Source organism: Paraprevotella clara YIT 11840, from assembly GCF_000233955.1.
Taxonomy (GTDB): domain Bacteria; phylum Bacteroidota; class Bacteroidia; order Bacteroidales; family Bacteroidaceae; genus Paraprevotella; species Paraprevotella clara.
Genome location: NZ_JH376605.1, coordinates 113,449 through 171,119, shown reverse-complemented (window position 1 = coordinate 171,119; position 57,671 = coordinate 113,449). Strand labels below are relative to the sequence as shown.

Below are 57,671 nucleotides of genomic sequence, written 5' to 3'. Positions count from 1 at the left end.
CCATCGCCGTGCAAATATATCTTCACGGCCTTTGAAAAAACTGCGAAACAACGTAATCTTATCATCAAGAGAAAGATTAACAGGAGGAAATGTAATGGATGAAAAAGCCGTTTCGGTGTTATTAATCTTTTCGGTGGGGTACGCAATGCCATGCTGCTGAAGAATGGATTTCAACTTTTCGTTTTCATTCAGCAACGTATTATATTTCTTGACAAGAATATCATATTTTTCTTGAAAGTTATCCATGTCATTTTAAGACCATTAGTCCGCAAAGCAGTGCAATTCCGAAACTTAGGAATGTTCCGGCAAGGACATACTCAGTCTTGGCTGTGTCCGTATCTTTGAATCGCAAGATGGATTTTGCCGCAATGATAAAGCCGATAGCCTCATATTGTCCTATGATTACGAAAATGATTGTCAGAATACGCTCCAGACCTCCAATCAAAGCCCCTGCATTTTTGATGTTCTCACAGGATTGTGTTTCACCTATTTGATATTTCTCCAAAACCAATTTTATCAGAATGTTGGCAGGCTTGATACTCAACAATATGGCTAACAAGAACAAGGGTATAGAAAAGGTCTCACTGCAATCCACTAATTGAATAGGTAATTCAGGGGCGTTAAAACAAAAAGCCACAGTAACCAACACTGCCAAATGCGCAGCCTGGTCAAGAAGAAAACTCCATAGTCCTTTGTGGCTAAATATTTTGGCAATATCAATAACTAAATGCGAAATCGCAATGCCAAGCGCAAAAAATCCGAAACTACAAGTCGGTACTAATATCCACGACAATGCACCTACTATTAGTGAATGTACATATAGAAACCAACTTTTGAGCTTTTTATCCTCCTTCTGCCTGCAATATTCATCACTTTGCAAATAGAAATCGGCAATGACGTGGGCCAATAACAGACTTAAAAACAACCAGCTATTCATATTCTTCAAAATTTATCTGTTCAAAATACTTCAGGGCTTCCTCAATGCAATACCATTTCGCTGTAGTGGCGGCTTTGTTTACACTGGATTGTTTGATACCGACCTTTTCCGCAATATCCTTTTCCTTCAATCCAAACAGCTTATAATAAATTATTTCACTTTGTCGCTGTGTCATGTTGTTCATTAGGGCATCGGTCAACAATGCGATGGCGTGTAGTGGTGAGGCCAAGTGTTGTAGGGTGCTTTTGATAATCATCGTACCTTTGTTTACAGTTCCCATTTCTTCAATGGCACGCCCCGACAGGTAAATGGCTTCTCCATCCAATATGCCTTCCTCAATGTTTACAATACGCATTTCTCCAAGACCCACGGCCATGCGGAGACCGTATGCCTGAAATTCTTTTGTGCGGTTCTTGTCTGCTACTGCGAAAGATTTTACATACGATTTGATTATAAGGGCTACACGAAAGGCGTTGCTGACATTTTGCATAACACACTCGATATAGTCACCTTTAATCTGACGACCCCAAAAATCAGGGTATCGGTCTTGAAGCAAGACAAACAACTTTTCGATTCTCTGCTTCAATTCTATTGTCTCAGGTGCTGATAATGAAGTGGAAGCCACTATGTCAGCGGAAATAGTTGCATACATAGTTCTTTCTTTTTTATTCAAATGCAAAAGTAATCATTTTATCTGTTACTGCAAAGAATAATAGCCTATAAAGGCTATAAAATGCAATTATAGATGATTTAGGCTATAATCATAAGATATGTATCAATGAGGCTATATCTGATAAAGTTGCTTTTAATGCGTAAATCTATACTACAGATATAGGTTATTCAGCTAAAAGCAACTTCTAATATTGGGGAAGCCCGTCTATTTCAGCCGATACGCTTCTTTATACCCCTTCATCAAGGTACGCTCTATGTCGGATGTGCGGTAGAGAATCTTTCCGCCAACCTGCGTGTATGGCAGGATGCCGTTGTTGCGGTAGTCTTGGAGGGTTCGGCGGCTTACTTTCAACAAGTGCGCCACTTCCTTGTCTGTCAGCAGTTCATCGTTGAATACCGATGGCTGTTGCTTGCTTAGCAACTTTTCGAGCGAGGCCAAAAGCCTGTCGAAATTCGAGTGTACGTTCTTTACCCACTCGTGATCCTTTTCTCTGATTTCATTGCTCATACGGTTCTATTATTGGTTAAACATTTATTTGTCAAATGCCGCTGCCTTTCCATTGCGCCCCTTTGCGTCTGTCTTCCACGGCAGAAATGACACGCTCCACATCATCGGGGCGATAGTAAGTCCGGTTGCCGATTTTGGTAAAGGCAAGCGTTCCATTGTCGCGGAGGGTCTGCAGGGTTCTCGGACTGATGCGCAATTTCCGGCAGACGGCATGATTATCCATCCAGCCGTTCTTTTCCTTTTCTCCATGCAGCCTGCAAAAGCTGTCTATCCGCTGCACGAAGTAATCCAACTTGGCAGCAACCTCCTCAAAGGCTTGTTTTTCAAAACTGATTATTTCCATAATTGTCACTGTTTATATTGTTCATACTATTTTTCGTCGGTTCTGCAAAAGTAAGGTGGCTTCGCTTCTTACCTCATGCGTTTCAAACAAATGGATGCCTGTGGCATAATTGGCTTAGGACACCGCCTTGTTTTACTGTTTCCGGTGCAAAGTAATATAGTAATCGTCACATCGCAAAGGATTTACAGACGGCTGACGGTCTGTTACATCACTTGTCATCATGTTGCATAATCAGTGGACAATATGAACTGACTACGAATGCTTATTCCAGAATATGAACCGTTCTCAACGAAATGACATAAGCAAAATATTGCAGTCAGCACTGCCACTTCAATGAGCAAAACGCATAATCAACCATAATTGCCACGCTGTCTCCATTTGCTTGATTCAGTGAACTATACACACTTCCTTTGCAGACGATAACAGGTCAATGTGCATACTGAGACCACTGTATTAACCAATTAAAATCCACAATTTATGGGAACAACGAAAAATTTTGGAAAGGAAAGATGGGAGACTATGACGGGTACGGCAATGTCGCAGATTCTTCCCGAGGGTGACAGCCTTGAAATCGAAAATTCGCTTGAGGCTGATGGGCAACCCGAAAGAACAGGACAACATGAAACGCCTCCTGTTCCACAACGCAGGGTAAGCAACCGACAACGTAGGTTGTCGTTGGACGAGTATCGCAGCACCTTTCTGCAAGTGCCGAAAATCGAAGACCGCAAACCTGTATTTGTCAGTTGCGAAGTGCGCGACAGGCTGGACGAGTTCGTGCGCAAGCTCGGAAACCGCAAAATGAGCGTGTCGGGACTGCTTGAAAACATCGCCCGGCAACATCTTGAAATCTATTCGGAAGACTTCGAGCAGTGGCGTAAATTATAACGTGCGTCAGATGAAAAATGTATCTGCACTCTGCATGACTGCTGTCAGACATTCTTGAATACGCTGATGCGTAGGACTTCTGTTTGTGGTAGGGAGCGAGGTTATCTTTCGGGCATCCCGAAAACCTCGCTCCACTCCCAAAGTCGTGGAGGCAATCCGTTCCCAACGGTCGCAAATTGTAAGATACATCATCACAGTAAAATGACCAATCACAATAAACCAAGTAATATGAGTAACAAAGATAAAATCAAGCCCAAAGGGAGACCGAAAGCAAGCAGCTTCCGCAAACTCTCCAAGTCCGTTACGGTAAAATTCTCAAAGCCCGATTACGACCGTCTGTGTCTTCGCAGCAGACAGACCAATCGGACGCTTGCCGAGTATATCAGGGATACCGCGTTCAATACGCAGATTGTGGCAAAGCATTCCACGGAAGAAATCACTACCATGCGCAACCTTGTCGGCATGGCAAACAACCTGAACCAGCTTACAAAACTGTCGCATCAGATTGGGTTGTACCGTACCACAAATATGGTAACGGAACTGCTTGAAAAACTGAAAGCGATAATGCACGATTATAAAACTTAAAAAGGGAACAATAATGATTGGAAAGATAAAGAAAGGAAAATCATTCGGTGGATGTATCCGCTATGTAATGGGCAAAGACAATGCTGAAATCATTGCCTCCGATGGCGTATTGTTGGGTAATACTCGTGAAATAACGGACAGTTTCAACTATCAGCGTATGCTTAATCCTAAAATTAAACAGCCTGTCGGACACATTGCTTTGAGCTTCAAACCGGAAGACAAACCTAAACTGACCAATGAGTTTATGGCTGAAATAGCGATGGAGTACATGGATTTGATGGGTATCAAGAACACCCAATTCATATTGGTAAGGCACAATAATACTGACAATCCGCATTGCCATTTAGTCTATAATCGTATCGGATATGACGGTAAAGTAATCTCTTCGCAAAGCGATTACAAGCGTAATGAGATAGCGACAAAAAAGCTGAAAGACAAATACGGATTGACATACGCCGAGGATAAGAGCAAAACAAACGTAGAGAAATTGCGCTCTACCGAGCAGGTAAAATATGAGATTCACAACGCCGTGAAGAATGCGTTGCGACATTCAAAAACATGGAAACAGTTCAATGAACGTCTGGCGGAACAGGGTGTCAAACTTGAATTTGTAAAAAGAAGCCGAGAAATAAAGTCAGTAAATGACATACAGGGAATCCGCTTTACCAAAGACGGTCTGACATTCAAGGCTTCGCAAATCAGCAGGGATTTCAGTTTCGCAAAACTTAATGCTCAATTAAGTTGGAATACATCTGAAACCGAATATAGTCTTGATTCCAAAAAGCAAAGACAAGAGCAGCCAACTTATAATCTGCCCAATAATAACATTATTGAAAGTAACGGCTTAGGATTGCTTTCTTCTTTTGGCGAGTCATCATCGGAAGAACAAATCCCATACGATGAACTATTGCGCAGGCGCAAGAAGAAAAAGAGAAAAGGCTTGGGACTATAACAAATTTATCGGAACGTAAAACATTAAAATCAACAGAATCATGAAACAGGAAGAATTAATGGAAAGCATCTACGGGTGCTTGGAGAGAATAGAAAACAAGGTAAACGGTCTATCCATGCCACAATCGGCAGACGGTGATTCCGAAGTAGGTATCAGTGTAAATGATGCTGCAATACAGGAATTCAAACAGGAATTGAACGGCATTAAAACATCGTTCAGCCGCCTTGCAGAAAGTGTATCTGCCATTCGGGGCGATACCGCCGATTTACTGAAACAAGGCTCTATTACGGACAAGGCTATGGATTTATTGTTTGCAGTGAACAACGAATATCAGCAGAGCCGGAATCAACAGAACGATTGTTACAATAGAATTATCAGGATGTTGGCCGATCTGGAAACGAAGCAGGCACAGGAATCCGAAGATATGAAATCTTTGTTGCGAGCCACCAATGAGCATATCAAGGATGGTGTCTATTACGAGAAACACCACAGTTTCAGCATTGAATCTCCCTTTGCCTTTTGGGGCTTTTGCGGAATGTTCGCCATGATAGTCGTCTTGGCTGTGGCACTGTATTTCGCCAAGCATCCGGATTATGACCGTATCGATAACGACCTGAAGTACCGCTATATCAAGATGAAAGGAGAGATTACCCCGAATGGCATATCAGAACTGGAAAACATCTTTGAGCTCAACAGGGACAACGACAAAATCCGCCAGATGCGCAAAGATGTGGAATCCTACGAGGAAGCTGTGAGAAGACGATCCGCCCTTGCTGAGCAAGCCAGACTCAAAGAACAGGCTGCAAAGGAGCAGGAAGACAAAGCAAAGTCCATCAAATCCAAGCCAATTCAAACGGATAAACCTAAAAAGTGAGTGTATGGTGCAGAATCTTATTTTGAGATGGGTATATAGCTCTAAACACCCTGTAGAAGAGGGAAAGACATATTTTGCTATAGAATCGTACTTTAAAAATGATTTTTAGCCCTGCAACTTAATTAGTATAGCATATTGTGCGATATTTAGAGCAAAATTTTGTATCTTTGTGTCCAAATACGCTGAATAATGGAAAAACTAAATAGAATAAAAGTGATCCTTGCAGAAAAGGATGTTTCACAGACGGAATTGGCTGAGCGCATAGGAAAAAGCTTTAGTACAATTAATGCGTACTGTTGTAATAGACAACAGCCCTCTTTGGAAGTTTTGTCTGAAATTGCCAAGGCCCTGTCTGTGAGTTTGAAAGATTTAGTTGCAGAAACAGCACAATAATAATGAGAACAGAATGAAGTCAAAAGCAAAAATAACAATAGGACTTGTTGACGCGGATCTACTTAATGGAGGTACGCGCCACCCTAATCTTGTTCTGTTGAAACTTGCGGGATTTCTTCACGACAACGACATTAAGTTTCATCTAATAACAGATAAGGAAGAGGATATTTCTGGCTATTACGCCATTTATATGTCCAAGGTCTTCTCTTTTACTCCTGATCCTCCTTTTTACGAAAGGGTGAAGGGCACAAGGCTTGAACGAAAGTTTCACATTGGCGGAACTGGCGACTACGCCATAAAAAAAGATGTCAAAGACTTCAAAAGTGCAAGAACGCGCGACATGAATCGTCTAGAGCAGGATTGTTTTCTGAACCAATTGACGAACAAGCGTGGCGGGCCTCGCAGTAAGGGCATAGACATGCGCCGTCAGATGCCATATTATCATCTTTATGACGAATATGTCGAGAAGAAAATTGCCGAGGGGCGCAAGCCTTCATATTTTAACGACTACAAATATTACTCAATAGGTTTCCTAACGCGCGGATGTGTGCGCCATTGTCCGTTCTGTGTGAACAAACTAGAAAATGAGGTTTATCGCTATTCAGAACTGGAATGGTTTCTTGACCAGGAAAGAGATGAGAAAGGTAAGTTGGTGCGCCCTTACATATACCTTTGGGATGACAACTTCCTTGCCTCCGAAAAAGATATATGGAAGCCGATGCTTGAGAATTTAATAGCATCAAAACGCCCTTTCCAATTCCGACAGGGATTGGACGAACGCATCCTTGCTGAAAGTGAAGATGGTCCAATGATTGCCGAGATGCTGTCCAAATGCAAGTATCATGGCGATTTCATCTTTGCGTTTGACAACTGGAAAGATCGAGACAAAATCGTCAAGGCGCTTAAAATCTGGAAACACTACAATCCAAAGAAATCAACAAAGTTCTACCTATTCTGTGGGTATATGATGAAGGCGGGAGACGACGATAAACTCTATTCGGATTTAAAGACGTTGTTTGACCGCATACGCATTCTCATGCAGTATGGGTGCTTTGGCTATGTGATGCGCCATGCAGATTACGAAAACCATGATTTGTCTAACATCTACGTCCAAATAGCCCGCTGGTGTAATCAACCACAATTCTATCGCTACATGTCATTTTGGGAATACTGCTATCGCAACCAATCATTCTGGGAACAGAAAACGAAGAAGTTGGATGTCCCGAACCAGATTCCATTTGAAGAATTTGAGGCACGCTATAGAAATGGTTATTACTCAAAGGATGGCATTAGACTTTGCAAAACGATGCAGACCCTAATGGACTTTATCGACAGATTTCCATCCCACCGGGAAGATATACTGGAATTTATGGGTTACAAACTCAAATCGTTAACAAATCCCAAACTTTGGGAATAACATCATACTAACATGAATGAGTCTAAGCTTTGTCATATACTCTTCAAATTAAGCCAGAGTTCCATTGAATCTGTACAAACAGGTAACGGATTTAGTGAAATAGATAATTATCTTCATACGGAGCGTCCTATATCTAGTGAGTTGCTTGATAGGATGATTGAGATAGACCAAGCCGGAGGAGGTATTATCCTTCTAGTTGGTAGTGCTGGTGATGGAAAGTCTCACCTTCTTAGTAAGGTAAAATCACTTGGAGGCAATGGATGGGGTGCAGAATCTTTTTACAATGATGCAACAGCAAGCAGTTCACCAAATAAGACTGCGATAGAAACACTAAAGGAGGCTCTGAGAGATTTCTCTGATGAAAATCTTTATGGTACGCAGAAAAAGAAAATCCTGGCAATAAATCTTGGAAAACTCAATGCTTTCATTGACGAGCCTGACATTCGTGCTATCTATGGAGAAATTGCAAAAGCAGCTGATCCTCTTTTTGACGATGACGACACGATACCACCTTTAAATACAGAAAGAGTTAAGATTGTTGAGTTTACAAACAAGCAGTTGTTTGAACTTTACCCCGACAAAGAAGGGTATACAGCTATTGCATCTCGTTTCTTATCATCAATATTAGATAAATTGGTTTCCCCTACCGCCTCGGGTAAGGAAAACCCATTTTATGCAGCTTACACGGAAGATCTAAAGAATAACATTAGCCCAAAGAATCCAATATTGCTCAATTACCAACTGCTGATGTTTCCAGAGGTTAGGAGAACAATTGTGCTAACTGTTATTGAAGCAATAATACGTTTTAAACTAGCAATAACTCCGAGAGAGTATCTTGACTTTATTTATTCCATCTTAGTTCCGATGGAAATAAGTAAATATAAGGAAAATGTCTCTTTTTATGAGAGTCTATTGCCAACTTTGCTATATGCAGGAGGTGCGAATACGATACTTGAAGCGGTATCTCACCTAGACCCGATGAAGTATAGTAATACGATTCATGATAAGGATTTGTCGCTGCTATTTACCTCAAATCGCATACCGGACGGATTCCTGCCAGTGACCTCTTCGGGGGACAAGCTTCCCAATGTACTCTTGGAACGAGTAAATAAATTCTACGAGAACAATGGGAGAGATGTTGAGCGTACCACCAAATTCCTATTCAGATTACAGCATGTATTGTGCTATCATTCTGAGAGCGCAACATATAATTCCTTTCTTAAAACATTAAAGGGTGTGTTTAGCAATGATTTTGATGAAATACAGGAGGTATATAACCTTGTGTCGGAAACAATATCTCGTCACAATGGTTCATATTCTCAAAAAGCAAATGTTGTTCCTTTGCATATACAAGGAGGAAGATATAAACTGTTTGCTCAACTTCAAATGGAACCATTAGAACCGAATTACAGTTTCTTTGTTGAGAAGCCATGGGAATTTTATCCGAGATTTAAGCTCAGATGGGATATTCCGAATAAAGAGGAAGTAGGTCTTATGATGGACTATTCGCTATACTCATACTTGTATGATTTGCGCAATGGCAAACTGGCTGTGACATACGAAAACGAAAAGAATATTGAATTCAGTCATTTCCTTAGGAAACTTGCATCATTAAGCGACTGTGCTAAAAAAATGACAGTTGTTAAAGTTGGCTCGGAGGATTTGACTCTTCAGAAAACCATGATTAGCGTGCAACTACAATGAGAATAGACATAAGTAAATATAAGGAGCATTATCACGATAGTAAGGGTAAGATGGTGGATAGATGGCAAGAAGGTATAAAACTCTTGCCATTCACGTCAAATCCAAGTCAAGATGGTGTAGACAAAGGGGCCGGCTTGTCGGGTGCTACTGGGGCTTTCTTTAGGTTGCTTGAAAAAGACCAAGTTCAAGCAATTGAAGATTTCGCTGCAGCCGAATCAAAGGTTAGGTCATATCTTGTTGAAAAATGCAGAATGAAGGTATCACAAGCAGATGAATTTATTCGTATGTTTCGTGATATTATGCAAGTTAATGGATCACTTAATGTAACTGACACTGCTTTCTTAAAGTATATTCCATTGGTTCCTGACGATGATATGATTTCTACTAAGAACAAGAGGAAGTATAGGTCGGGACAAACAAAGCTTGGAAATCTTTTAGCATCTATGGCTGATTTAGATTTTGCCATACCTAATCTTGAGAGTAATAATCTGTTTTCCAAGCTGCTGAAAGATGCTTTAGTTGAATGCACCTCTGGCTTTGGTGGAACCAAGATCCAAGAAGAGGTGTATTATGTGCTACCAGATATTCGTAAATCTTTTAAGGATGATTTTAAATGGATAATGGAGCAAGACACAACTGCTATTGTCAGATATATACACCTGTTGTTACATTTCTATGTATGCTATACGGTTCTGCAAACACTACCTAAACTTTCTTATAGGTATAAAGAACAGAAACCGTACTATTTCATCTTGAAATCAGAACGGATTTCTACCACTCATGATGCGGTATTGAGTTGGAAGAACATTCTACCCAAAACGTTCATGGACAGAATTTATGGACGCTCACAAGCTTTAGATATTATAAATTGTGTATTGGAACGAAAAGATGAGAAATTTGTAGGCTTTTACCCGGAAGTACTGACTAGGTTAAGCGAAACTCCATTTGAGGAAAATAAGGCAGATTGCGAAGAGTTGTTACGTCTGTACCAGAAGGATAAAAGAGAAGTTTTCAGTAAACGTAGCAGTGAAAGTAGTTCCATTGAGGAAATAGACGTTACAGTTAATTCGTATGAGGAATTCTTTAAAAAGTTAGAGCGCTTATGCTGTGGTCTCCAATCTCCAAGTTACATTTCTCGTATGCGCAAAAAGATTGTAGACCTGTTAAGTATGCGTTTTCTGCAACTGCGTCGTGGCAATTACGTTTTGACACTTGATAATGAAATGTTGGTATTCCTCGTTGCTATGATAACTAAAGGCCAGAGAGTGAAGTTGGAAGAAATGTATAAGGGCTTTAATCGCTATGGTATATTTTTCAATAGAGGAACACGTCTTGCTATTGAATCTTATCTATTGAAGTTGAACCTTTTAGACAGGAAGAGTGATTCCGGTGAAGCACAATATGTCAAAGTCATTTTATAACTACGTTGTTAGCAACCTTATTATATATTGGTTGCGTCAGAATCGACCTCTTAAAGGAAGTCGTTATTTTATGATAATTGAAAACGACAATCATCGTAAAGGCTTACTTGATGCCCTGAAAACAAAATCTACACCAATTATTGTTAAGGGCATCTTTGAAGGGGCAGAGATAGAAGAGGAAAGCTACAATACGTATGCCCTTACAATTGATGATAATTCTCCGAAGTTAATTCTTGGTGATGAAAGTACAGCAAAGGAAGACTACTTGACCACTTTGCGCAATTCCGTGGGGCAACCTGGTCCGTATGAGAATTATGGAGTTCTTTACATCTTGTCAAAGAGTGTACTATCGTCGCTTGTAACTGCAAGTATGAATATTGAAGGACAAGGAGGCCCTCTTTGCCCAAGTCAAATCGTTGAACGCATAAAAGCAGATGTAGATGAGAAAATTTCCAAGAAGTTTGAGCAGATTTATTTGTACAAGCACTTGGAGAGTGTGTCTGAACTTATTTCGGACGGAACGGCTAACCTGTTTGACTTTGAGTCTATGATGACGGTACTGGGTGCTGAGTCTGTAAAAGGGATGTTTGGGAATTTGGAGATGTTTGAGGACAAGACCATCTACAATCCAACATTCAGTCCTAGAGATGAGGTTATTGCACAACGGGCAGAGCACAACAAGGCTTTGTATAGTCGCGTACATGCCATTATGAACAATGATGATGACGATAAGGTAAAGGAACTTGAGAAATTCCTTGACGAGAAGCTTGCCAAAAAAGTTGCAAGGCAGAGTGAAACCTGGGGCAACATTGACTTGCAAGAGTTCCTTGATAGCGAAGATCGACGGGCAGCAACGGATAGTTTGCAGTTGCAGGATATAGTGCTTTCAAATGCTAGCGAAAGACTGTCTCTAGTGTGGAACTACACAGGAAAGCCAGCTAAATCGACTAAAAACTATATTGTGGTGTGCGACCGAACAGATGCGCTCGAGCAAGAGGTAGTCATTTCGTTTAACAAGGTGATAGGCCCAGTCCCCAAACCTTACAAGGTTTCGGGGAATAAGATAAAGGTTCCTGTCGGTGACACGACGGTCTCATTTAAAGTGGGGCTTAACGACAACCACCACGATTTCTACATATTACGGTTACCATGCGACAGCAGTTTCTTCTGTGATATAAAGCAATGCTTTAGTTTGAACAAGAAAGGAGAGATTCTGGTAAAAGTACCCGATGAGGCTACTGAGTTGATGTTTGGCAAAGGATCATTGAAGGTTGAACTTCCAACACCTCCAGAGTGGGTGTGGTCGGAGGAGGAGAGTTTGATGATTCCAGCCGAGATTGAAGACGATGAGGATACGTTGGCATTTATAGTGTATATCAGTGGACGAAAACAAAAGGTCACACTGAAACTCAATGCGGCCAAACCTGTGCCACCGCTTGGTCCTGATGCTTATCCACCCAAAACGGTGATTCGAGGTATTGAGCGTGATGGTGTGCCGTTTAAGAAAGTGACCGACGGCAACATTGAGCGCGGAGTTCACGGATTCTGGCGTGGATTTCTGGAATGGGAGCAGGTTTTCTTGGAGAACGAATGCGTGGCAATCGAACTGCAGTTCAACGAACTGACGCAGAAGTTTGATTGTAATCCGCTGCAGTTGACTATTTCACCGGAAGTTAGCGATGCACTAAAGGCTATTTTCAAATACTTTGTGCAGAAAGACAGCGTTCCTTCACTCTGCCCCATAGACGAAGAACTAAAGTCATTGTACCGAAATTATTGCTCGGTGATTGTTGAGGCTATCAGAAAAATCCCAGTGGGTGAGAGCATGAGCCGCGAAAGCCATAATCTCACTCGTCTCGGTACGCTGTATGATGGAGATAAATTCTATATGTCTCCTTTCCACCCGATGATGGTGGCTTACGCATTGGAGTATCAAGAACAGTCGGAAGGTGGGGACGCTTCGTTTGCCAAGAAACTACTTACTCCATTCTACCTCATCCCCTATCTCACATATGGGGGCAGACCCATGCGCCCTTACGGCAACAGCCAGTTGCAGGAGATACGAAATTGGCTCGTCTTTGAGAATGCCGAGAGTAAACCACAAGAACGGGCCAACGACATCACCACAAAGATGGTGAGCAGCAAGATGGTGGATTTTGTCAAGAACTTTTCTTGTCTATTTCAGGATAAGGAGAGTCCTATAGTGATTTCGTGCATTGGCCTTGCCGACGATGCCAACCTGATTAAGGGCATTGTTGAGTTTATCAAGTCACAATATGAGGTGGGCGTGCAGCGCATAGAACTTCACGAATATGTAGAAGATCTTAATGCGGAAACCTTCTTCGAAAAACTGAACCGTCTTGACTCTAATGATACGATTGACAGAGAATTGCGGACAACCTATCCTTCACGGGAGAGGGGGGCTTGTTTGGAATCAAAAGGCGTTTACACAAGTCTGGATTTGATACACCAACTGTTTACGCGAGTGTCCTTCTACAAGCACGACCTTAATGCTTGCGGTAATGAGATAGGTTACTGTCACATCGCGTTCTATCAGATGGCTACAGGTTCCGAATACGTCAATTTCCCGACAAAGGAAACTCGCACAGAGTTGGCCTTCAATGGTTTGATTTCTATCCCTTCAACGCTGAAGAAGGACGGCAATTACTTCATCGGCTTTGGCACAAAGGACGTTAAAACAGCCGACGGGTATGTATACCCGATGGCCGAGGCATACAACAACTTGTATGGAAACGAACGCAATGATGGTCTCAATGCCTATAACACGTCATTGGCCGTTACGAAAAGGTTTGCCTTCAAGCAGTCACATCTACTGGAATCTATCTATGAAAACGCCAACTGGGTCACTTTCCTTAACCCAGAGGTGGATATAAATTTCTTCTATCAGCAAGACCTCTATGTGGTTCATTATACTGATCAGTATAGTATCAATGCCAAGTATGATAGTATTACAGTAACGAAGCACATCGGGCTGTATGAGAATATCTTAAAGAAATCGTATGAGAACTATGCCCTTTCGCAAGAAACTTTCTCGCACTTCAATGAGACGATGAAAAACTATTTCAATTGTCTCAATGGCAGTTGGATGCTTCGTCTTGTGAACCAGACAGAGGTAAAGGTAAGGGAAAAGATGAGTCTTGTGGCAACGAGCATCGTGATGCAGCGATTTCTGCAACGAAATGTGGATATAATTTGGATACCTGTATCTCTTGACGAGATACTACGCGTTACTGGCGAGATTGGACTAAAGATGGAGGGAATTTTTTCCAAGAAAACGCTTGGAGCAAAAGGGGTGATGTCCGACGATCTCCTCATGATTGGCCTCGATGCAACCACCCAAGACGCTCCGATTCTGTATTTCTACCCCGTGGAGGTGAAAGTGTCAGAATCGTCTTCCATGACTGGCAAGGGAACTAAGCAGGTCTGCCATACTTGGCTACAGTTCAAGGAACATCTTTTCATGAGAAACGACTTTGAAACAAAGATTTACCGAACATTCTTTGCTTCACAGTTTCTGACAAATGCAGAGAAACTGTTTGCCAATAAATTGATTTCTGCCAAATCTTACGAGAAGATTGAAGCGTGCCGATATGCCCTGCTCAACTTGAAATGGCGAGTGCAGGAAATACTACCCGTAAAGGAGATGGGAGTGGCGGCCGTTGTTTCGTATCACAGTTCGGCGGCTCATTGTATGAGAACGAAGCTTATAGAGAGCGTGCCTGTATGTGAAATTTATTTCTCTGAAAGTGAGTGCTTTGGTTTTGTAGCAGACCCTACCAAGACATCTCTCTCATTCCTGACAGATGATGCCATTATGATAGAAGAAGCTGCCATGGATGTAGTGTCCGCTTCTGACTATATTGCGATTCCAGAGAAGCAAGAGACAGAGAAATCTTTATTTGAAAACATCGACGAGGATTCTGAAGACAACCAAGAAGCATCAAACGTGGAAAAAATACCCGCAACAATATCAACTCAAGTGCAGGGAGAAAATACCGTAGCTGTTGAACATGTGAATGTGGCTCAGCCTATTCGTATCGTTGTGGGCAAAGCTAAGGGAGGTGGGCAAGAAATCGTATTCGAACCTAATAACACTAAAATGGTTACGCATCCCAATATGGGAATCATCGGTACGATGGGAACTGGCAAAACTCAGTTTGCACGTTCCGTGATAGCGCAGTTTACCAAGGAGGACGTGCACAATGTGGGAGGCCACCCTGTTGGTCTTCTCGTCTTTGACTACAAAGGCGATTACAAAGACAAGGACTTCCTTGAAACTGTAGGCGGAGTAAGCTATAAATTCAATTATCCTTTCAATCCCCTCAAATTGGTGATAAATGATGAGGTTGAAGGAATGAACTTGCCAGCCATCACCGCAGATCGAATTGCCGACTCGTTCGCGAAAGCTTATGGATTAGGACTGAAACAGCAGAGTAATATCAAACAGGTGATTATCGAGACATACGCCGACGCAGGTATAACCCGCGATTCTTCAACATGGGAAAAGACCGTGCCAACAATGACCGAGGTCATTGAGAAGTACTTTGAGAAATACGATGCTAACGACAAGGCCTATGCTCTCTTCGACAAATTGAGCGACTACACTATTTTTACGCCTAACCAGACACAATGCGTGTCGATGTTTGAATGGCTCAACGGCGTCAGAGTCATAGACCTCACTCTCTATCCTGACGATACAAAGAAGGTCATCGTATCACTGATACTTGACCTGTTCTATGCTGAGATGCGACAGTTGGGAGGTAGCCAGCAAACAGATGGATTCCGCGAGCTCCGCGCCATGATATTGGTGGACGAAGCCCATCAATTTTTAAAGAAGGATTTCAATTCGTTCCGTAGCATAATCAGTGAAGGTCGTATGTTCGGCGTTGGAATGATACTTTCTACGCAGAACATCAGTGACTTCAGAACTAGTCGCGAGGACTATTCGCAGTTTATCCTGAGCTGGGTTATCCACCATGTAAATTCAATAAGCAAGGCTGAAATTTCAAGCATCTTCGGTGCCAGCGATTCAAATTCCGACAGATATATGGACTTCATCAATAAGGCCAAAATCTTCGAGAGTATCTGCAAAATCGGTCAGCGCGTAAATGGAATTCGTGATATCCCTTATTTCGAACTTGTGCAACAAGACGAACGTTTTATTCGTTCTAAGGACATAAACCAATAACTTTGGTAAAACGCATAAACGACATAAAGTAATGGAAAAGTCACCACAAATAGAAGTTGGCGAACTAAAGAAAGCCTTGCTGCATCCGCAGGAAGACTTGATATCATTGGTCTAAGAATAAACTCCGACTATTTCCGCATGGCGGACGTTAAATACAAACGCCTGCCATACGGAAATACAGCATATGGTCTCTGTAACACAATGATTTCAGAGCGCAAACACAAATATAGGCATATAGTAGAATTGTATCGAATAAATTTGTACTTTTGTACTCAGATAAAGCGTTCTTTTGACATATGCAAGATGTAACAAAAATGGGAACTTTGCTCGTTTCTAAATCGTTACCTGTTAAGCTGAAATACTTTATAAGTTATTGAATTTTAGCAAGAAAGAGAATTTGCAATGCCTTAAGCAGTGAAAGGTTATCGGCTTAGTTATTCCTGCTTTTTTGAGCCAGCTTTTCAGCGGATAATTAATCATACTCCGTTTCAACTCCTTGAATACTTTGCCTGTTCCGGGTGTACCACATAGTTCGTAGGCTTCATAACTGATGGGGAGTGTCGCTTCCGTTTGGGTTTTCTGTGTTCTGATACGCAGGCAATAGCCTTGGTCGGGAGCAATAGTGAAGTCTTCCCATTGTAGGTTGAGAATGTCGCTGATGCGTAAGCCTGTTAGACAAGCGAATAAAGAAGCGGCTTTCAGAACGGGAATGTCGCAAGGTGTGGCAGCGAGTTGTTTTACTTCGTCCAACGTCAGATATTCTTTCTTTACATCTTGTGGCTCAATCTTATCAAGATAATCATTGATGTTCTCACGAAACCATTTGTCCCGATAGGCAATCTTCAATAATCCTCTGAAAGTGGAGTAGTAGCCGGATGCCGAATTGAGGGATATGGAGCGGTTGCTGTGTTTGAGTTGTTTGGCGTTCAACAGGTACTCACGGAACTTCTTGCATAGATCTACATTTACATCGCCAAAGGTACATTGCCCTTTAACGAAGTTGTAGAAATGCTGATAGACAAATTGCCATTTCTGGTCTTTATTCCGGCACATCTTCTTGAAGTAGGTAAGGAAGTCGGCTTTCTGTTTGGTCTTATCCAAGAAGCCAAACTCTTCATTGATGAGCGATTGCACTCTGATACAACGGATAGCCTCTGCCTTGTTCAACATATCATTGTTGAACTCACGTTCCATTTCGTTTTTCGGGTGGGCATAGATGTAGATGCCGAGGTATTCCCTGCGGCTCATCTGCATCGTTTCGGGGTTACGGACTGCCGGATAATAATCCAGATACAAGGAGATGCGATTATTCCGAATCGCTCTCTGACGGACTGTTACTTTTGTACACGTGTGTGACATACTGTTTAATATTTAGAGTTTTACATTTGTTTGGCGCAAAGGAATAAGGTGATTCAATGGTGGGTACACTCACCGAAAAATAACTTATTCAATCTTTGGGGCTGCAAGTAGTTTATCCAATTCAGGCTTGGAGATAAGTGTGTATTTGCCTTTCTTCACCTTCGGAATATTATGGTACTTCGCATAGTGATAGAGCTGGTCACGGGTAAGGTTGAACTTCTCCATCGCTTCGGCTACCGTATAATATTGCGGCTCTTCGGGTGCAGCTATACCTTTTGCTATATCCACATGTTTCTTGGAATAGTACACCATGATACCCTCTTTCTTCTTCGGAATGGCATTCTTGGAAACGAAACAGTAGATGGCGGATAAGGTCATGCCGAACTTCTCCTGCATTTCCTGCGTAGTATACCATTCGGTAATGTCAGGATTCGGGGCTTTCTTGGCGAAGTAAGCGTCTATATGTTTCTTGCTCCAGTAGGTCTTGCCACGATTGAAAGTCCGGGGAATGTTGTTCTTCTTGGCTACCACAAATATCCATGACTCGTTTACATGGTATTTTTCTTTGACTTCTGCGGTGGTGTAGAAGTTGGTGATAGGGGCTTTCTCTTTTGTTGGTGTCTTCTCGTTTTCGGGCGAAAGATAGTCTGTCATGTTTTCTATATCAGCTCTGCGAACAAGCGTTTTCCTTTCAAATCGGATTACTTTGATAGTTCCATTACGGATATAGCGATATATAGAAGTACGCCCGATATTTAATAACACGGCTACTTCTGACGGAGTAAGATACTCCTTGTTCAAATTAGGAGGTGTCTTTATGCTTTTCCCTAATTCGTGTTGCAGACTTTCAATGCGCTGTTTCCTAACCCTGTCTTTATAGGCAAGATTGGCACATCGGTGTGAACAATACTCTGTGGTAGTCTTATGTGCTGTGAAAACAGCATTGCACCACTTACATCTTTTCTGAATGTCGATTTTACTACTCATTATTTATCCGTTTATTTCGCCAAATCTGTTTCATCGCGCACCACCACGTACCATGACGTACCAGTGTGTCCACGACCTTTCCGACCTAAAATCGGAGAGTAACAAGCGAGCAACAAATGCGGTACAAAAATGAGCTGAAAAAGCCCTATAAACGATAACCATCGCTTATAAGGCTAAAAAGAAAGGCGCTCAAAATGAACGCTTTAATAATCGTTGATGATATATGCTAATCGTTGGTAATCACCACTTATTTGCCGATGCAGAATTTCATAAAGATATTCCCCAATACCTCATCTGCGGTAATTTCACCACCCACAATTTCGGCCAGATGGAAAAGGCATTCACGTAAATCCTGGCTGATGAAATCACCGGAAAGATGAGTTTGGAGTCCGTTTTGTACGCGGTGGATATCTTCGAGAGCCAGTGATAATGCCTCGTAGTGTCTCACATTCGTGACGATGAGGTCGGAAGAAGTTAGTTCGGGTACGGAGGCAGTCTTTACAAGGAGATTTTGCAGTTCTTGGATACCTGTTTTTTCTTTGGCAGAAATAGATAGCGTGACGGTGTTTTCTGGCAAGCCGGATAGCTTTGTTGGAACAGCCGATACTTGGTCTGATTTGTTCAACAAGATGATGAGCTGTTTGTTGGAGCAGAGAGGGAGGATACGGGGCGAAAGCTGTCGGATTTGGGCTTCCGCACAAGTATTGTCTACGACCCATAGGACAATTTCCGCTTGTTCCATCTTGTGGAAGCTGCGTGCAATCCCCATGTTTTCTATCGTATCATGGGTGTCGCGTATGCCAGCGGTGTCGATAAATCTGAACGTGATACCGCTGAGGTTTACCGTGTCTTCAATCACATCGCGTGTAGTGCCGTGTATGTCGCTTACAATCGCCTTTTCTTCGTTAAGCAGCGTGTTCAAGAGCGTGGACTTGCCTGCATTGGTTTCACCGACGATAGCTACGGGTATTCCATTTTTAAGGACGTTTCCCACACTGAATGAGTGGACCAATCCACTGATGACCTTTTCTATATCCCCGGCAATGGTCTCCAATTCGCTGCGGTCGGCAAACTCCAATTCCTCATGGTCACTGAAATCCAATTCCAGTTCCATCAAAGAAGTGAGGTGAAGCAGGCGTTCGCGCAAGGCGGACAGTTCGCGGCTGAAACCGCCCCTCATCTGGTTCATAGCCATCCGGTGGGTGGCAGCGGACGAAGAGGCTATCAGGTCTGCCACGGCCTCCGCCTGACTCAAATCCATCTTTCCATTCAAGAAGGCACGTTGGGTGAACTCACCCGGGCCGGCCGCCCTGCATCCCTTCCGGATGAGCAGTTGCATGACCTGTTGCAAGATGAAAGACGAACCATGGCATGAGATTTCCACACAGTCTTCGCCCGTGTAAGAATGAGGTGACTTGAACAAACCGATCAGTACTTCATCAATGATCTCCCCATCGTCTTGCCGGATGTGTCCGAAAGCCATGGTGTAAGCCTTGCGTTCGGAAAGGGGGAGGGGATGTTTACCTACGGGAGTAAAAATACGGTCTGTTATGGCGATGGCATCTTTTCCTGAGATGCGGATTACGCCAATGGCACCTCCTTGTGCAGTGGCAATGGCACAGATTGTATCTTGCGTGTTCATGAGAGCTGTTTGTTATTTCGGAAACTCCCCGTCGCGTCTGTAGTGCAGACGGACGGAGAGGGATATGAATGTTTAATAGGTCATCGGTACAGTGTGGCAGCCATCAGGTTGACCATTTCTTCCAATCCCTTACGGTCGGTTTCGTCAAAACTGTCCGCTTTATCACTGTCTATGTCCAATACTCCTTTTATTACCTTATTATATATGATTGGAATCACGATTTCAGAACGGGATTCGCTACTGCATGCGATATGTCCGGGAAAAAGATCCACATCGGGCACTATCAGAGGGCATGCCTTCTCCCATGCCGTACCGCAGACACCACGTCCTTTCCGGATACGGTAGCAGGCAATGCTTCCTTGGAACGGCCCGAGTGTGAGTTCCTGTTCGGATTTCACCAGATAAAATCCTACCCAGAAGAACCCGAACGCTTCTTTCAGTGCAGCCACCGTGTTGGCCATTACACTTATTTCGTCCCGTTCTCCTTCGATAAGCGCGGCGTAATGTTGGAGAAACAGACGGTAGCGTTCGCTTTTGTCTGATTCCGCAGAGGGTTTGAAATCGATGTTCATACCTGTATGAGAGTTTAAATCCGGTCGATAACCAACTGAATCAGATCATCGATTTTGTTTTTGTAACTGGGGTCAGCTTCTCCGGCTACCCGGTTGGCTATCACCATGCAACATGTCGTGGCCTTGTGCCCCATCAGACGAGCCAATCCGGCCAATGCGGAACTCTCCATTTCGAAATTGGTGATTTGAAGCCCGTTGTAAGAAAAGCTTTCAATCTTCTCATTCTGACGGGGGTCCGCCAAAGGAATGCGAAGCTGACGGCCTTGCGGGCCGAAGAATCCACCGCAGGCTACGGTGATACCCCGTACCATATCGTCGGCAGCTATGCGTTCTATCAGTTCCGGATGGGCATCGATGACGTAAGGGGCAGGGGCGCACAGGTTTCCGCTCCATCCCAAATGATTAAGCAACGCGCGTTCCAACGGTAGGTCGCATACAGCATTGCGCCCTTCATAGAAGTTCAGCAAACCGTCGAAACCGACTGATTTTACGGAACAAATGAATGTGCCGACAGGCGTATAAGGCTGAAGCCCGCCGCATGTACCGATGCGCACCAGTTCCAGGCTGCGGAGCTTTTCTTTCTCCCTGCGGCTGTTGAAGTCGATGTTGGCCAAGGCATCCAGTTCGTTCATGACAATATCGATGTTGTCGCAACCGATACCGGTAGACACTACTGTAATCCGTTTTCCCTTATATGTCCCCGTAATTGTTCGGAACTCGCGGCTGGAAATGTCACACTCCTGAGTGTCGAAATGGGATGCCACGGTGGGGACGCGCCCCGGGTCGCCCACGAGGATGACTTTATCTGCCAGTTGTTCCGGTTTTACGTGGAGATGGAAAATGCTTCCGTCCTCGTTGATGATAAGTTCTGATGGTGCAAAATACTTGTTCATAAGCGTTATGATTTAAAAGATAAACATGATTATTTCTTGCGGGATTGTATCTCCAGATTGCGGATGGTTTTGGCTTCCGCATGCAATGTGGCTTCGGCCTTCTCACATTGTGCTTCAAGCTGAAGGATTTGTTGGCTCAGCGTTTGACGTTGCGCATCGTTGCCGGTGGCATACCGGTCGCGCAGGTTTTGCAGTTGCTGTCGACTTTTGTCCAGTTGGATACGGTTCTTTTGCCATGCGGCCATTTTGTTACGTGCTTCCGGCGATTTGAAATCGTTCAACAAGGTGTAAGTGTTGCGGTTGTCAATGACAAACTCGAAGTCCTTCTGCTTCTTGACCACCTTGGGCGCGCTCAGTGCGGCTTGTAGCCTTTGTCGTGCCTGCGCCACGGCTTCCTTGTCCCCCCATGTCTCTGCGATACTGTGGATAAGGGCCAGACGGCATAGTTCATCCTCCTCGTATATATTGGCATCATACACCTTGCGGATGTCGTTCGGGATGAAGATGTAGATACACACCTTGTTCTCCGGTTGGTTCCGGTCGGACACGAACCATCCCAGTTGGTTGAACTCGTCAATGGCCAGCATGTAGTCGTTGGCGGGGGAATTGAAAGGCATGCCGAGATTTTCCGGATAGAGGAATTTCTTTTCATCCATGTCATAGCGTGTCACGAATATGTCATATCCTCCGATGCTTTCCTCTCCTTGGGCGGCATAGTAAAGCGTGATGCCGTCGGAAAGCATGAACGGATAGTTCTGCGCATCATCCCCGTCCAACTCGTCCAATTTATGAGGAGCTGTCCATTGGCCTCCCACAAGGTCGCTGGTAAACAATCTCAGGTATTTGTTCTCATCCGGCTGAGCGAAATATATCTTATTGCCCAATTCGGACAGATAGACCGTACAACCGTTTTCATCCGTACGGTGGAAAAATGTGCTATACGGACTGATTTCCCCGCTTTCCGGACTGAGTTTGATGTGGTTCAGGAACGTATTCTTGTCTACGACCAGACTGTCTATGACCGTCACCCGTTCCGTAGCTCTCATCATGGAGCGGAACCGGGCTATTTCCTGCAATTTTCCTTCTTCCACGTCGGTCGGTTGCCGTTTGCGTTTCAGCTTCTTAATGTCCTGATTGAGGAGTTCTTCCGCCTCGTCAAACTGGTAATGATTCATATAATATTCAGCCGTCGGGGCTGGTATGGCCTGCCCGTTCTTCTGCGCTTGCGAAGGCAAGGAAAGCAAAAGGGAACAAAATGCCGGCAATATATATTTCTTCATGTTCAAACTGATGGTTATACCTTATTGATTCAAAGGTAGGGATTTATTCTTTATCCTGTATCCTTTTCTAATAATATTTAACGTGGTAGGAGCGGTTTGCCCTGTCTTTTGAATGGATGTGAAGGAACTTCGCTTTCTTCCGAAAGCGTTACATTTTTCCCCTGCTGAAAGCTTCGTTTCGTTTGCCGCAGAACGGAAAATCAATCTCAGCCGAATGATTTTTCATTCTGCGCCAAACGATTTTCCGTTCTCAGGAGATTGATTTTGATGTCGTATGTCGTTGATTTATAGTGAATAATAGAATGAAGTGACGACGGTAAAAAAATTGTATACAAGCTTTCGTCCTGTGCGTTTTAAGTTTGGGGCGTACGCAGGCCGTTGCGCGGCAGGCAGAGGGTGAACAGACTGCCTTTCTCCACAGTGGAATGCAGGGTGATGTAGCCGTGGTGCTGGTTGACGATTTGCTTGCACAAGGCCAGTCCGATGCCCGAACCGTTTGGCTTGGTGGTGTAGAACGGGACGAAGATGCGCTCCTGTGCTTCCACGGGGATGCCTTGTCCGTAGTCCTGCACGCTGATTTGCACTTCGTCTTCGGCCGTGTTCCGGCGCAAGTGTATTTTTATTTCGCTTTCGGGGTTGGGGGATGCGTCGCGTGCGTTGGTAATCAGGTTAATCAAGACCTGTTCGATTTGGGAGCGGTCGGCTTGGAACGTGAAACCGGGATAAGGTTGGTCGAAGGTGAGATACATGCCCTCGAACAACTTCTTCAGGTCGTCGAAAAGCTCGTCCACACGGATGGCTGCGTATTGCGGAGGGGGTACACGGGTCAGTTTGCGGTAGTTCTCCGTGAAGTGGAGCAGACCTTTGCTGCGGCGGTAGATGGCCTCTAAGGCTTGCTGCATCTGGCCGTACTGTTTGGCGGAAGGTTCTGCCGTGGGAGCCTGCCGGGTGAGCGTCTCGCTCAGCGACAGGATAGGAGTGAGGGAGTTCATGATTTCGTGGGTCAGTACCCGGGTGAGCGTCTTCCACGATTCCAGTTGCTGTTCTTCCAACACGTGGTGTATGTCTTTGAGCGTGAAGAGTATCCGTGGGCGGTTATCCAAAGTGAAGCGTGTGGACGAGAGCAGGAGGTCTTTCGTCTGCCCGTGGCGTTCCACCGGTACTACGCGCGCCTCCGGTCCGGACCGCCGCAACCATTCCTCCGGCACGCGCCGGCATGTACCTACTTGTGCCGTGGCCGCCCGGTTCATCCATTCCACGTGCCCTTCGCCGTCGCACGAGACGATGCCGGTGTCCACGTGGTCGAGCAGGAGTTGGTAATATTTCTGGCGGGTGGCCTCGTCGAACAGTTGTTGCCGGTATGCGGCGAGCGTGTGTTCGATTTCCCGTTCCAGGCCGAGTGCACGAGCGGATTCCTCCGGAACGAAACGGGGAATCTCTTTCAACCCGCTGTGGCGGATGCCCCGTATGAAAGAGCGCAACAGCCGGATTTGGCGTGTCTGCCGGTGGTGGAGGGAAGCATACAGGCCGACGAAAGCCGCGACGCACACGGCAGCGGTGAGCCACAGTTGCTTCGCGCCGCAGAAGCAGGCGGCGGAGGCCGTCAGGAACAGGCCTGCGCCGCAGGCGGCTGTCTGCCAGGAAGGGGGTATTTTCATAAGCCTAATTTTTCGAGTTTGCGATAGAGCGAGTAACGCGTGATGCCTAACATCTGGGCGGCGCGGCTCATGTTGCCTTCGCACAGGCGGACGGCTTTCTCCACGGCGTTGCGTTCCAGTGCTTCCAAGTTGAGGGTCTCGCCGTCGGCCACGGGCGATGCCGGGGCGTGCAACAGGAAGTCGTCGGCATGGAGGGTGTCGGCGTTGCAGAGCACGACGGCGCGTTCGATGGCATGTTGCAGTTCGCGTACGTTTCCCGGCCAGGCATACCGTTGCAGCTTTCCCCTTGCGTCGCGTGCGATTTGCCGGATGTCTTTCTTGTATTTCCGTGCGTACGTCCGCAGGAAATGGTCGGCCAGCAGTTGGATGTCCTCGCCGCGTTCGCGCAGGGGCGGGATGTGGATTTCCACCGTGTTGATGCGGTAGAACAGGTCTTGCCGGAACGTACCCTCCGTCACCTGCGCGTGCAAGTCGGCGTTGGTGGCGCATATCAGGCGCACGTCTATCGGAATCTCGCGCGTGCCGCCGAGCCTCACGATGCGCCTTTTCTCCAAGGCCGTGAGCAGCTTGCTTTGGGCGGCGGGGGAGAGGTTGCCCACTTCATCGAGGAAGAGCGTACCCCCATGGGCCAGTTCCAGCCGTCCTTTCTTTTCTTTGCGGGCATCGGTGAAGGCCCCTTTCTCGTATCCGAACAGTTCGCTCTCGAACAAGGTTTCCGGCACGGCACCCACGTCGATGGTCACGAACGGTTCTGCCGCGCGCGACGAATGGGCGAGAAGATAGCGGGCCACTACGTCCTTCCCCGTGCCGTTCTCACCCAACAGAAGCACGTTCACGTCGGCCTCGCGCAAACGTCCGATGGTGGAGACGATGTTCCTCATGCCCTCCGACTCGCCGATGAGCAGGGGTTGAGGCGTTTCCCGTTCGGCACTGAGGGCTTCCACGCGCTCCTCGAGCCGTCCCACCTCCGTCTGTGAGCGGCGCAACTTCATGGCGGCGTGGAGCGTGGCCAGCAGCTTGTCGTTTTCCCAAGGTTTCGACACGAAGTCCGTAGCCCCGGCCTTGATGGCCTGCACGGCTTTGTCCGTGTCGGCGTAGGCCGTCATCATGACCACCACGGCATGGCGGTCCAGTTTCAGGATTTCCTGCAGGCAGTCCATGCCCTCCTGTCCGCTCACGGTGTCGCGGGTGAAGTTCATGTCCAGCAGTACGATGTCCGGCCGGAAGTCGGTAATGAAATGTACGATACGGTCGGGCGAACGCATGACCTTGACTTTCTCCGCGTAGGGTTCAAGCAGGAGATGGAGGGCGAAGAGCACGTCTTCGTTGTCGTCTATGATGAGTATTTTTCCTAATGCAGGCATAGAATATGGTATTTGATGCGAGGCAAAGTTACGCAAAAATGTGTGCGGATGTGCATTTTCGCACATAAAAAGTGCAAATCCGCACAACTTGTTTTCCGGTGTGGATGGGGTACGCGTCTGGAATACAGTTGTTTGTGTTTTTGGCACGCAAATTGGATATGATTAGTTGTAAACGAATGATAAAAAGACTTATGGACATCAGAATGCGGATAGGATGCGTGGCATGCGTGGCGTGCTGGGGCATGGGGGTGGCGGCACAGCCTCTTCCGCCCACGGGCGGCTGGGGACTGGACGACGTGGTGCTCCAGGCCTGTCAGTCTTCGCCCGACGCGTTGGCTGCGCGCCATACATTCCGCTCGGCCTATTGGGACTATCGCTCGTTCCGGGCTGATTACTTGCCTTCGCTCACATTGACTTCCGGGCCGAACCTCGACCGTTCCATCAACCAAATCACGATGGAAGACGGGTCGGTGCGTTTCGTCGAGCAAAACCTGTTGAACACCGACCTGTCCCTGCGCGTGCAGCAGAATGTCAGTTGGACGGGCGGCACGTTGTCCCTGGAATCCTCCCTCTTGCGTACGGATTTGCTGAGTGACCGCACTTTTTCATGGAAGAGCGTGCCGGTCAACATCGGCTACAGCCAGTCGCTTTTCGGGTACAACAACCTGAAGTGGAGGCGGCGCATCGAACCGGTGCGCTACGAGGAGGCGCAACGGTCTTATCTGGAGACGATGGAGTTGGTAGCCGCACGGGCCGTGGACAAGTTCTTCGCGTTGGCCATGGCACAGAGCAACTATGCCACGGCGTGCCAGAATTTCGCCCATGCCGACACGCTCTACCGTTTCGCACAGGGGCGTTACCAGATTGGTACGACCACCGAGAACGAGATGCTCCAACTCGAAATCAACCGCCTGAACGAGGAGACCAACCGGCTGAATGCCCGTATCGAGATGGACGAATGCGCCTTGGACTTGCGTTCCTATCTGGGTTTGCATGAAGGCGACACCTTGCCCGCGATACGGATGGTCACGGAAGTGCCCGACGTGATGGTAGAGGAGGGGGCGGCCTTGCAGTGGGCGCATCTCCACAGTCCCGACATCCTCTACATGAAGCGGCGCAAGTTGGAGGCGGAAAGCAACGTGGCGCAGGCCAAGGCCAACGCCGGCCTGAAAGCCGACCTGTATCTCCGTTTCGGTCTGACGCAGACGGCAGAGAATTTCTCTTCCACCTACCGCCATCCGCTCGACCAACAGGCGGTGAGCATCGGTATCACCTTGCCCATCCTGGACTGGGGAAAGGGGCGCGGACAAGTGCGCGTGGCCCGTTCGCAACAGGACTTGGTGGAGACGCAAGTGGAGCAGAGCCGCACGGACTTCGACCAGAATATCCGCAAGTTGGTAGGGCAGTTCAACCTGCAAGGGCTACGTGTGCGTGTGGCGGCCCGGACGGACAGCACGGCCTTGCGCCGCAGCGAAGTGGCACGCCGCCTGTACGTGTTGGGAAAATCCAGTGTGCTCGACCTCAACGCCTCTATCGAGGAGAAGGATGCCGCGCGCCGGAATTACCTGAACGCCCTGCACACTTACTGGAGCCTCTACTACACCCTGCGCAGCCTGACGCTCTACGATTTCTTCGAAGGCCGTCCGTTGCAGGTGGATTACGGGCAACTGGTGAAAGACTGACCCCATTCGTGTAACGCTTATACCTTATTATATATGGACATACAACTCAAGAAAAAACCGTGGTTCGTGCGCCACAAATATTATGTGTTGGGAGGCGTCGTGTTCCTCTCCTTGGCAGCCTATACGGTGGCCTTGTTGTTCTCGCCCGAGAAACAGCGCGTGTCGGCCGATACGTTGGGACTGGCCGAAGCCGTGCAGGCCGACTTTCTGGAATACGTGGAGCAGGAGGGGGTGGTGCAGCCCATGCTCTCCTTGCGCGTGAACAGCCGGATAAGCGGCTACGTGGAGCGCATCGTGGCCGAAGAGGGCGCACGGGTGCGGCAGGGTGACACGTTGCTGGTGCTGTCCAATCCCGAGCTGTTGGACGAGATGGAGGTGCAGGAGAATGCCCTGCACAAGCAACTCATGTCCTACCGTGAGCAGGAAATCGAGATGGAGCAGAAGACTTTGCTCCTGCGCAAGCAGGTGTTGCAGAACCGTTATGAGCTGCAACGCATTTCGGACAGCTATGCCCTGAGCCAAGAGGAGTTCCGCATGGGCATCAAGAGCAAGGCGGAACTGGAGGTGGCGCGGCAGGAGTACGAGTACAAGACCCGTGCGGCGGAACTGGAACAGGAGAGCTTGCAGCATGACTCGGCGGCTACCATCGTGCGCCGTTCGCTCATCCGCAACGACCGGGAACAGGAAATCCGGAAATTCGAGCGGGTGAAGGCCAAGCAAGAGTGGCTCGTGGTGCGCGCCCCCCTCACGGGGCAGTTGAGCAACCTCACGGTCGTGCCCGGCCAACAGGTGCAGGCCGGAGGGGAAATCGGGGAAGTCAAGGTGCTTGATCGCTATAAGGTGCGGGTCACTCCCGGGGAGTATTACATCGACCGTATCGTAAGCGGACTTCCTGCCAAAGGCACTTACAAAGGCAAGCCGTATGCCATGTCGGTGCGGCGTGTCGTACCGGAAGTCAAGGACCGTATGTTTACTGTGGATTTGGCTTTTACGGGCGAGGTACCTCCGTCCTTGCGCCTCGGGCAGGCTCTGCGCGTACAGATAGAATTGGGTAACCCGGAACGGGTGCTGACCATCCCTCGTGGCGATTTCTATTCCGTGACGGGCGGACAGTGGATTTATAAGGTGGTGCCGGGCGAGAACCGTGCCGTGCGCACATTCATCCGTTTGGGGCGGCAGAACCCCAAGCAATATGAAGTGTTGGAAGGCCTCCGGCCCGGCGACCGTGTCATTACGTCCGGTTACAGCCGTTATGGCGACGTGGAGGAATTGGCATGGGACGAATGAAACCAAGGAAATAGTTTGAAGCTATGGGAACAATAAGTTTGTGGGTTCAGAACCTGAAGCAGGCCTTGCGCAATCTGCGCAGTCACGGTTGGCAGGCCGGAATCTCTGCCACGGGTTTGGCCGTGGGCATCGTGTGCCTGACGTTCAGCCTGAACTGGCTGTGGACGGAAACGAACTACGATTACTTTCGTCCGGATTACAAGGACTTGTATTTGGTGCAGCATGATGATACGGCCAGTTTGTCGTATTCTAATACTTATACATGGCCTTACGTGGTTTTGCCGGTGGCTATGCAGTTGGACAGCCTGTTGGAAGGGAAGGCGGAAGTCGGTTTCGCCGGAATGACGGTGAACGCTCAGATTTATCCCGATGGGCGGGAAGAAGCGTATTTTTATGCCAGTGGTTTGCTTTCGTTTCCCGGGATGGTGCGTGCCTTGGGGCTTACGGTGTTGTCCGGCGACCCTGAAAAAGCATTGGCTACTCCCGGGCATGTGGTGTTGACGGAGAGCCTGGCCCGGAAGATTTTCGGTAAGACGGATGTCGTGGGACAGACTTTTGAGGCTTCCGCTTGGAGGTTGCCCGATTGGCTGACCGTGGGGGCGGTGGTGGCCGACAACGAAGGCGATTCGTATTGGGGCTATGAGATGTTGTTGCCGCCAAATGTGCAGGAATGGGAATGGGGATGGGATGGCAGCCAACTTTACAGTGCCTGCATTCGTACGGACGACCCGTCGGCTGTGGAGAAAGCGTTCAGCCGGATTTACTTGCCGTCGGATAAAAGTCACTGGAAGTTCCGGCTTATTCCCTTGCGCACGGCGCATAAGACGGGTTACGGCGAATCTTTCCTGCACGCTTATTTTTACCCTTTGGCGTTCACGCTGATTTCCGTCTTGTTGCTGTGGAGTGCCGTAGTCAACCTCTTGGCGGTGTACACTTCCGTTTTTCTGGGACGGGTGCGCGAATACGCCTTGCGCCGCAGTTTGGGAGCATCGGCGTGGCAGAATGCCGTTTGGATGCTGACGGAGATCATGCCCGTTGCCTTGTCGGGCATTTTGTTGGGCTGCGTGGCCTTGGAGTGGTTGGCGCACGAGGGCCAAGTGCCCGGCAATCTTTCGCATGTGTATGTCTGTTTCGCCCAAGTCGTGTGTACTGTGTTCGTGTTGGTGGTGGCCGGGACGGGTTATCCCGTACACAAGGTGCGCCGGGCCTATCGGCTTACGTTGGGCGGAGAGGTTTCCGCAGGCCGTTCCCACGCTTGGCTGTTGGTGGTGCAATGTTTCGCGTCGGCTTTCTTGCTGTTCATCTCTTTGGGCATGCAACGCCAGTTGTCGGGAATGATGAACCAAGACCTCGGCTTTGAACGGGAGGACATATTGCGTTTGCACACCGGGCGGAAATACTGGCCCGGCGAAGAAGAGTCTTTTGATTTCAAATCCATGTTTTACGACTTGCCGCAGGAGTTCCGGAAGGAGGCGGCTGCCGGTATCACGGATGCCATAGCCTTGCCTGCGGATATTTTCAACCGTTTTTCGCGGAGGCGCATCAACCTGCTGACCGAAGAAGAATGGAACGGGAAGAAGGACGACAGGTTGACACCCGAAAACGAAATAGATTATATGGAGGTTCCTTATGCGGCTTTCGACTTTTTCCACCTGCACGTTGCGAGAGGTGAGCGGTTGGAAGAACAGCCGGAACAGGACGGTGTGGAGCCGGTCATGTTCAACGAGGCGGCTTGCAGGAAGTTCCGGGCGGGAGACTTCCGGAAGGTGAATCTTTATGTCGGCTCCGATGATACTGGGCATAATATAATGATGTATACTAAGTGGACTAACCATATTGCCGGAAAGTTGGAAGTGAAAGGTGTCATGGATGTGCGCCTGAGCGATTTCCACGAAGAAGAACGGCCATTGATGTGGGTCGGTATTCCCGACCGCCACGAATGCCGTTTCGTGGAACACGATGCGGTGTATGTCAAACACGCGCCGGGACGGCGAGAGGACGCAGAGGCTGCCATACGCCGCGTGTTGCGGAGGTTCGACGTGCCCGAGGATAAGATTCACCTGATGCCGTTGGAGCGATATATGGCAGACAGCTACAAGGAAGAGACTTATTACGCCGGTCTGCTTTCGGCCTTGACGGTGTTCAGCGTGTTGGTTACGTTCTCCGGCGTGTTCTCCATGCTGCTCTACTCCTTGCGCCTGCGGCGGCGGAGTATGGCCATCCGCCGGGTGATGGGCGCGGGTTTCCGGGATGCTTTCCGGTCTCAGCTCCGGTCTTATTTGCTTTATGTCGTGGTGGGTGGCGTGTTGGCCTACTTCCCGGCGGCATTGCTCATGCACAAATGGATGGAATATTTCCACTACGGCGAAACGCCGGGCGTGGGACTGATGGCGGTCATCGTGTGCGGCATGTGTGTGGTGGTGTCGCTCATCGTCTACGGACAGGTGCGCCGTTGCATGAACGACAAGCCGGTGGAAGTGCTCCGGCCGGAATCCTAAACATGAATATTAACTTATAAATGAGAATAATGTATGGAAACGATGATTCAAGTGAATGAATTGACGAAAGTGTTCGGAAGCCATTGCTTGCGCCGGATGTCGGACAGATTGTTCGATGGGCGTGTGTCGGGTGGTGAAGAATCCGGATTGCAGAATCTTTAGGAAGCGGAGGTTGCCATGGGTTTATGGATTCAGAATTTCAAACAGGCCCTTCGCGGCCTGCGCCACCAAGGGTGGCAGGCTGTGGTCTCCGTGGCCGGTTTGGCGGTGAGCATCGTGTGCCTGACGTTCAGCGTGAACTGGCTGTGGACGGAGACGCATTATGACAGTTTCCGGCCAGACTATAAGGATTTGTATGTATTGGAACGCACGGATGAACAAAGTTTCCAGTCGCATTACTTCTCTTATTCCCAAATCGTGGAAGCTGACAGCATTTTGGGGGACGAAGTACAAGTGGGAATTTATTCCTTGAGGGACGGAAAGGATGCGTACAGCCTGCCCGACCGTCCGGAGGATGTCTTCTTGGCGCAAGGAGTGACTATGGATGCCGCGATGTTCGATGTGTTGGGCGTGAAAGTACTTTCCGGGTCGTTGGATCGGGTTAAGGCCGGTGATTACCAGTACGTCATCACGGAAAGCATGGCGAAGAGATTGTTTGGAAGAACCGATGTGGCAGGCGAGATGATTTTCCGGGAGCGGTCGAACTCTTCGTATACCGTGGCGGCAGTCGTGGAAGATTGCGAAAAGGAGAGCAACATCTATTATGATTTCATCGTGCCTTTGCGTTTGAGCCAGGAACAAATAAATAACAAGCGGAACCAGTGGTTGCATGTCATTTTCCGTACGCCGGATGCGGGGAAGACCAAACGGCAAATGGAGCGTGTGAGCCTGCCCGAGGAATGGAATGCCGGGACAAAGTTCGTGTTGACTCCTTTGCGGTTGTTCCACAAGATGGAAGAAGGCGGGACTTTTCTTCAAGCTTATTTCTACCCCTTGGCTTTTGTGGTGATTTCCTTGCTGTTGGTGTTGGGCGCGTGGGCGAATTTCATCGTGGTGTACACCTCAATCTTTTTGGGACGGACGCGTGAGTATGCTTTGCGCCGCAGCCTTGGGGCTTCGGACGGGAGGAACGCATGCTGGATGCTGACGGAGGCGACGCCTGTCGTGGTGATGGGCATCTTGGTTGCCGCCATGGGGATGGAGTGGCTGCGTTACGATGGATTGTTGGCAGGAAGCCCGGTCTACGTGTATAAGGTTTTCGCCATCGTGTCGGTGTCGGTACTGGTGTTTTGTTTGGTCGGCATGGTTTATCCGGTGCGCAAGATGCGTCGGGTCTATCGTCGTTCCTTTGCGGGGCAGTCTCTTTCCGGGCGTTCCCATGCTTGGTTGTTGGTCGTGCAGTGTTTTGCCTGCGCGTTCCTGCTTTTCCTGTCTTTGGGGATGCGACGCCAGTTGTCCGGGATGATAAATTCCGATTTGGGTTTCGACCGTCAAAACATCCTCAGGCTTTACACCGGGTGGAAGGTCATGCCGGGGATGGATGCGACTTACAATTACCGGGGCATCTTTGAAGATTTGCCGGGAGAGTTCCGTAAGGAAGCCGGTGCGGGTATTGTCGATGCCATTGCGATGGACATGGACATTTTCAGCCGGGTGACGTATCACAAGATAGAAATCATGCCCGAAGAACAGTGGATGAGTATGAAAGACAAGATTTCCCCGTACGGCGTGACAAATCCGGGAGAAGAAATCAGGCGCGCCGTGTATGTGGAGTTTCCTTATCGCGCCATGGACTTCTTCCGTATCCGTACGGAGCACGGGAAGAAACTGGCGGCATCAGCCGAACAGGACGGGGCGTTGCAAGTGCTGTTCAACCGCGCATCCATGGAACTCTTTGGGGATGCCTTCCGGCGTGGAGCAAGACTCTATACCGGAGGGACACCGGAGAACGCCAATAGCATGACGGATTGGAATAGGCCGGTTCATTATGCGGGCAAGTGGTTACAGGTGCAAGATGTGGTGGACATCCGTCTGAATGATTTCCATCAGGGAGAAGAACCGCTGATGTTGGTGGGCGTGCCGGAAGACCATGATTGCTTTTTCGTGGAGCATGATGCGGTATATGTCAGATATGCTCCCGGACATCGGGCCGATGCCGAAGCCGCCATCCGCCGTGTGTTGGAAAAGTTCGGTGTACCGGAAGAGCGGATTGTGCTGTCGTCTTTGGATGAATACATATCGGGACACTACAAAGAGGAAACGTATTACGCCAATCTTCTGAGTGCTTTGACGGTGTTCAGCGTACTGATAACGTTCTCCGGTGTGTTCTCCATGCTACTCTATTCCTTGCGCCTGCGGCGGCGGAGTATGGCCATCCGCCGGGTGATGGGCGCGGGTTTTCGGGATGTTTTCCGACCCCAGCTCCGGTCTTATTTGCTTTATGTCGTGGCGGGCGGCGTGTTGGCCTACTTCCCTGCGGCATTGCTCATGCACAAATGGATGGAGTATTTCCACTACGGTGAAACGCCGGGCGTGGGACTGATGGCGGCTATCGTATGCGGTATATGCGTGGTGGTGTCGCTCATCGTCTACGGACAGGTGCGCCGTTGCATGAACGACAAGCCGGTGGAAGTGCTCCGGCCGGAATCCTAAACATGAATATTAACTTATAAATGAGAATAATGTATGGAAACGATGATTCAAGTGAATGAATTGACGAAAGTGTTCAAGACAGACGAAGTGGAAACTTGGGCTTTGGACAAAGTGAATATCGAGATAGGGCAGGGTGAGTTTGTGGCCGTCATGGGGCCTTCGGGCTGCGGCAAGTCTACGTTGCTCCACATTCTCGGCTTGTTGGACAGCCCGTCTTCAGGGCAATATCTGCTCGACGGGAAAGATGTGTCCTCCTGTAGCGAATCGAAACGGAACGAATTGCGCAAAGGCATGTTAGGATTCGTGTTCCAGAGTTTCAACCTCATCGACGAGCTGACGGTGCAGGAGAACATCGCCTTGCCGTTGCTCTACATGGGTGTGCCGAAGCAGGAACGCCAGCGCAGGGTAGAGGAGGCCATGGCCCGTATGGACATCATGCACCGTTCACGCCATTATCCGCGCCAGATTTCCGGAGGACAGCAGCAGCGCACAGCCATTGCCCGTGCCATCGTGACCCGTCCGAAGTTGATTCTGGCCGACGAGCCGACGGGAAACTTGGATTCCAAGAACGGCAAGGAGGTGATGGGCTTGCTTAGCGAACTACACCGCGAGGGGACGACCATCGTCATGGTGACCCATTCGCAGCATGATGCAGGGTATGCCGACCGCATCATCCATCTGTTCGACGGGCATGTGCTGGGCGAGGAAGAAGCTGGATTGCAGAACCTTTAGAGGCGGAGATTGTCATGGGTTTATGGATTCAGAATTTCAAGCAGGCTCTTCGCGGCCTGCGCCACCAAGGGTGGCAGGCCGTGGTCTCCGTGGTCGGTTTGGCGGTGAGCATCGTGTGCCTGACGTTCAGCGTGAACTGGCTGTGGACGGAGACGCATTATGACAGTTTCCGGCCGGGGTATAAGGATTTGTATGTGGTGGAACGGGAAGATTCTTTGGAGCATACCGAATCCCTGTTGTATCGTTGGGGTGACAGGGTAAGCAGTGTGTTGGGGGAGGAAGCTATGGTTGGCATGTACCGTTACCAAGGAGGGCGGGAACGTGTTTACCTGCCGGATCGTCCCGAAACGGTTTTTTATGCGCAAGAGCTGTCTGCATCTACGGAGATGGTAGCCTTGTTGGGATGCCGTGTTCTTTCCGGTTCGCTTGAAGAAGTGGCGGCTGCGGATAACCGGATTGTCTTGACCGAAACTATGGCCCGCAAGTTGTTCGGGCGTATAGATGTGTGTGGCGAGAGTGTATGCCACATACAGAAGTGGCGGCAGTTGCTTTATACAGTGGGAGCCGTGGTGGAGGACTGCCGGGGAAAGAGCAATTTGCATTATGACTTTATCAGCCCGTTGTGGGTGGAGGATTATGAGAGGAATAGTGCGGTCCATGAAAATTTCAGGATTATGGTACGCACATCCCGTCCGGAACGGACGGAAAGCGAACTTTCACGCGTGGATATAAAAGATAGTTATCCCATGGGAAAACTGGTGCTGACCCCTTTACGTATGTTTCACAAGATGGGAGACGGTTCCGGTTTTGTCCGGGCTTACTTTTACCAATTGGCGTTTGTGGCGGTGTCTTTGCTATTGGTGTTGAGTGCCGTAGTGAATCTGTTGGCGGTTTACACGTCTATATTTTTAGGACGAATCCGTGAGTATGCTTTGCGGCGGAGTTTGGGGGCCTCAGATGCGCAGAATGCCAAATGGATGCTTACTGAGGTGTTACCGGTGGTGTTCCTCGGGCTGTTGTTGGCAGCGATGGGCGAAGAGTGGTTGAGGTATGAGGGTTATGTGTTGGGCGATGCAGGGCAGATAGGTCGTTGCCTTGCGGTGGTGTCGGGATTCGTGATGTTGCTTTGCCTCGTAGGGATGGGATATCCGGTGTGGAAGATGCAGAATACTTATCGCTTGTCTTTCTGCGGTCAGTCTCAGGGACAGCGGACACACGCGTGGATGCTCGTGGTGCAATGTTTCGCGAGTGCGTTGCTGCTTTTCCTTTCGTTGGGGATGCAACGCCAGATTTCCGGGATGATTCATTCCGATTTGGGCTTCGAGCGCAACAACATCTTGCGGTTGTACACCGGGTGGCTGACTTTGCGGGGACAGGATGAGGTGTATAACTATATGTCTATATTTAAAAGTTTGCCCCAAGAGTTCCGTAAAGAATCCAGTTCGGGTATTACGGATGCAATAGCCATGCCCGGTGATATTTTCAACCCGGTGTCGTTGCACTATATTTCGGTGTGGACGGAAGAAGAACTGGCTGAAGGAAAAGAAAGTTATGAAAGTGGGGATAAGGGTGTGAGATATGCGGAGATTCCTTTCCGTGCCATGGAGTTTTTCGGAATCAAGTCCAAGAATGGTGCTACGTTCTCCCAAAAGGCCGAGCAGGCCGGTAAACTGCAAGTTCTGTTCAATGGCTCTGCCATGCAGGCGTTCAACGTGAAGGATGTGCGCAAGGCACGGTTGTACACCGGTAAAATGACGGGTAATGAGCAGTGCATCCTGTTAAAAACAGACTATAATACGCATTACGAGCATCAGGCATTGAATATTGTGGGCGAAGTGGACATCCGTTTGTCGGATTTCCATAAAGGAGAAGAAGAGATGATGTTGGTAGGTGTTCCGGAGAATCATCAATGTGACTTCTTTGAGCATGATGCCGTATATATCAAGTATGAAGAGGGTAAGCGCGAAGATGCCGAAGCCGCCGTCCGTCGCGTGTTGCGACGTTTTGACGTGCCGGAAGAGAAAATCATGCTGTCGTCATTGGACGAATACATATCGGGAAATTACAAAGAGGAAACGTATTACGCCAATCTTCTGAGTGCTTTGACGGTGTTCAGCGTACTGATAACGTTCTCCGGTGTGTTCTCCATGCTGCTCTACTCCTTGCGCTTGCGTCGGCGGAGCATGGCCATCCGCCGGGTGATGGGCGCGGGTTTCCGGGATGTTTTCCGGCCTCAACTCCGGTCTTATTTGCTTTATGTCGTGGCGGGCGGCGTGTTGGCCTACTTCCCGGCGGCGTTGCTCATGCACAAATGGATGGAATATTTCCACTATGGCGAAACGCCGGGCGTGGGACTGATGACGGTCATCGTGTGCGGTATATGCGTGGTGGTGTCGCTCATCGTTTACGGACAGGTGCGCCGTTGCATGAACGAGAAGCCGGTGGAAGTGCTCCGGCCGGAATCGTAATAAGATATAACTGTTTTTCATTTTCCGGGACTGTCCCTGTACGGATGCTTTCTGTGCAGGGACGGTCTTTTTTGTGCAACAGCTGGGGCGGCCGTCACAGGATTTTCAGGGCAATCCTGGCGCATGCTTCCGCATCGGTCAAGGCATGATGGTGCTGTGTCAGGTCGTATCCGCAGCGGAGGGCTACTGTTTGCAGTTGATGGTTGGGCAAGTCCCGGCCGAATGCAAGACGGGAAGCGCGGAGGGTGCAATGGAACGGGTAACCGGGGTACTCCATGCCGTAGGCTTGGAAGGCGGCTTTCAGGCATCCTTCGTCAAACGGACGGTTGTGGGCCACTAAGGGCAAACCTTCAATCAAGGGTATGATTTCGCGCCACACCTCCGGGAAAGGGGCGGCATGGGCCGTATCCTGAAAGGACATCCCGTGAACCTGCGTGTTCCAGTAATTATAGTAATTGGGATAGGGGCGTACCAGACGGTAATGCCGGATGGTTATTTCCCCGTCGCGGACTACCACGAGGCCTACGCTGCAAATGCTGGAGCGTTGCCCGTTGGCGGTTTCAAAGTCTATGGCGGCAAAGTCTTTCATGTCGTAGTGCGCGGAAGTGTACGTTTGTTTGCAAAAATAGCAATAATGCGTCAATTTACGGCAGGGTATGCCATAAATCGGTGCGGAACCTTGGCAGGGCGGCCTTGTTTCGATAATTTTGTTTTGAAAAATCCGTAACGGGCATCCTTGCTTGGGGTAAAAGCAGGATAAGATTTTTGTTTTAACAACCTAACAAACCACATTTATGAAGAAATGCGTTTATGCAGTATGCGCTTTGCTGTGGGCAGGCTGTACCGCCTCCCGTTCCGCATCGGACAGCAGCAAAGACCGGGAACAAAAGGAGACTGTGCAAATCGACAGCCTCGCTCCCAATCCTTTCATCCGGCATCTCTATACGGCCGACCCTTCAGCCCACGTCTGGGCCGACGGACGTTTGTATGTCTATGCCTCCCATGACATCGATCCGCCGCGCGGTTGCGACCTGATGGACCAGTATCATGTGTTTTCCACCGACGACATGGTGCACTGGACCGACCACGGCGAGATTCTCCGCGCCTCGCAAGTGCCTTGGGGACGCAAGGAGGGCGGCTTCATGTGGGCACCGGACTGTGCCTACAAGGACGGCACGTATTATTTCTATTTTCCCCATCCCAGCGGAACGTACACCAATGACAGTTGGAAAATCGGGGTGGCCACGAGCAAGGAACCGGCTGCCAACTTCACCGTGCAGGGCTACATCGAGGGTTTGGATCCGATTATCGACCCCTGCGTGTTTGTGGACGACGACGGGCAGGCCTACCTGTACCAAGGCGGGGGCGGCACGTGCAAGGGCGGTCGGCTGAAGGACAACATGATGGAGATAGACGGCACGATGCAGTCCATGGAGGGGCTGGTGGATTTCCACGAGGCTACATGGGTGCACAAATACAACGGGAAGTATTATCTTTCGTATTCCGACAATCACAATCCCGGACAAGAAGGCGTGGAGGGGTACAACCGTATGCGCTATGCCGTGAGCGATCACCCGCTCGGGCCGTGGAAGTACATGGGCATTTACATGGGTGGTTCGGACTGTTTCACCAACCATGGTTCCATCGTGGAATACAAGGGCGAATGGTTTGCTTTCTACCATTCGATAGCCTTGTCCGGCAATCCCGCGCTGCGTTCCGTCTGCGTGGACCGTTTGTATTACAATCCCGACGGCACCATCCGCATGGTAGAGCGGCGCAAGTGAGACGGACACTTGTGAAGTCCGGTAGCTTTTTGAGAAATAAAGTTTTACTGTAATCAAAGATGAATGTATGAAAAAGAGTATATGGGGCGTATGTGCCCTTTTGTTGACGGCGTGCGTGGCGCAACGCCATTCCGCCGTTACAAGTGAAGCCGGGAAAGGAAAAGAGACGATAGACAGCCTGGCACCGAATCCGTTTATCCGCCATATATACACAGCCGACCCCTCAGCCCATGTCTGGGCCGACGGACGCTTGTATGTGTATGCCTCCCATGACATCGCACCGGCTCGCGGTTGCGACCTGATGGACCAGTATCATGTGTTTTCCACTGATGATATGGTACATTGGACAGACCATGGAGAAATCCTCCGCGCCTCGCAGGTGCCTTGGGGACGCAAGGAGGGCGGCTTCATGTGGGCGCCGGACTGTGCTTATAAGGACGGTACGTACTATTTCTATTTTCCCCATCCCAGCGAGACCGATTGGAACGGAAGTTGGAAAATCGGGGTGGCCACGAGCAAGGAACCGGCTGCCAACTTCACCGTGCAGGGATACATCGAAGGAATGGATCCCCTCATCGACCCTTGCGTGTTTGTGGACGACGACGGACAGGCTTATATTTACAACGGCGGGGGCGGCACGTGCAAGGGCGGACGGCTGAAGGATAACATGATGGAACTGGACGGCGCGATGCGGACCATGGAAGGGTTGGTGGATTTCCACGAGGCTACGTGGATTCACAAATACAATGGCAAATATTATCTGTCCTATTCCGACAACCACGAACCGGGACAGGAGGGTGTGGCAGGATGGAACCGCATGCATTATGCCATCAGCGACCATCCGCTCGGGCCGTGGAAACATATTGGCATTTACATGCAGCCCACCCGTCCGGAAACGGGTGTCACCAACCATGGCTCCATCGTGCAGTACAAAGGCCAGTGGTTCGCCTTTTACCATAACAGCGCGCTCTCTGGAGACCCGTGGCTGCGTTCCATTTGTGTGGACCGGCTCTACCACAATGCGGACGGTACCATCCGAATGGTGGAGCAGCGTTGACGTGGAGGCTTTGTCTTGTTTTGTGATAGTGCATTTTGCGGAAAACGCAAGGTGGAATGAGGTGGAAAACGAGGTGGAAAATCGTTCGCCTTAGATTTGAAAATCGTTTGGCTGAGATTTGAAAATCGTTCGGCTGAGATTGAAACAGCCGTCTCCGGATAATCGGGGACGGCTGTTTATCGTGTTGTTTTTCAGTGTCTTATTCTAAGAGTTTGCCTTCCTGCTCCAATGCGTTCCATAGGGAGTAACGGGCTTCGGGGTTGAGTTGTTCCAACTGTCCGAATATTTGCTTGATGTCCGAACGGTGGGAGTCTGTCTCGTAGGGGCAGAGCTTCTTTTGTTTGCGGTAGCCTTGCAGTGCCGCCCAGGCTGCGAGGTCGCGCTCGTGCACCATGCACAGCGGACGGATGATCGTCATGGGAAACTTGCGCATTTGCAACCGGGCGGGCATCGTGCCGAACTGGCCTTGGAAAGAAAGGTTGAGCAGCAGCGTGTGCAGGATGTCGTCCTGATGGTGGCCCAACGCAATTTTGTGGCAACCCAGTTCCTGCGCCACGGTGAAGAGCATCTTCCGGCGGTTCCACGAACAGAGGAAGCAGGGGCTTTTGCGCGTGTCGGTACTCGGGTCGAACGAGGTCTCGCGCACGATGAGGCGCACGCCGCGCACGGCGGCGAAGTCCTCCAAGTAAGCCGTGTCGCTTTCGTAGTCGATGTTGGCCATGCGCACGTGCAGGGCCGTGAGCGTGAGCTTCGGGCGGTGGATGCGGGCGCGGCGCGACATGAAGTCGAGCAGGGCGAGCGAGTCTTTGCCGCCGGACAGGCCGAGCAGGATGTGGTCGCCGTCGTCCAGCAAATGGTATTGGGTCAGTCCTTTGCTGAAATGCCGCCAGATACGGCGTTCCAGGAGTTGTGCTTCCGTGGGTTGCATGCTTTTATGGGAGCTTGTGGTTAAAGGAATACGAAATATACGGCCAGCACGAGGCAGAAGAAGGCGGCCAGATGGTTCCAGTGCAGGGTCTGTCCTTGGAACATCACGGTGGCGATGACCGTAAAGACGATGAGCGAAATGACTTCCTGAATCACTTTAAGCTGCATCAGGTTGAAAGGGCCGCCGTTGCCTTCGAAGCCAAGCCGGTTGGCCGGTACTTGGCAACAGTATTCTGCGAAAGCTATCATCCACGAGAAAAGGATGACGCCGATAAGCGGCCAATGGGACGATACGCCCGTTTGCTGCAACTTCAGGTGGCCGTACCAGGCCAGCGTCATGAAAATGTTGCTGCTGATGAGCAGCAAGATGGTGTAGACTGCGTTCATGTATACGTTTTTTTTCGGGCGCAAAGTTACGAAAATAAAGTCGTTGCTTGTGCCGCGCGGGCAGAAAAAAGGAGGTTGAGGCAGCTAGTTGCGCAATTTGTAATAAGGTTATTAGTAATAAAGTTGTTACTAAACGGGAAAATCACTATCTTCGCGATGGGTTAAACAGAGGATGATTATGGAAAATAAGCCATTTGTTTTTGGTGTGGCCACTTCGGGTGACAATTTTACCGACCGCAAGAAAGAAACAGCCCGTTTGTTGTCCAACTTCCGGCACGGTGTGAATACGGTGTTGATTTCTCCGCGCCGTTGGGGGAAGACATCTTTGGTCCGTAAAGTGTGCCGTTTGGCTCAGTCCGATACGTTGAAAGTAGTCTATCTGGATATTTTTTCTTGTCGTAGCGAACGGGAATTTTACGATGCTTTCGCGTCGGCTGTGCTCAAACAGACTTCTTCCAAACTGGAGGAGTGGATGGAAAATGCTCGGTTGTTCCTTTCGCGGATCAGCCCCAAGATTTCGTTGGGCACGGAGCCTATGACGGATTTTTCCATCTCGTTGGAACTCAATCCCAAGGCAGACGATGTGGACGATATCCTGCAACTTCCGGAAAAGATTGCGCAAAAAAAAGGTATCGATGTAGTCGTGTGCATTGACGAGTTCCAACAGATAGCCGAGTTTAAAGATTCAAAGGCTTTTCAGAAACGCTTGCGTTCGGTTTGGCAATTACAGAAATCGGTGTCGTATTGCCTGTTCGGCAGCAAGAAGCATCTTATGAATGAACTTTTTGAGAAAAAGAGCCTTCCTTTTTACAAGTTCGGTGATACGGTATATTTGCCCAAGATCGGGACGGAGGATTGGGTCGATTACATTTGCGGACGCTTTGAGGCTACGGGCAAACATATTTCCGCCGAGTTGGCCGGGAAGATATGCCGGGCCGTAGACAACCATTCTTCGTATGTGCAGCAGTTGGCGTGGTTGGTGTGGATTCATACAGACGAGACGGCCACGGAACAGGATTTCGAGGGAGCATATCAGGATATCATCGACCAGAATACGCCGCTGTTCGAAAAGCAGACAGAGAGCCTCACTGCATATCAGATGAATTTTTTGCGGGCCGTACTGGAGGGTGTGCACAGGGAATTCACTACGCGTGCCGTTTTGCAGAAGTACAAATTGGGCTCGTCGGCCAATGTGAGCATCGTAAAACGGGCATTATTGAAGAAAGAACTTATCGAGATGGAAAAACGTCAGGTCGTCATTCCGGATCCGGTGATGGAGGAATGGTTGAGGTGGGAACTGGGTTTGTAATGCCAAACTGGGGAAGGAGGGTGTTGTACACGGTGCGCTAACGAATCAGCCCGTACGAACCGTGCGGTTCATACGGGCTGATGTTTGTGATATGATGCAGGTTATTTCTGCAAATACTCATGCATACTGCTGGCTGCCTTCCGTCCGTCGCCCATGGCGAGGATGACGGTGGCACCGCCGCGCACGATATCTCCTCCGGCAAAGATGCAGGGAATGTTGGTCTGCATGCCCTCGTTCACCACGATGGTATTCTTGCGACCCAACTCCAAACCTTGGATGGAAGTGGGGACAATCGGGTTGGGGGATACGCCCACGGCTACGATGGCCATGTCGATGTCCAGCGTTTCCGTGGCGCCCAGTATCGGTTCCGGACTGCGGCGACCGCTGGCATCCGGTTCGCCCAGTTGCATCTTTTGCAAGACCACCTGCTTCACCGCGCCCTTTTCGTCGGCTATGTATTCCAACGGGTTGTGCAGGGTGAGGAACTCGATACCCTCTTCCTTGGCGTGCTTCACCTCTTCGAGGCGGGCCGGCATCTCGGCTTCCGAACGGCGATAGACAATCATCACCCGTTCTGCACCCAGGCGTTTGGCCGTGCGGCAGGAGTCCATGGCCGTGTTGCCACCGCCCACTACCATGACATTCTTGGCCAAATGAATGGGGGTGTCCGTATCCGGATTAGAGGCGTCCATGAGGTTGACGCGCGTCAGATACTCGTTGCTCGACATGATGTTGATACTGTTCTCGCCCGGAATACCCATGAAGTTAGGCAGTCCTGCGCCGGAACCTACGAAGATGCCTTTGAAGCCCTCGTCCTCCAATTCCTGTACGCTGATGGTTTTGCCCACGAGACAGTCTTTTTCGAACTTCACGCCGATTTTCTCCAGGTTCTGAATCTCCACGTCCACAATCTTGTTGGGCAAGCGGAACTCCGGAATGCCGTATTTCAATACGCCGCCGATTTCATGCAAGGCTTCGAACACCGTCACGTCATACCCGTATTTGGCCATGTCGCCGGCGAATGAAAGTCCGGCGGGTCCGGAGCCGATGACGGCCACTTTGATGCCGTTTGCCGGAGCACATTCGGGGACGGACATCATGCCGCTCTCGCGTTCGAAGTCGGCAGCAAAGCGTTCCAGATAGCCGATGGCTACGGCCGGTTCGTTCATCTTCAGGTGGATGCACTGGCTTTCGCATTGTTTCTCTTGCGGACAAACACGTCCGCAGACAGCCGGGAGCGCGGAAGTGCTCTTCAACACGCGGGCGGCATTGAGGAATTCGCCCCGTTCGATGTTCTTGATGAACGACGGGATGTTGATGCTTACCGGGCATCCTTGCATACAGGTCGGGTTGGCGCAGTCCAGACAGCGTCGGGCCTCGGTCATGGCCTGTTCGGCATTGAGGCCGATATTCACTTCTTCCGTGCGCGTGGTGGCGCGGTACACGGGATCGAGTTCCGGCATGACAACACGCGGGATGGCCGTGCGTTCTTTCGGCTTCATGGCCTTCCGGATTTCTTGCCGCCACGGTGCATTACGGTCGGTCAGTTCGCAGAGCGGAGTCGTGGTATCCATTCGGGAAGCATCGGCCGCACAGGCTTTTTCAGCTTGGCTGTCCGTATTTTCGGGCATGCTTCCGGATGCTTGTGCAAACCGTTGCATCTCTTCCGTCTCTTCCTTTTTAAAGGCGCCCATCCGCTTGAGCATCTCGTCGAAATCGACCTGATGACCGTCGAATTCGGGGCCGTCCACACAGACAAAGCGTGTCTTTCCGCCCACGGAGATGCGGCAGGCACCACACATGCCCGTGCCGTCTACCATGATGGTATTCAGGGACACATCAGTCGGGATACCGTATTTCTTAGTGAGCAGGCAGCAGAATTTCATCATGACCGCCGGGCCGATGGCGAAACATTTGTCCACCTTTTCACGCTGGATGACGCTTTCTATGCCTTCGGTTACCAGTCCTTTGCGGCCATAACTGCCGTCGTCGGTCATGATGATGACCTCGTCCGAACTTTTGCGTACTTCGTCTTCCAGGATAATCAGCTCTTTGCTTCGTCCGGCCAACACGGAAATCACGCGGTTGCCCGCTGCCTTCAGGGCTTCGATGATGGGAAGCATGGGGGCTACGCCTACTCCTCCTCCTGCACATACCACCGTACCGAATTTTTCGATATGCGTGGCTTTGCCCAACGGACCGACCACGTCGGTGATATAGTCCCCCTCATTCAGGTGGCACAGACGGGTGGAAGAAAGTCCCACCTCTTGTACTACCAGTGTGATAGTGCCTTTGACCGGATCGGCACCGGCTATGGTCAGAGGCATACGTTCCCCCTTTTCTCCAACGCGGACAATTACGAAATGACCGGCCTTCCGGGCTTTGGCTATCAGCGGGGCTTCGATTTCAAACTTGAAGACCTTTTCGGAAAAGCGGCTTTTGGATACGATTCTGTTCATTGCTCTATTCGTTTGGATTTATAATAATAGGTATGGCTCAGCACGGTTTGTCGTCCAGCATTTCAAAACCGCAATAAGGCACGAGGCATTTCGGCATGCGGATGCCTTCGGGCGTCTGGTTGTTCTCCATGATGGCGGCTACGATGCGCGGCAGGGCAAGGGCCGAACCGTTCAGCGTATGACACAGTTCCGTCTTCTTGTCCTCCGTGCGGCGGTAACGGCATTTCAGGCGATTGGCCTGGTAAGTGTCGAAGTTAGACACCGAGCTGACCTCCAGCCAACGTTTTTGTGCTTCGGAATATACTTCGAAGTCGTAGCAAATGGAAGAAGTAAAGCTCATGTCGCCTCCGCAAAGCCGAAGGATACGATAAGGAAGTTCCAGTTTCTGGAGCAAGCCTTCTACGTGTGCCAGCATTTCCTGGTGGGACTGTTCCGAATGTTCAGGTTTGTCAATGCGTACCAGTTCCACTTTCGAAAACTCGTGCAAGCGGTTCAGGCCACGCACATCCTTACCGTAGGAACCGGCTTCACGACGGAAACATTGCGTATAGGCGCAATTCTTGACGGGCAGATCCTTTTCGTCTAAAATGACGTCGCGGTAGATGTTCGTCACAGGTACTTCGGCCGTGGGGATAAGATAAAAATCATCCAGATTGCAGTGGTACATCTGTCCTTCCTTGTCGGGCAACTGTCCGGTACCGTAACCGGAGGCTTCGTTGACTACCGTAGGAGGCATGATTTCTTCGTAGCCTGATTTGCGTGCCTCGTCGAGGAAAAAGTTGATGAGGGCACGTTGAAGCCGTGCGCCTTTTCCGCGATAGACGGGGAAACCCGCCCCCGTGATTTTCACGCCGAGGTCGAAGTCTATCAGATTGTACTTCTTGGCCAGTTCCCAATGTGGGAGAGCGTCTTTCGGCAAATCCGTTTCCATGCCGCCCATTTTCACTACCACATTGTCCTCCGCACCGTTGCCTTCCGGTACGATGTCGTATGGGATATTAGGGATAGCGCAGAGTAGGGTGGTGAGTTCTTGTTGTGCCCGGTCCATGGCTTCTTGAAGGGCTTTGTTCGTATCTTTCAGTCGGGCTACTTCTGTTTTGATGGATTCGGCTTCTTCTTTCTTTCCTTGTTTCATCAACGCACCGATTTGTGCGGCCAGTTTTTTGCTTTCCGACAAATTGATGTCTAATTGTGTTTGCGCTTCGCGGCGTTTTTTGTCGGTAGCCAACACGTTTTCGATAGCTTCCTTGGCTCCTGAGAAATGTTTTTTCTCCAGACCTTTGATGACCCATTCGGTCCGTTCGTTGATGAGTTTTAATGTAAGCATACTACTATTTATTTTATAATCCTACTTTCCTGTGAGTTGCAAAATTAATTAAAAAAAAGGTAGGGAGCGCAAAAAAAGCCCGAAAAACTCCTTATTTCTTTGTCAAATGGCGAAAAGAACGGCCGTAGGACGAGAAAAGTGATACGGTAGTAATGGCCTTGCATTCCCGTTTGCTAACATATTGTAACTGTTTTGCCATAAAAGACAAACGAATGAACGGGATTTCTTGATATAAGTCAATATTATTTCTCCATACGTGTTAAAAGAGGTCTTTTTGCTTGTATTCGGTAGGAAACCTCCGTATCTTTGTATTGTTTTTAGGAGAGGCCATGAAGGCCAAGTATATATTAAAGGTAAAAAGATTGAAATTATGAAGAAGTTAATGACAATGGTTAGCGCCATGATGATGGTGGCAGCCGTAAATGCAAGTGAAGTGGCTACGGTAGCGTTCAACGAGGCTCGGGTAAATGTGCCGGCACGTGTACGTTTTGTAAAGGGAGAGAACTATGGTTTCAGCGTGGAAGCCAAGGATTCCGTGATAGCAAGAGCCGTGCGTTGCACTGTGAAGGACGGTGTGTTGAGACTCAGCTTCGGTAATGCCTTGAAGCCGGGTGAATCCAAATTCGATGCCAAGAAGGGCGTATATTACTACGGTGTCAATCCGACCAATCATGTCTTTGTAGGTGAGAATGGAGAAGATGACATGGTGATTACGGTCGTAGCTCCGGACATGCCTAAGTTCAAGACATCTTCCGATTACGTAGCAGTGACGGTGAAAGCCGTGGAAGAGGCTGGAAATAGCCGGGCTGCACTGACGATGAATGAGTAATGGATGAAAGTCACCTTCGGGTGGCGGTCATATAAAAATGAAGTCCTCTGAAAGTTTTTAATGGAACTTTTGGGGGACTTTCGTTTTTATCCCTATCTTTGCAAAACACATCCATTACAATTAATCTATGTGGACAGAACTATTGAATTCTTCTTATTTTGCCTTGTTTCTCATTGTGGCCTTGGGGTTTATGCTGGGGCGTATTAAAATTCGCGGAGTTTCCCTTGATGTGTCGGCTGTTATTTTCATTGCTTTGCTCTTCGGGCATTTCGGGGTTTCTATTCCTAAGGAATTGGGCAACTTCGGATTGGTGTTGTTCATCTTTACCATAGGTATCCAGGCGGGTCCCGGTTTCTTTGATTCTTTTCGCACGAAGGGCAAGACGTTGATTCTGATTACTATGTTGATAGTGGCTTCGGCTTCGTTGACGGCCGTAGGATTGAAATATGCTTTTGGTATCGATACTCCCAGTGTGGTAGGGTTGATAGCCGGTGCGTTGACCAGTACACCGGGACTTGCCGTGGCCATTGACAGTACGAACTCGCCTTTGGCTTCTATTGCATACGGTATTGCCTATCCGTTCGGAGTCATCGGGGTGATACTTTTTGTCAAGTTGTTGCCGAAGATGTTGCGTGTGGATCTTGAGCAGGAAGCCCGTAGGCTGGAAGCCCGTAGGCTGGAAGCCGAACGGCGTAGCAAGTATCCGGAGTTGCAGACTTGCATATTCAAAGTGACGAACCCTCAGGTCTTCGGACGTACTTTGGCACAGTTGAATGTGGGACGGATGACGGGTGCTGTGGTGTCGCGGGTCAAATCCGGAGGGGAGATTCTTATTCCGATGGGACATACATCTTTGCATGCCGAAGACTGGGTGCAGGCTGTGGGGAGCGAGGATGCACTTTCTCAATTAGGCGTATTGCTGGGAGAGCGTAAGGAGGGCGAATTGCCGTTGGTAGAGAGTCAGGATATCCAGTCTTTGCTGTTGACCAATAAAAATATGATTAACAAGCAGTTGGGAGACTTAAACTTGCATCAGAACTTCGGCTGTACCGTGACGCGGGTGAGGCGGAGCGGTATAGATCTTGCCCCTTCACCCGATTTGGCCTTGAAGTTCGGAGACAAACTGATGGTGGTGGGCGAAAAAGACGGATTGAACGGTTTGGCTTGTATGTTGGGTAATAATGCCAAGTTGCTGTCCGATACTGATTTTTTCCCTATTGCCATGGGAATCGTATTGGGCGTATTGTTCGGTAAGCTGAATATATCGTTCGGCGACGGAATGTCTTTTTCTCCCGGGTTGACGGGAGGAGTGCTTATCGTGGCTTTGGTGTTGAGTGCGATAGGAAAAACCGGTCCTATATTATGGTCCATGTCAGGGCCTTCCAATCATTTGCTTAGGCAGTTGGGATTGCTTTTGTTTTTGGCTGAGGTAGGTACTTCTGCCGGTAAAACTTTAGTCGAGACATTCCAGAGTAGCGGTTGGCTACTGTTCGGTGTGGGAGCAGCTATTACGATAGTGCCTATGCTGGTATCTGTCGTGGTCGGACGTTTGATTTTTAAGGTTTCGGTGTTGGATCTCTTAGGAACGATTACCGGAGGGATGACGAGTACACCGGGATTGGCTGCAGCAGACTCTATGGTGGACAGCAACATTCCCGGTGTGGCATACGCTACGGTCTATCCCATTGCGATGGTTTTTCTTATCTTGTTTATTCAAGTAATAGCCATGACATTCTAAGAACGCCGAATTCCATTTCTATGGAGACTGATGAAGGAAATAAATAATTATAGATTATAGACGGAAAAAGTAAGATGAGTGAGATTTTAATTATTATCGGATTGATTTTGTTGAACGGAGTATTTTCGATGTCGGAAGTGGCCATGATTTCAGCGCGGAAGTCCCGTCTGTCCACGGATGCGAAGAAGGGGAGCAAGGCGGCACAGAAAGCTTTGGACCTGTCTGGTAATCCCGACAGATTTTTGTCTACCGTACAGATTGGTATTACGCTGATTGGCATTTTGACCGGTATTTATTCCGGTAATAAGATAGCTACGGACTTGACGGATTTTATGCTTTCATGTGGTGTCTCTTCTGCTTATGCTGCCGTATTGGCGCAAGGTACGATTGTGGTGGTGGTGACCTATCTTACGATTATTTTCGGTGAACTGGTGCCGAAACGTATCGGTTTGAGTGTGGCGGAAGCCGTGGCCAAGTTGATGGCACGACCTATGAATGTGTTGGCGATGATAGCTTCTCCTTTCGTTTGGTTGCTTTCCAAGAGTACGGAACTTATCTTTAATCTGTTGGGAATAAAGGGAGATGACGGAAAAGTGACCGAAGAAGAAATCAAATCTATCATTAAGGAGGGGGCGGAAGAAGGGGCTGTAGAACCCGTGGAACAGAACATCATGCAGCGCGTTTTCATGTTGGGAGATTTGAAGATAGGTTCTATCATGACGCATAAAAGCGATGTGGTGTGGTTGGATACTGCAATGTCGGCCCGGGAGATACAGGAGGTGCTGAAACGGGATTTATATGAATCTTATCCGGTGGCAGACGGTGATTTGGATCATGTGAAGGGAATGATTTGGCTAAAAGATTTGGTGATGAAGTTAAGTGACGAAGACTTCAAAGTCGGTGATTTGGCACGGGAGGCAGTATATTTTCACGAGGGAATGAGCATCTATAAAGTTCTGGAACAAATGAAGGTGAGAAAAATCAGCCGCGCATTGATTTGCGATGAGTTCGGTGACTTTGTGGGAATGGTTACTTTGAAGGATATATTTGAAGGACTTGTGGGAAGTATGGATAATGAAGAAGATGAACCGGAAATCATCAAACGTGCAGACAACGGAGGTTGGCTGGTAGACGGCCAATGTTCTTTATACGACCTGTTGTGTTATTTCGACTGCGGTGATTTATATGAAGCTTCCGGATATCATACGTTGGCCGGTCTGATACTCGACCGCTTGCAGCGTATTCCTCGTAGTGGAGAGAAGTTGGAATGGAATAGTTTCGTATTTGAAATCATGGACATGGACGGAGCGCGTATTGACAAAGTACTGGTGACAAGGTCGGTCGGTTGAGACTGACTTTTCTACAAAGGATAAAATAAAAGCCATTCCTTTGGGAATGGCTTTTATTTATGCTGTTTGTAATAAACTCGTTATTATGCTTCAGCTTTAGCTTCTACAGAAACAACGCTTCTGTCTTGGCGACCTTTGTAGGAACCTTTCTTGAAAGTTACTACACCGTCTACTAATGCGTAAAGAGTATGATCCTTACCCATACCTACGTTTGTACCGGGATAGTGAACTGTGCCACGCTGGCGAACAATGATGTTACCGGCTACACATTTCTGTCCACCGAAAATCTTTACGCCTAATCTCTGTGATGCTGATTCACGGCCGTTCTTAGAACTACCCACACCTTTTTTATGTGCCATTTTCTTCTAACTTTTAAGGATTAAGCAATAACTTGTTTAATGGTTACTTCGGTGAACTGTTGGCGATGGCCATTCAGTTTACGATAACCTTTTCTTCTCTTCTTGTGGAACACTAATACCTTGTCGCCCTTTACCAGCGGAGAAACAACTTCGCAAACCACCTTTGCACCTTCTACGGTGGGAGCGCCTACGGTTACGTTACCATTGTTGTCTACCAACAACACTTTCTCAAATTCAACAGCTTGGTTAGCCTCGGCGTTCTGAATGTGGTGTACAAACAGCTTTTTGCCTTCTTCAGCTTTGAACTGCTGACCGTTAATTTCTACAATTGCGTACATTTTAATGGATTAAACGGGTTTTTCCATGAGGCGGATGCCGTTGTGGCTTCACTTTTTTGAGCCTCTCTGGACTAAATCGGCTGCAAAGTTACGAATAACAGTGCATTCCGCCAAACTTTTCAACAGTTTTCTCCGTATAAAAATGGAAGAATGCACTGTTTCTACTTATATGTATTGCCTTTTATAACTTGTGTTCTGCCAGATAACGTTCTGCCTCGATGGCCGCTTTACATCCGCTGCCTGCGGCTGTGATGGCCTGGCGATAATGAGGATCGGCAACGTCTCCGGCCGCAAAAACACCGGGTACACCGGTGCGTGGAGAGTCGCCCTCAGTAAGGATATAGCCGGTTTCATCGGTTTTCACCCACGGTTTGAAGATGTCCGAGTTGGGTTTGTGTCCGATGGCCAAGAAAAATCCGTCTATAGCAATGTCGTAATGTTGCTCGTCGGCTTCTCCTTTGCGTTTTACCACGTGTACGCCTTCCACTCCGTTTTCGCCGAACAAGCCTTCTGCGTTGTGTTCGAATAGTACCTCTATTTTAGGATTTTCCAGTACGCGTTCCTGCATGATCTTGGAAGCGCGGAGGAAAGGTTTGCGCACGAGCAGGTAAACCTTGGCTGCCAGTCCGGCCAAATAGGTGGCTTCCTCGCAAGCCGTATCTCCGCCGCCCACTACGGCTACAGTTTTTTTACGGTAAAAGAACCCGTCGCAGGTGGCACAGGCACTGACACCCATACCGGCATATTTCTTTTCATCTTCCAGTCCCAAGTATTTGGCCGTGGCTCCGGTGGCAATGATAAGAGCATCGGTTTCTACAGTACTGTCGTTATCGAATGTGATTTTATAGGGGCGTTCGCTTAGATCCGCTTTAATGGCAATGGCATTACGGATGTCCGTTCCGAAGCGTTCGGCCTGTTTGCGTAAGTCTTCCATCAGGTCCGGACCAGCTATACCCTCGGGATAACCCGGGAAATTTTCAACTTCTGTCGTGGTGGTCAACTGGCCGCCGGGCTGTATGCCCTCGTACAATACGGGGTTAAGGTTGGCACGGCCTGCATAGATGGCCGCTGTATATCCGGCAGGGCCGGAACCGATAATTAAGCAACGAATATGTTCCATAATCTTTTGGGGTTTGTATGTATATATAATTAATGTATAAGCAGACTTATCTCAGGTCTATGATTTCAGCCTGCGGATAATCTTTCGGGTTGAATTCGAAGTCTGTTGCTGCGAACGATTGTCCGGTATGCAACTGTTGGATGGAGATACGTGTCCACTGTCCTTTTTTACGTTGTTGCATACGGATGCACATCAGACTATGGTTATCCTTGTTGATATCCAGGATGATCGTGTGCGGACTTTTCTGTTTGTTGCGGGCGGTCAGCGTGATTTCATAACAGCTTTTTCCGCGTAAGGTCGTTTCCTTGAGTTGATAATGATATCCTTCTTTGTACAAGTTGACGAACGTGTAGGGATTCATGCTTTGCTGTTCTTCCGGAGTCGGTACACTTACATTGACTTCATCATTCGCTTTCATGTAACTCCATTGCGTTTCGCCGTTGTACCAGGTAATCATATCCGGTGTGGTCATTTGGAATTTATTGCCTTGAATGCACATCGTGCCCGTGGCGCTTCCTTGTACGTTGCCTTCGGTGAAATTGTCAGCTTTAAAAGTAGCTTTGACACCACCTTTGCTCGTAAACAGGGAGGCTGTTTCGTCCAGTATCTTTCGTGCATCGGGTGTTTGCTGCGCCTTTGCCGGGATAAGGGAAAGGCACAAAGCCGCAGTCCATAATATCTTTTTCATCTTTTCAGTTTCTTTATCAGGTTATCTTAAATTGTTCAGTCTCATCTCCAAGTCGGTATCGTCTATACACAGCACTTCCCGGGGCTTGCTGCCTTGTGCCGCTCCTACGATACCTGCTTTTTCCAGTTGGTCCATCAGACGTCCCGCACGGTTGTATCCGATAGCGAATTTACGTTGTATCATAGAGGTGGAACCTTGTTGAGTAGCCACGATAAGGCGTGCGGCCTCTTCGAATAGTGGGTCAAGATGGGTCATGTCTACAGCACCTGCGTTACTTTCTTCCCCTTCCATTTCCACTTTGGGTAGTTCGAACGGGCCGAGGTAACTCTGTTGTTTGGCGATATAGGTCGTGATTCGCTCCACTTCCGGTGTATCGACGAAAGCACATTGTACCCGTACCGGTTCGCTACCGCTCAGGAAAAGCATGTCGCCTCGTCCGATAAGTTGGTTAGCTCCCGGGCGATCCAGAATCGTACGGGAGTCGATCATAGCACTTACTTTAAAGGCCATTCGTGCCGGGAAGTTTGCCTTGATGGTACCCGTAATGATGTTGGTGGTCGGGCGCTGGGTAGCGATGATCATGTGAATTCCCACGGCCCGGGCCAATTGTGCGATGCGGGCGATAGGCAGTTCTATTTCTTTTCCGGCCGTCATAATCAGATCTCCGAACTCGTCGATGACGACTACGATGTAAGGCATGAAACGATGCCCGTTTTCAGGATTGAGTTGGCGGTTCTTGAATTTGGCGTTATACTCTTTGATATTACGGGCACGGGCTTTTTTCAGCAAGTCGTAGCGCGTGTCCATTTCACAGCAGAGGCTTTTCAGCGTGGCCACCACCTTTTGTACGTCCGTAATGATAGGCTCGTCGTCCCCGTCGGCAATCTTCGCCAGGAAATGGTTTTCGATGGGGGAGTAGATGCTGAACTCCACCTTTTTCGGGTCTACCATGACGAACTTCAGTTCCGCCGGATGCTTCTTATATAATAAGGACGTAATGATGGCATTCAGTCCGACAGATTTACCCTGTCCGGTGGCACCGGCCACCAAAAGGTGAGGCATTTTGGCCAAATCCACCATAAAAACCTCGTTCGTGATGGTTTTACCTAATGCGATGGGCAGTTCGTAGTCTGACTCACGGAACTTCCGGCTGTTCAGAATACTTTCCATCGACACCATGCGGGGCCGTGCATTCGGCACTTCTATACCGATAGTCCCTTTGCCCGGTATGGGAGCGATGATACGGATGCCCAGTGCGCTCAGGCTCAATGCGATGTCATCCTCCAGATTTTTGATACGTGAGATGCGTACTCCTTTTGCCGGAGTGATTTCGTACAACGTGATGGTCGGTCCCACCGTAGCTTTTATGGAAGATATGCCTACGCCGAAATTCTGGAGCACTTCAATGATTTGGTCTTTGTTCTTGTTTTGCTCTTCCATGTCGATGGGCGCGTCCTCATCGTTACGTTTGTCCAACAGTTCGAGCGTAGGGTAATGGTAATTTTCCAAATCCAGCTTCGGGTCGTAAGGTTCCAAGGCTCCCATGCCGCTCGCGTCGGCAAGTTCCTCTTTTTCTGTTTCCACGATGTCCAGTTCGGGAGTTGCTTTTGGGGAATCGGACTGTTTGTCCGGATCATCCGTTTCTTCTTCTTCGTTCGTTTCGTCCTCTTTCTCTTCCTTAAGCGAGGCGTCCATGTCGAAATTTATGGTGGTTTGAACGGGATACTCTTCCTCCTCTTTTATGCAGTCGGCAGTGTCGTCGGCGGTTTCCGGGGCGGCAGAATCTTCAGCCGGTTCGGTTTCCCCGTCTGCTGCTTTTGCCGGGAGTTTCGACTTGATGTAGTCCACCGGATTCAGGATTCGCCGTACCAATTGTATCGTTTCGCTGCTCAAGTAAGCCAGGTAGGCGACAGCGGTCAGGAGCAGTACCATAAACGTGCCCACCTTGCCGATACGTTGGTTGAGCCAGTTACTGATAAATAAGCCGTGGTCGCCGCCGGGGTTGATGAAGTTCCAACCACTCAGACCTTCAAACGTTTGTTGAAAGAAATAGGAACAGGTAACAGAAAGCCAGATGATGAGTATGGAACAGTTCAGAAACCATTTCCAAAGCCTGACCTTATAGGCGCGGGTCAGTTTCATGGCTGCAATAATCAGAAAAACGGGAAGGATGAAGGCCGAGAATCCGAAACAGCGGTTTATCCAATAGTTGGCGCAGTAGGCTCCCACGGCTCCGGCATAATTCAGGAATCCCTCCATTGCCCCTTGTTCTATGAGACATTGGTCCTCCGCGCCGGTAAACAGGTGGGAGGTGAAAGACAACAGCATGAAAAGAGCCAGGATTAAGAGTACCAGTCCGAAAAAAAAGCGTATGGTTTCCTTATGGCCTACCGGTTCTTCTCCCGCATTCAGCACATGTTCTTCCGCTTCTGTCTTTTTTTCGGGCTTTTTTCCTTTTCCTTTCTGTACTTTGTTTCCTAATTTGGTTGTTTGTATCGTCGGATTTTTTTTACTCATCTTGGCTTGTCGGTATGAAAACAACTACAAAAGTAAATGAAAATCATCAATTTTGCTATTTTTTCGCTCAAATTTTTGTAGCTTTGCGGTTTTTAGAAAATGATGAGAGAGCACCATGAATGTGAATGATAAGAAAACGATAGTATATTCTCGGAATACTGTGGAATTTGTAACCGTGGCAGCCGAATTTTGTGCCTATTTGGAACAATCGGAAGGGAGGAAGTGCCGGGATTTCACGGATACCGTATTAAAACTCTTGCCTTTACTCTATTTGAAGGCTGCCTTGTTGGAGGATATTGAGGGCGCAGAGGACTTTCTTCCCGAAGCTTTCGTTTCGGAGCAGGATTACGAATTTGTCCGTCTGACACTTTCTGCCTTATTGGGCGAGAAGGACGATTACCTGGATTTTTGCAACGAGGGAGTGAAATTCAGCGACGAGCCGGCCGTAAAAACAATTTCAGAGGATTTGGCGGATATTTATCAGGCATTGAAGAACTTTGTGGAGACCTACCGCATCGGTTTGGAGGAAAACATGTACGAGGCCGTGGCGGAAGTCCGGAACGCGTTCGTGCTGTATTGGGGGCAAACGTTGACGAATGCCATGCGGGCTCTCCATCGTGTCAGGTACAGTCCCGAAGACGATGAAGATGAGGAATTAGATGTAGATTAACCTTTTCAAAATAAGATGAAAACACTGTATAGTAAGTTTGACAAGAAACTTATATCGGCTTTGCCGCGTGCCCTGTTCGAGGGGCGTATTTTTGTGATTCAGACGGAGGCGGAAGCGTCTCGGGCTGTAGATTATTTGTTGGCTTCGGCTGTTTTGGGAGTAGATACAGAAACGCGCCCTTCTTTCCGCAAGGGATGCACGAATAAGGTAGCTTTGTTGCAGGTATCTACCGATGATACTTGTTTCCTGTTTCGTTTGAATCATATCGGAGTGACCGAAAGTGTGAAACGTTTGTTACAGGACGAAAATGTCTTGAAAGTCGGTTTGTCGTTGCGTGACGACTTTGCCTCGCTCCATAAGCGTGGCGAGTTCGAGCCTCGGGCCTTCCTGGATTTGCAGGATTATGTCCGTGCTTTTGGTATTGAGGACATGAGCCTGCAGAAGCTGTATGCCAATATCTTCGGGCAGAAGATCAGTAAAGGGCAGCGTCTCACCAACTGGGAGGCGGACGTGCTGACCGAGGGGCAGAAACTGTATGCGGCTACCGATGCTTGGGCGTGCATACGGTTGTATCGGGAACTGGAAACATTGAAAGAAAATAATGACTATGAACTTGCCGTAGTGCAGGAATCATAAATAAATGAGGGTAAAGACTATGTATAAGAATTTATATTTAAAGAAAGGAAAAGAAGAAAGTCTGGAGCGTTTCCATCCCTGGATTTTTTCCGGAGCCATCCATCATATAGAGGGAGAGCCTGAAGAAGGGGAGGTGGTACGTGTGTTGACGTCCGAGGGCGATTTTATAGCCGTGGGGCATTGGCAAATCGGTTCCATTGCCGTCAGGGTGCTGGATTTCGAGGACAAAGCGGTGGACGGAGCCTATTGGGAAGACCGACTGCGAGTGGCTTACGACTTGCGATGCGCTATCGGAGTGGCCGGACATGAAAAGGGAAATGATACCTATCGTTTGGTGCATGGCGAAGGAGACTGTTTGCCTGGGCTGGTGGTGGATGTGTATGGAAAGACAGCCGTCATGCAGGCTCATAGCGTGGGCATGCACGTGGCGCGTCACGAAATAGCACGGGCACTTGTGGCCGTGACGGGCGGAACAGTGGAAAACGTGTACTATAAGAGCGAAACCACTCTGCCTTTCAAGGCGGAACTGGGGCAGGAAAACGGTTTTATCGTGGGTGGAAGCACGGAAAACGTAGCGGTAGAGAACGGCTTGAAGTTTCATATAGATTGGTTGAAAGGCCAGAAGACAGGATTCTTCGTAGACCAACGTGACAATCGTTCGCTGCTGGAGCATTATGCCCACGGGCGTGCCGTGCTGAATATGTTCTGTTATACCGGAGGATTCAGCGTGTACGCCATGCGTGGCGGAGCCACGTTGGTGCATTCCGTGGACAGTTCGGCCAAGGCGATAGACCTGACCCGCGCCAACGTGGAATTGAACTTTCCGGGCGATGCCCGCCACGAGGCGTATGCCGAAGACGCTTTCAAGTATTTGGATGCGATGGGAGACCAGTATGATTTGATTATTCTCGACCCTCCGGCTTTTGCCAAACATAAGGATGCGCTTCGGCAGGCTCTGAAAGGCTATGCGCGTTTGAACGCCAAGGCTTTCAGTAAAATCAAGCCGGGCGGCATCCTGTTCACGTTCAGTTGTTCGCAGGTGGTAAGCAAGGACCATTTCCGTACCGCTGTTTTTACCGCCGCTGCGCAGAGCGGACGTCGCGTGCGTATCCTTCACCAGTTGCATCAACCGGCCGACCATCCCGTCAATATCTACCACCCCGAAGGGGAATATTTGAAGGGGTTGGTACTCTATGTGGAGTG

General features: G+C 48.8%; 49 protein-coding genes (2 of these 49 only partly in view). 25 read left to right on the top strand and 24 right to left on the bottom strand.

The window, feature by feature from the left end; genetic code table 11:
• The 5 genes from HMPREF9441_RS10880 to HMPREF9441_RS10860 form a co-directional block, all read right to left on the bottom strand.
• Positions 1–246: the start of a TOTE conflict system archaeo-eukaryotic primase domain-containing protein gene (locus tag HMPREF9441_RS10880; RefSeq protein ID WP_008621071.1), read on the bottom strand. Its footprint begins 2,649 nt before the window's first position; 246 of the gene's 2,895 nt are visible here — the first part of the coding sequence; it begins with the start codon at positions 244–246; its stop codon lies beyond the left edge, outside the window.
• A gap of 1 nt (position 247) precedes the next feature.
• Positions 248–937 carry a DUF3307 domain-containing protein gene (locus HMPREF9441_RS10875; protein ID WP_008621070.1) on the bottom strand — a complete coding sequence of 230 codons (690 nt, stop codon included), beginning with the start codon at positions 935–937 and terminating at the stop codon, positions 248–250.
• Positions 930–1,589, bottom strand: coding sequence for a sigma factor-like helix-turn-helix DNA-binding protein (locus HMPREF9441_RS10870; protein ID WP_008621069.1), 660 nt, complete (start codon positions 1,587–1,589; stop codon positions 930–932). Before HMPREF9441_RS10870 ends, HMPREF9441_RS10875 begins: the two co-directional genes overlap by 8 nt.
• Positions 1,590–1,814: 225 nt before the next feature.
• Positions 1,815–2,117 carry a helix-turn-helix domain-containing protein gene (locus HMPREF9441_RS10865; protein WP_008621067.1) on the bottom strand — a complete coding sequence of 101 codons (303 nt, stop codon included), beginning with the start codon at positions 2,115–2,117 and terminating at the stop codon, positions 1,815–1,817.
• A gap of 31 nt (positions 2,118–2,148) precedes the next feature.
• A complete protein-coding gene (locus HMPREF9441_RS10860) occupies positions 2,149–2,460 on the bottom strand; it encodes a helix-turn-helix domain-containing protein (protein ID WP_008621066.1) in 312 nt (103 codons plus the stop codon).
• A 477-nt stretch (positions 2,461–2,937) separates the two neighbouring features.
• On the opposite strand from HMPREF9441_RS10860, the gene HMPREF9441_RS10855 reads away from it, so the two are divergent.
• Positions 2,938–3,345: a DUF3408 domain-containing protein gene (locus HMPREF9441_RS10855; protein ID WP_008621064.1), complete on the top strand. Its 408-nt coding sequence runs from the start codon at positions 2,938–2,940 to the stop codon at positions 3,343–3,345.
• A 6-nt stretch (positions 3,346–3,351) separates the two neighbouring features.
• Here HMPREF9441_RS10855 and HMPREF9441_RS18375 read toward each other — a convergent pair whose 3' ends face one another.
• The gene (locus tag HMPREF9441_RS18375; RefSeq protein ID WP_147715952.1) at positions 3,352–3,537 is read right to left on the bottom strand and encodes a hypothetical protein; all 186 of its coding nucleotides are present in this window, start codon (positions 3,535–3,537) and stop codon (positions 3,352–3,354) included.
• Positions 3,538–3,573: 36 nt separating this feature from the next.
• Between HMPREF9441_RS18375 and HMPREF9441_RS10850 the strand changes: the two genes are divergently transcribed.
• From HMPREF9441_RS10850 to HMPREF9441_RS10815, 8 genes are all read left to right on the top strand, one after another.
• The gene (locus HMPREF9441_RS10850; protein WP_172634941.1) at positions 3,574–3,930 is read left to right on the top strand and encodes a plasmid mobilization protein; all 357 of its coding nucleotides are present in this window, start codon (positions 3,574–3,576) and stop codon (positions 3,928–3,930) included.
• 13 nt (positions 3,931–3,943) lie between these two features.
• Positions 3,944–4,882 carry a relaxase/mobilization nuclease domain-containing protein gene (locus HMPREF9441_RS10845; protein ID WP_008621061.1) on the top strand — a complete coding sequence of 313 codons (939 nt, stop codon included), beginning with the start codon at positions 3,944–3,946 and terminating at the stop codon, positions 4,880–4,882.
• 40 nt (positions 4,883–4,922) lie between these two features.
• Positions 4,923–5,756, top strand: coding sequence for a hypothetical protein (locus HMPREF9441_RS10840; RefSeq protein ID WP_008621060.1), 834 nt, complete (start codon positions 4,923–4,925; stop codon positions 5,754–5,756).
• Positions 5,757–5,945: 189 nt separating this feature from the next.
• On the top strand, positions 5,946–6,149 hold the full coding sequence (locus tag HMPREF9441_RS10835; protein WP_008621059.1) for a helix-turn-helix transcriptional regulator: 204 nt from the start codon (positions 5,946–5,948) through the stop codon (positions 6,147–6,149).
• A gap of 13 nt (positions 6,150–6,162) precedes the next feature.
• Entirely contained in the window at positions 6,163–7,566 is a 1,404-nt protein-coding gene (locus HMPREF9441_RS10830) for a radical SAM protein (RefSeq protein ID WP_008621058.1), read from the top strand.
• Between the two features lie 12 nt (positions 7,567–7,578).
• A complete protein-coding gene (gene dptF, locus HMPREF9441_RS10825; protein ID WP_008621057.1) occupies positions 7,579–9,270 on the top strand; it encodes a DNA phosphorothioation-dependent restriction protein DptF in 1,692 nt (563 codons plus the stop codon).
• A complete protein-coding gene (gene dptG / locus HMPREF9441_RS10820) occupies positions 9,267–10,691 on the top strand; it encodes a DNA phosphorothioation-dependent restriction protein DptG (RefSeq protein WP_008621056.1) in 1,425 nt (474 codons plus the stop codon). The genes dptF and dptG overlap by 4 nt, the downstream gene beginning before the upstream one ends.
• 70 nt (positions 10,692–10,761) lie before the next feature.
• Positions 10,762–15,900 (top strand): helicase HerA domain-containing protein, encoded by a 5,139-nt coding sequence (locus HMPREF9441_RS10815; protein WP_008621055.1) that lies wholly within the window; start codon positions 10,762–10,764, stop codon positions 15,898–15,900.
• A 363-nt stretch (positions 15,901–16,263) separates the two neighbouring features.
• Here the strand turns inward: HMPREF9441_RS10815 and HMPREF9441_RS10810 are convergent, their stop codons facing one another.
• The 8 genes from HMPREF9441_RS10810 to HMPREF9441_RS10775 all read right to left on the bottom strand — a co-directional run bounded on the left by HMPREF9441_RS10810 (position 16,264) and on the right by HMPREF9441_RS10775 (position 25,655).
• The gene (locus tag HMPREF9441_RS10810; RefSeq protein ID WP_087943203.1) at positions 16,264–17,259 is read right to left on the bottom strand and encodes a site-specific integrase; all 996 of its coding nucleotides are present in this window, start codon (positions 17,257–17,259) and stop codon (positions 16,264–16,266) included.
• Between the two features lie 84 nt (positions 17,260–17,343).
• On the bottom strand, positions 17,344–18,246 hold the full coding sequence (locus HMPREF9441_RS10805) for a helix-turn-helix domain-containing protein (RefSeq protein ID WP_008621052.1): 903 nt from the start codon (positions 18,244–18,246) through the stop codon (positions 17,344–17,346).
• Between the two features lie 247 nt (positions 18,247–18,493).
• Complete coding sequence (gene mnmE, locus HMPREF9441_RS10800) at positions 18,494–19,888, bottom strand: tRNA uridine-5-carboxymethylaminomethyl(34) synthesis GTPase MnmE (protein WP_008621051.1); 1,395 nt, start codon at positions 19,886–19,888, stop codon at positions 18,494–18,496.
• Between the two features lie 80 nt (positions 19,889–19,968).
• Positions 19,969–20,460 (bottom strand): GAF domain-containing protein, encoded by a 492-nt coding sequence (locus tag HMPREF9441_RS10795; RefSeq protein WP_008621050.1) that lies wholly within the window; start codon positions 20,458–20,460, stop codon positions 19,969–19,971.
• A 14-nt stretch (positions 20,461–20,474) separates the two neighbouring features.
• Complete coding sequence (locus HMPREF9441_RS10790) at positions 20,475–21,353, bottom strand: nucleoside phosphorylase (protein WP_008621049.1); 879 nt, start codon at positions 21,351–21,353, stop codon at positions 20,475–20,477.
• A 29-nt stretch (positions 21,354–21,382) separates the two neighbouring features.
• Positions 21,383–22,633 (bottom strand): hypothetical protein, encoded by a 1,251-nt coding sequence (locus HMPREF9441_RS10785; RefSeq protein WP_008621048.1) that lies wholly within the window; start codon positions 22,631–22,633, stop codon positions 21,383–21,385.
• A gap of 353 nt (positions 22,634–22,986) precedes the next feature.
• Entirely contained in the window at positions 22,987–24,291 is a 1,305-nt protein-coding gene (locus tag HMPREF9441_RS10780) for a sensor histidine kinase (RefSeq protein WP_008621040.1), read from the bottom strand.
• Positions 24,288–25,655, bottom strand: a complete 1,368-nt coding sequence (locus HMPREF9441_RS10775) for a sigma-54-dependent transcriptional regulator (RefSeq protein WP_008621038.1) — start codon at positions 25,653–25,655, stop codon at positions 24,288–24,290. Before HMPREF9441_RS10775 ends, HMPREF9441_RS10780 begins: the two co-directional genes overlap by 4 nt.
• A 242-nt stretch (positions 25,656–25,897) precedes the next feature.
• Here HMPREF9441_RS10775 and HMPREF9441_RS10770 point away from each other — a divergent pair, with 242 nt between their 5' ends.
• From HMPREF9441_RS10770 to HMPREF9441_RS10745, 7 genes are read left to right on the top strand one after another with little or no spacing between them, the layout of a single operon-like run.
• Positions 25,898–27,337 carry a TolC family protein gene (locus tag HMPREF9441_RS10770; RefSeq protein ID WP_407946627.1) on the top strand — a complete coding sequence of 480 codons (1,440 nt, stop codon included), beginning with the start codon at positions 25,898–25,900 and terminating at the stop codon, positions 27,335–27,337.
• Between the two features lie 33 nt (positions 27,338–27,370).
• Complete coding sequence (locus HMPREF9441_RS10765; protein ID WP_008621028.1) at positions 27,371–28,624, top strand: efflux RND transporter periplasmic adaptor subunit; 1,254 nt, start codon at positions 27,371–27,373, stop codon at positions 28,622–28,624.
• A 23-nt stretch (positions 28,625–28,647) separates the two neighbouring features.
• Positions 28,648–31,122, top strand: a complete 2,475-nt coding sequence (locus HMPREF9441_RS10760) for an ABC transporter permease (protein WP_008621023.1) — start codon at positions 28,648–28,650, stop codon at positions 31,120–31,122.
• A gap of 33 nt (positions 31,123–31,155) precedes the next feature.
• Positions 31,156–31,284: a hypothetical protein gene (locus HMPREF9441_RS19185; protein ID WP_008621022.1), complete on the top strand. Its 129-nt coding sequence runs from the start codon at positions 31,156–31,158 to the stop codon at positions 31,282–31,284.
• A gap of 15 nt (positions 31,285–31,299) precedes the next feature.
• Complete coding sequence (locus HMPREF9441_RS10755) at positions 31,300–33,774, top strand: ABC transporter permease (RefSeq protein ID WP_008621021.1); 2,475 nt, start codon at positions 31,300–31,302, stop codon at positions 33,772–33,774.
• Positions 33,775–33,816: 42 nt separating this feature from the next.
• On the top strand, positions 33,817–34,506 hold the full coding sequence (locus HMPREF9441_RS10750) for an ABC transporter ATP-binding protein (RefSeq protein ID WP_172634945.1): 690 nt from the start codon (positions 33,817–33,819) through the stop codon (positions 34,504–34,506).
• A gap of 14 nt (positions 34,507–34,520) precedes the next feature.
• On the top strand, positions 34,521–36,974 hold the full coding sequence (locus HMPREF9441_RS10745; protein WP_008621019.1) for an ABC transporter permease: 2,454 nt from the start codon (positions 34,521–34,523) through the stop codon (positions 36,972–36,974).
• Positions 36,975–37,068: 94 nt separating this feature from the next.
• Here the strand turns inward: HMPREF9441_RS10745 and HMPREF9441_RS10740 are convergent, their stop codons facing one another.
• Entirely contained in the window at positions 37,069–37,563 is a 495-nt protein-coding gene (locus HMPREF9441_RS10740) for a 3'-5' exonuclease (protein WP_039865187.1), read from the bottom strand.
• A 205-nt stretch (positions 37,564–37,768) separates the two neighbouring features.
• On the opposite strand from HMPREF9441_RS10740, the gene HMPREF9441_RS10735 reads away from it, so the two are divergent.
• Complete coding sequence (locus HMPREF9441_RS10735; protein ID WP_008621016.1) at positions 37,769–38,758, top strand: family 43 glycosylhydrolase; 990 nt, start codon at positions 37,769–37,771, stop codon at positions 38,756–38,758.
• A gap of 67 nt (positions 38,759–38,825) precedes the next feature.
• Positions 38,826–39,815 (top strand): family 43 glycosylhydrolase, encoded by a 990-nt coding sequence (locus HMPREF9441_RS10730; protein ID WP_008621014.1) that lies wholly within the window; start codon positions 38,826–38,828, stop codon positions 39,813–39,815.
• Between the two features lie 199 nt (positions 39,816–40,014).
• Here HMPREF9441_RS10730 and HMPREF9441_RS10725 read toward each other — a convergent pair whose 3' ends face one another.
• Together HMPREF9441_RS10725 and HMPREF9441_RS10720 are read right to left on the bottom strand one after the other, a co-directional pair.
• Positions 40,015–40,743, bottom strand: coding sequence for a tRNA 2-thiocytidine biosynthesis TtcA family protein (locus HMPREF9441_RS10725; protein WP_039865185.1), 729 nt, complete (start codon positions 40,741–40,743; stop codon positions 40,015–40,017).
• Between the two features lie 20 nt (positions 40,744–40,763).
• Positions 40,764–41,129, bottom strand: a complete 366-nt coding sequence (locus HMPREF9441_RS10720; RefSeq protein ID WP_008621011.1) for a DMT family protein — start codon at positions 41,127–41,129, stop codon at positions 40,764–40,766.
• Between the two features lie 178 nt (positions 41,130–41,307).
• On the opposite strand from HMPREF9441_RS10720, the gene HMPREF9441_RS10715 reads away from it, so the two are divergent.
• On the top strand, positions 41,308–42,438 hold the full coding sequence (locus tag HMPREF9441_RS10715; RefSeq protein ID WP_172634940.1) for an AAA family ATPase: 1,131 nt from the start codon (positions 41,308–41,310) through the stop codon (positions 42,436–42,438).
• A 101-nt stretch (positions 42,439–42,539) separates the two neighbouring features.
• Here HMPREF9441_RS10715 and HMPREF9441_RS10710 read toward each other — a convergent pair whose 3' ends face one another.
• Positions 42,540–44,897 carry a bifunctional dihydroorotate dehydrogenase B NAD binding subunit/NADPH-dependent glutamate synthase gene (locus tag HMPREF9441_RS10710; protein ID WP_008621009.1) on the bottom strand — a complete coding sequence of 786 codons (2,358 nt, stop codon included), beginning with the start codon at positions 44,895–44,897 and terminating at the stop codon, positions 42,540–42,542.
• Between the two features lie 37 nt (positions 44,898–44,934).
• On the bottom strand, positions 44,935–46,224 hold the full coding sequence (gene serS / locus HMPREF9441_RS10705) for a serine--tRNA ligase (protein ID WP_008621008.1): 1,290 nt from the start codon (positions 46,222–46,224) through the stop codon (positions 44,935–44,937).
• Positions 46,225–46,594: 370 nt separating this feature from the next.
• On the opposite strand from serS, the gene HMPREF9441_RS10700 reads away from it, so the two are divergent.
• From HMPREF9441_RS10700 to HMPREF9441_RS10690, 3 genes are all read left to right on the top strand, one after another.
• Positions 46,595–47,053 carry a hypothetical protein gene (locus HMPREF9441_RS10700; RefSeq protein WP_230315515.1) on the top strand — a complete coding sequence of 153 codons (459 nt, stop codon included), beginning with the start codon at positions 46,595–46,597 and terminating at the stop codon, positions 47,051–47,053.
• A 127-nt stretch (positions 47,054–47,180) separates the two neighbouring features.
• Positions 47,181–48,791: an aspartate:alanine exchanger family transporter gene (locus HMPREF9441_RS10695; RefSeq protein WP_008621005.1), complete on the top strand. Its 1,611-nt coding sequence runs from the start codon at positions 47,181–47,183 to the stop codon at positions 48,789–48,791.
• A 74-nt stretch (positions 48,792–48,865) separates the two neighbouring features.
• Positions 48,866–50,140, top strand: coding sequence for a hemolysin family protein (locus tag HMPREF9441_RS10690; RefSeq protein WP_008621004.1), 1,275 nt, complete (start codon positions 48,866–48,868; stop codon positions 50,138–50,140).
• Between the two features lie 83 nt (positions 50,141–50,223).
• Here HMPREF9441_RS10690 and rpmA read toward each other — a convergent pair whose 3' ends face one another.
• The 5 genes from rpmA to HMPREF9441_RS10665 form a co-directional block, all read right to left on the bottom strand.
• The gene (rpmA, locus tag HMPREF9441_RS10685) at positions 50,224–50,499 is read right to left on the bottom strand and encodes a 50S ribosomal protein L27 (protein WP_008621003.1); all 276 of its coding nucleotides are present in this window, start codon (positions 50,497–50,499) and stop codon (positions 50,224–50,226) included.
• Positions 50,500–50,519: 20 nt separating this feature from the next.
• Positions 50,520–50,837 carry a 50S ribosomal protein L21 gene (gene rplU, locus HMPREF9441_RS10680; protein ID WP_008621002.1) on the bottom strand — a complete coding sequence of 106 codons (318 nt, stop codon included), beginning with the start codon at positions 50,835–50,837 and terminating at the stop codon, positions 50,520–50,522.
• A gap of 181 nt (positions 50,838–51,018) precedes the next feature.
• Positions 51,019–51,957: a thioredoxin-disulfide reductase gene (trxB, locus tag HMPREF9441_RS10675; RefSeq protein ID WP_008621000.1), complete on the bottom strand. Its 939-nt coding sequence runs from the start codon at positions 51,955–51,957 to the stop codon at positions 51,019–51,021.
• Positions 51,958–52,003: 46 nt separating this feature from the next.
• Complete coding sequence (locus tag HMPREF9441_RS10670) at positions 52,004–52,645, bottom strand: LolA-like putative outer membrane lipoprotein chaperone (RefSeq protein WP_008620998.1); 642 nt, start codon at positions 52,643–52,645, stop codon at positions 52,004–52,006.
• Positions 52,646–52,666: 21 nt separating this feature from the next.
• Positions 52,667–55,162, bottom strand: a complete 2,496-nt coding sequence (locus HMPREF9441_RS10665) for an FtsK/SpoIIIE family DNA translocase (RefSeq protein WP_008620985.1) — start codon at positions 55,160–55,162, stop codon at positions 52,667–52,669.
• Positions 55,163–55,277: 115 nt separating this feature from the next.
• On the opposite strand from HMPREF9441_RS10665, the gene HMPREF9441_RS10660 reads away from it, so the two are divergent.
• The 3 genes in view from HMPREF9441_RS10660 to HMPREF9441_RS10650 are tightly spaced (at most 19 nt apart) and all read left to right on the top strand, a layout consistent with a single transcriptional unit that may run on beyond the window.
• A complete protein-coding gene (locus HMPREF9441_RS10660) occupies positions 55,278–55,832 on the top strand; it encodes a DUF5063 domain-containing protein (RefSeq protein WP_008620984.1) in 555 nt (184 codons plus the stop codon).
• A gap of 15 nt (positions 55,833–55,847) precedes the next feature.
• The gene (locus HMPREF9441_RS10655; RefSeq protein WP_008620982.1) at positions 55,848–56,468 is read left to right on the top strand and encodes a 3'-5' exonuclease; all 621 of its coding nucleotides are present in this window, start codon (positions 55,848–55,850) and stop codon (positions 56,466–56,468) included.
• Positions 56,469–56,487: 19 nt separating this feature from the next.
• Positions 56,488–57,671 carry the 5' portion of a class I SAM-dependent rRNA methyltransferase gene (locus HMPREF9441_RS10650; protein ID WP_039865200.1) on the top strand. It continues 1 nt past the right edge of the window, so only the first 1,184 of its 1,185 coding nucleotides appear in the window; the start codon lies at positions 56,488–56,490; only part of the stop codon is in view: it crosses the right edge, with 2 bases visible at positions 57,670–57,671.

What these genes read in the sequence shown, in the direction of transcription:
- rplU (WP_008621002.1), bottom strand. Translation starts at nt 50,837, where the DNA reads ATGTACGCAATTGTAGAAATTAACGGTCAGCAGTTCAAAGCTGAAGAA.
- HMPREF9441_RS10760 (WP_008621023.1), top strand. Translation starts at nt 28,648, where the DNA reads ATGGGAACAATAAGTTTGTGGGTTCAGAACCTGAAGCAGGCCTTGCGC.
- HMPREF9441_RS10850 (WP_172634941.1), top strand. Translation starts at nt 3,574, where the DNA reads ATGAGTAACAAAGATAAAATCAAGCCCAAAGGGAGACCGAAAGCAAGC.
- HMPREF9441_RS10815 (WP_008621055.1), top strand. Translation starts at nt 10,762, where the DNA reads ATGATAATTGAAAACGACAATCATCGTAAAGGCTTACTTGATGCCCTG.
- HMPREF9441_RS10785 (WP_008621048.1), bottom strand. Translation starts at nt 22,633, where the DNA reads ATGAAGAAATATATATTGCCGGCATTTTGTTCCCTTTTGCTTTCCTTG.
- HMPREF9441_RS10840 (WP_008621060.1), top strand. Translation starts at nt 4,923, where the DNA reads ATGAAACAGGAAGAATTAATGGAAAGCATCTACGGGTGCTTGGAGAGA.
- HMPREF9441_RS10770 (WP_407946627.1), top strand. Translation starts at nt 25,898, where the DNA reads ATGGGGGTGGCGGCACAGCCTCTTCCGCCCACGGGCGGCTGGGGACTG.
- HMPREF9441_RS10830 (WP_008621058.1), top strand. Translation starts at nt 6,163, where the DNA reads ATGAAGTCAAAAGCAAAAATAACAATAGGACTTGTTGACGCGGATCTA.
- HMPREF9441_RS10855 (WP_008621064.1), top strand. Translation starts at nt 2,938, where the DNA reads ATGGGAACAACGAAAAATTTTGGAAAGGAAAGATGGGAGACTATGACG.
- HMPREF9441_RS10805 (WP_008621052.1), bottom strand. Translation starts at nt 18,246, where the DNA reads ATGAGTAGTAAAATCGACATTCAGAAAAGATGTAAGTGGTGCAATGCT.
- HMPREF9441_RS10765 (WP_008621028.1), top strand. Translation starts at nt 27,371, where the DNA reads ATGGACATACAACTCAAGAAAAAACCGTGGTTCGTGCGCCACAAATAT.
- HMPREF9441_RS10875 (WP_008621070.1), bottom strand. Translation starts at nt 937, where the DNA reads ATGAATAGCTGGTTGTTTTTAAGTCTGTTATTGGCCCACGTCATTGCC.
- HMPREF9441_RS10795 (WP_008621050.1), bottom strand. Translation starts at nt 20,460, where the DNA reads ATGAACATCGATTTCAAACCCTCTGCGGAATCAGACAAAAGCGAACGC.
- HMPREF9441_RS10715 (WP_172634940.1), top strand. Translation starts at nt 41,308, where the DNA reads ATGGAAAATAAGCCATTTGTTTTTGGTGTGGCCACTTCGGGTGACAAT.
- HMPREF9441_RS10665 (WP_008620985.1), bottom strand. Translation starts at nt 55,162, where the DNA reads ATGAGTAAAAAAAATCCGACGATACAAACAACCAAATTAGGAAACAAA.
- HMPREF9441_RS10660 (WP_008620984.1), top strand. Translation starts at nt 55,278, where the DNA reads ATGAATGTGAATGATAAGAAAACGATAGTATATTCTCGGAATACTGTG.
- HMPREF9441_RS10780 (WP_008621040.1), bottom strand. Translation starts at nt 24,291, where the DNA reads ATGAAAATACCCCCTTCCTGGCAGACAGCCGCCTGCGGCGCAGGCCTG.
- HMPREF9441_RS10695 (WP_008621005.1), top strand. Translation starts at nt 47,181, where the DNA reads ATGTGGACAGAACTATTGAATTCTTCTTATTTTGCCTTGTTTCTCATT.
- HMPREF9441_RS19185 (WP_008621022.1), top strand. Translation starts at nt 31,156, where the DNA reads ATGGAAACGATGATTCAAGTGAATGAATTGACGAAAGTGTTCGGAAGC.
- HMPREF9441_RS10670 (WP_008620998.1), bottom strand. Translation starts at nt 52,645, where the DNA reads ATGAAAAAGATATTATGGACTGCGGCTTTGTGCCTTTCCCTTATCCCG.
- HMPREF9441_RS10865 (WP_008621067.1), bottom strand. Translation starts at nt 2,117, where the DNA reads ATGAGCAATGAAATCAGAGAAAAGGATCACGAGTGGGTAAAGAACGTA.
- HMPREF9441_RS10740 (WP_039865187.1), bottom strand. Translation starts at nt 37,563, where the DNA reads ATGAAAGACTTTGCCGCCATAGACTTTGAAACCGCCAACGGGCAACGC.
- HMPREF9441_RS18375 (WP_147715952.1), bottom strand. Translation starts at nt 3,537, where the DNA reads ATGATGTATCTTACAATTTGCGACCGTTGGGAACGGATTGCCTCCACG.
- rpmA (WP_008621003.1), bottom strand. Translation starts at nt 50,499, where the DNA reads ATGGCACATAAAAAAGGTGTGGGTAGTTCTAAGAACGGCCGTGAATCA.
- HMPREF9441_RS10735 (WP_008621016.1), top strand. Translation starts at nt 37,769, where the DNA reads ATGAAGAAATGCGTTTATGCAGTATGCGCTTTGCTGTGGGCAGGCTGT.
- HMPREF9441_RS10870 (WP_008621069.1), bottom strand. Translation starts at nt 1,589, where the DNA reads ATGTATGCAACTATTTCCGCTGACATAGTGGCTTCCACTTCATTATCA.
- serS (WP_008621008.1), bottom strand. Translation starts at nt 46,224, where the DNA reads ATGCTTACATTAAAACTCATCAACGAACGGACCGAATGGGTCATCAAA.
- HMPREF9441_RS10710 (WP_008621009.1), bottom strand. Translation starts at nt 44,897, where the DNA reads ATGAACAGAATCGTATCCAAAAGCCGCTTTTCCGAAAAGGTCTTCAAG.
- mnmE (WP_008621051.1), bottom strand. Translation starts at nt 19,888, where the DNA reads ATGAACACGCAAGATACAATCTGTGCCATTGCCACTGCACAAGGAGGT.
- dptG (WP_008621056.1), top strand. Translation starts at nt 9,267, where the DNA reads ATGAGAATAGACATAAGTAAATATAAGGAGCATTATCACGATAGTAAG.
- HMPREF9441_RS10730 (WP_008621014.1), top strand. Translation starts at nt 38,826, where the DNA reads ATGAAAAAGAGTATATGGGGCGTATGTGCCCTTTTGTTGACGGCGTGC.
- HMPREF9441_RS10790 (WP_008621049.1), bottom strand. Translation starts at nt 21,353, where the DNA reads ATGAACAAGTATTTTGCACCATCAGAACTTATCATCAACGAGGACGGA.
- HMPREF9441_RS10860 (WP_008621066.1), bottom strand. Translation starts at nt 2,460, where the DNA reads ATGGAAATAATCAGTTTTGAAAAACAAGCCTTTGAGGAGGTTGCTGCC.
- HMPREF9441_RS10745 (WP_008621019.1), top strand. Translation starts at nt 34,521, where the DNA reads ATGGGTTTATGGATTCAGAATTTCAAGCAGGCTCTTCGCGGCCTGCGC.
- HMPREF9441_RS10775 (WP_008621038.1), bottom strand. Translation starts at nt 25,655, where the DNA reads ATGCCTGCATTAGGAAAAATACTCATCATAGACGACAACGAAGACGTG.
- HMPREF9441_RS10725 (WP_039865185.1), bottom strand. Translation starts at nt 40,743, where the DNA reads ATGCAACCCACGGAAGCACAACTCCTGGAACGCCGTATCTGGCGGCAT.
- dptF (WP_008621057.1), top strand. Translation starts at nt 7,579, where the DNA reads ATGAATGAGTCTAAGCTTTGTCATATACTCTTCAAATTAAGCCAGAGT.
- HMPREF9441_RS10700 (WP_230315515.1), top strand. Translation starts at nt 46,595, where the DNA reads ATGAAGAAGTTAATGACAATGGTTAGCGCCATGATGATGGTGGCAGCC.
- HMPREF9441_RS10750 (WP_172634945.1), top strand. Translation starts at nt 33,817, where the DNA reads ATGATTCAAGTGAATGAATTGACGAAAGTGTTCAAGACAGACGAAGTG.
- HMPREF9441_RS10655 (WP_008620982.1), top strand. Translation starts at nt 55,848, where the DNA reads ATGAAAACACTGTATAGTAAGTTTGACAAGAAACTTATATCGGCTTTG.
- HMPREF9441_RS10810 (WP_087943203.1), bottom strand. Translation starts at nt 17,259, where the DNA reads ATGTCACACACGTGTACAAAAGTAACAGTCCGTCAGAGAGCGATTCGG.
- HMPREF9441_RS10755 (WP_008621021.1), top strand. Translation starts at nt 31,300, where the DNA reads ATGGGTTTATGGATTCAGAATTTCAAACAGGCCCTTCGCGGCCTGCGC.
- HMPREF9441_RS10835 (WP_008621059.1), top strand. Translation starts at nt 5,946, where the DNA reads ATGGAAAAACTAAATAGAATAAAAGTGATCCTTGCAGAAAAGGATGTT.
- HMPREF9441_RS10690 (WP_008621004.1), top strand. Translation starts at nt 48,866, where the DNA reads ATGAGTGAGATTTTAATTATTATCGGATTGATTTTGTTGAACGGAGTA.
- HMPREF9441_RS10720 (WP_008621011.1), bottom strand. Translation starts at nt 41,129, where the DNA reads ATGAACGCAGTCTACACCATCTTGCTGCTCATCAGCAGCAACATTTTC.
- HMPREF9441_RS10845 (WP_008621061.1), top strand. Translation starts at nt 3,944, where the DNA reads ATGATTGGAAAGATAAAGAAAGGAAAATCATTCGGTGGATGTATCCGC.
- trxB (WP_008621000.1), bottom strand. Translation starts at nt 51,957, where the DNA reads ATGGAACATATTCGTTGCTTAATTATCGGTTCCGGCCCTGCCGGATAT.